Annotated in this window: 52 protein-coding genes, 2 pseudogenes and 1 riboswitch (1 of these 55 only partly in view); of the genes and pseudogenes, 42 read left to right on the top strand and 12 right to left on the bottom strand. The window is 71.0% G+C overall.

Translation table 11 applies throughout. The features are described from left to right. Positions 1 to 498 carry the 3' portion of a ribonuclease III gene (gene rnc, locus AB0958_RS20740; protein ID WP_366891911.1) on the top strand. It extends 354 nt beyond the left edge of the window, so 498 of the gene's 852 nt are visible here — the last part of the coding sequence; its start codon lies beyond the left edge, outside the window; it ends in the stop codon at positions 496 to 498. Positions 499 to 582: 84 nt separating this feature from the next. Further along, a complete protein-coding gene (mutM, locus tag AB0958_RS20735; RefSeq protein ID WP_366891910.1) occupies positions 583 to 1,443 on the top strand; it encodes a bifunctional DNA-formamidopyrimidine glycosylase/DNA-(apurinic or apyrimidinic site) lyase in 861 nt (286 codons plus the stop codon). Here mutM and AB0958_RS20730 read toward each other — a convergent pair. Together AB0958_RS20730 and AB0958_RS20725 are read right to left on the bottom strand one after the other, a co-directional pair. Continuing rightward, positions 1,416 to 1,817, bottom strand: a complete 402-nt coding sequence (locus tag AB0958_RS20730) for a helix-turn-helix domain-containing protein (protein ID WP_366891909.1) — start codon at positions 1,815 to 1,817, stop codon at positions 1,416 to 1,418. The two genes, mutM and AB0958_RS20730, sit on opposite strands and share 28 nt — an antisense overlap. Positions 1,818 to 1,887: 70 nt before the next feature. After that, entirely contained in the window at positions 1,888 to 3,048 is a 1,161-nt protein-coding gene (locus AB0958_RS20725; protein WP_366891908.1) for a CAP domain-containing protein, read from the bottom strand. A 189-nt stretch (positions 3,049 to 3,237) separates the two neighbouring features. On the opposite strand from AB0958_RS20725, the gene AB0958_RS20720 reads away from it, so the two are divergent. From AB0958_RS20720 to AB0958_RS20705, 4 genes are all read left to right on the top strand, one after another. After that, positions 3,238 to 3,519, top strand: a complete 282-nt coding sequence (locus AB0958_RS20720; RefSeq protein WP_132889802.1) for an acylphosphatase — start codon at positions 3,238 to 3,240, stop codon at positions 3,517 to 3,519. A 379-nt stretch (positions 3,520 to 3,898) separates the two neighbouring features. Continuing rightward, entirely contained in the window at positions 3,899 to 4,102 is a 204-nt protein-coding gene (locus AB0958_RS20715; RefSeq protein ID WP_030048901.1) for a hypothetical protein, read from the top strand. A 252-nt stretch (positions 4,103 to 4,354) separates the two neighbouring features. Continuing rightward, positions 4,355 to 7,960, top strand: a complete 3,606-nt coding sequence (gene smc, locus AB0958_RS20710) for a chromosome segregation protein SMC (protein WP_366891907.1) — start codon at positions 4,355 to 4,357, stop codon at positions 7,958 to 7,960. A gap of 231 nt (positions 7,961 to 8,191) precedes the next feature. Continuing rightward, on the top strand, positions 8,192 to 9,610 hold the full coding sequence (locus AB0958_RS20705; protein ID WP_366891906.1) for a sugar porter family MFS transporter: 1,419 nt from the start codon (positions 8,192 to 8,194) through the stop codon (positions 9,608 to 9,610). A gap of 257 nt (positions 9,611 to 9,867) precedes the next feature. Here AB0958_RS20705 and AB0958_RS20700 read toward each other — a convergent pair whose 3' ends face one another. Together AB0958_RS20700 and AB0958_RS20695 are read right to left on the bottom strand one after the other, a co-directional pair. Then, positions 9,868 to 10,839, bottom strand: coding sequence for an LLM class flavin-dependent oxidoreductase (locus AB0958_RS20700; protein ID WP_366891905.1), 972 nt, complete (start codon positions 10,837 to 10,839; stop codon positions 9,868 to 9,870). 58 nt (positions 10,840 to 10,897) lie between these two features. After that, positions 10,898 to 12,370 carry a cytosine permease gene (locus AB0958_RS20695; protein WP_366891904.1) on the bottom strand — a complete coding sequence of 491 codons (1,473 nt, stop codon included), beginning with the start codon at positions 12,368 to 12,370 and terminating at the stop codon, positions 10,898 to 10,900. A 127-nt stretch (positions 12,371 to 12,497) separates the two neighbouring features. Between AB0958_RS20695 and ftsY the strand changes: the two genes are divergently transcribed. Beyond that, the gene (ftsY, locus tag AB0958_RS20690; protein ID WP_366891903.1) at positions 12,498 to 13,691 is read left to right on the top strand and encodes a signal recognition particle-docking protein FtsY; all 1,194 of its coding nucleotides are present in this window, start codon (positions 12,498 to 12,500) and stop codon (positions 13,689 to 13,691) included. 85 nt (positions 13,692 to 13,776) lie between these two features. Here ftsY and AB0958_RS20685 read toward each other — a convergent pair whose 3' ends face one another. Then, complete coding sequence (locus AB0958_RS20685) at positions 13,777 to 14,433, bottom strand: bifunctional DNA primase/polymerase (protein ID WP_366891902.1); 657 nt, start codon at positions 14,431 to 14,433, stop codon at positions 13,777 to 13,779. 456 nt (positions 14,434 to 14,889) lie between these two features. Between AB0958_RS20685 and AB0958_RS20680 the strand changes: the two genes are divergently transcribed. The 5 genes from AB0958_RS20680 (at position 14,890) to ffh (ending at position 22,553) form a co-directional block, all read left to right on the top strand. Then, positions 14,890 to 16,377 carry a hypothetical protein gene (locus AB0958_RS20680; protein WP_366891901.1) on the top strand — a complete coding sequence of 496 codons (1,488 nt, stop codon included), beginning with the start codon at positions 14,890 to 14,892 and terminating at the stop codon, positions 16,375 to 16,377. Positions 16,378 to 16,719: 342 nt separating this feature from the next. Continuing rightward, positions 16,720 to 18,057: an ammonium transporter gene (locus tag AB0958_RS20675; RefSeq protein ID WP_360530504.1), complete on the top strand. Its 1,338-nt coding sequence runs from the start codon at positions 16,720 to 16,722 to the stop codon at positions 18,055 to 18,057. Then, positions 18,054 to 18,392, top strand: a complete 339-nt coding sequence (locus tag AB0958_RS20670; protein ID WP_003997576.1) for a P-II family nitrogen regulator — start codon at positions 18,054 to 18,056, stop codon at positions 18,390 to 18,392. Before AB0958_RS20675 ends, AB0958_RS20670 begins: the two co-directional genes overlap by 4 nt. 38 nt (positions 18,393 to 18,430) lie before the next feature. Beyond that, positions 18,431 to 20,893, top strand: coding sequence for a [protein-PII] uridylyltransferase (locus AB0958_RS20665; protein ID WP_366891900.1), 2,463 nt, complete (start codon positions 18,431 to 18,433; stop codon positions 20,891 to 20,893). A gap of 109 nt (positions 20,894 to 21,002) precedes the next feature. Further along, the gene (gene ffh / locus AB0958_RS20660; protein WP_366891899.1) at positions 21,003 to 22,553 is read left to right on the top strand and encodes a signal recognition particle protein; all 1,551 of its coding nucleotides are present in this window, start codon (positions 21,003 to 21,005) and stop codon (positions 22,551 to 22,553) included. 20 nt (positions 22,554 to 22,573) lie between these two features. Here the strand turns inward: ffh and AB0958_RS20655 are convergent, their stop codons facing one another. Then, positions 22,574 to 23,437, bottom strand: coding sequence for a class I SAM-dependent methyltransferase (locus AB0958_RS20655; protein ID WP_366891898.1), 864 nt, complete (start codon positions 23,435 to 23,437; stop codon positions 22,574 to 22,576). Between the two features lie 525 nt (positions 23,438 to 23,962). On the opposite strand from AB0958_RS20655, the gene AB0958_RS20650 reads away from it, so the two are divergent. From AB0958_RS20650 to AB0958_RS20570, 17 genes are all read left to right on the top strand, one after another. Further along, entirely contained in the window at positions 23,963 to 24,559 is a 597-nt protein-coding gene (locus AB0958_RS20650; protein ID WP_046727829.1) for a hypothetical protein, read from the top strand. Between the two features lie 279 nt (positions 24,560 to 24,838). Further along, positions 24,839 to 25,258 (top strand): 30S ribosomal protein S16, encoded by a 420-nt coding sequence (gene rpsP, locus AB0958_RS20645; protein WP_351485038.1) that lies wholly within the window; start codon positions 24,839 to 24,841, stop codon positions 25,256 to 25,258. A gap of 4 nt (positions 25,259 to 25,262) precedes the next feature. Continuing rightward, positions 25,263 to 25,502 (top strand): RNA-binding protein, encoded by a 240-nt coding sequence (locus tag AB0958_RS20640; protein WP_003973401.1) that lies wholly within the window; start codon positions 25,263 to 25,265, stop codon positions 25,500 to 25,502. Positions 25,503 to 25,608: 106 nt separating this feature from the next. Continuing rightward, the gene (gene rimM, locus AB0958_RS20635) at positions 25,609 to 26,151 is read left to right on the top strand and encodes a ribosome maturation factor RimM (RefSeq protein ID WP_358975054.1); all 543 of its coding nucleotides are present in this window, start codon (positions 25,609 to 25,611) and stop codon (positions 26,149 to 26,151) included. A 2-nt stretch (positions 26,152 to 26,153) separates the two neighbouring features. Then, positions 26,154 to 26,987 carry a tRNA (guanosine(37)-N1)-methyltransferase TrmD gene (gene trmD, locus AB0958_RS20630; RefSeq protein ID WP_360561683.1) on the top strand — a complete coding sequence of 278 codons (834 nt, stop codon included), beginning with the start codon at positions 26,154 to 26,156 and terminating at the stop codon, positions 26,985 to 26,987. A 136-nt stretch (positions 26,988 to 27,123) separates the two neighbouring features. Next, a complete protein-coding gene (gene rplS / locus AB0958_RS20625) occupies positions 27,124 to 27,474 on the top strand; it encodes a 50S ribosomal protein L19 (protein ID WP_199212174.1) in 351 nt (116 codons plus the stop codon). Positions 27,475 to 27,521: 47 nt separating this feature from the next. After that, positions 27,522 to 28,247 (top strand): signal peptidase I, encoded by a 726-nt coding sequence (gene lepB / locus AB0958_RS20620; protein WP_366891897.1) that lies wholly within the window; start codon positions 27,522 to 27,524, stop codon positions 28,245 to 28,247. Then, complete coding sequence (lepB, locus tag AB0958_RS20615) at positions 28,240 to 29,328, top strand: signal peptidase I (RefSeq protein ID WP_366891896.1); 1,089 nt, start codon at positions 28,240 to 28,242, stop codon at positions 29,326 to 29,328. The genes lepB (AB0958_RS20620) and lepB (AB0958_RS20615) overlap by 8 nt, the downstream gene beginning before the upstream one ends. Next, complete coding sequence (gene lepB / locus AB0958_RS20610) at positions 29,219 to 30,244, top strand: signal peptidase I (protein ID WP_366891895.1); 1,026 nt, start codon at positions 29,219 to 29,221, stop codon at positions 30,242 to 30,244. The genes lepB (AB0958_RS20615) and lepB (AB0958_RS20610) overlap by 110 nt, the downstream gene beginning before the upstream one ends. Before the next feature lie 115 nt (positions 30,245 to 30,359). Continuing rightward, complete coding sequence (gene lepB / locus AB0958_RS20605) at positions 30,360 to 31,148, top strand: signal peptidase I (RefSeq protein WP_366891894.1); 789 nt, start codon at positions 30,360 to 30,362, stop codon at positions 31,146 to 31,148. Further along, positions 31,138 to 31,644 (top strand): NUDIX hydrolase, encoded by a 507-nt coding sequence (locus tag AB0958_RS20600; protein WP_366891893.1) that lies wholly within the window; start codon positions 31,138 to 31,140, stop codon positions 31,642 to 31,644. The genes lepB (AB0958_RS20605) and AB0958_RS20600 overlap by 11 nt, the downstream gene beginning before the upstream one ends. Positions 31,645 to 31,700: 56 nt before the next feature. After that, a complete protein-coding gene (locus AB0958_RS20595; protein ID WP_003965949.1) occupies positions 31,701 to 32,009 on the top strand; it encodes a DUF2469 domain-containing protein in 309 nt (102 codons plus the stop codon). 87 nt (positions 32,010 to 32,096) lie between these two features. Continuing rightward, on the top strand, positions 32,097 to 32,498 hold the full coding sequence (locus tag AB0958_RS20590) for a YraN family protein (protein ID WP_366891891.1): 402 nt from the start codon (positions 32,097 to 32,099) through the stop codon (positions 32,496 to 32,498). Position 32,499: 1 nt separating this feature from the next. Continuing rightward, positions 32,500 to 34,110, top strand: coding sequence for a YifB family Mg chelatase-like AAA ATPase (locus tag AB0958_RS20585; protein ID WP_366891890.1), 1,611 nt, complete (start codon positions 32,500 to 32,502; stop codon positions 34,108 to 34,110). After that, positions 34,107 to 35,255 (top strand): DNA-processing protein DprA, encoded by a 1,149-nt coding sequence (dprA, locus tag AB0958_RS20580; protein WP_366891889.1) that lies wholly within the window; start codon positions 34,107 to 34,109, stop codon positions 35,253 to 35,255. Before AB0958_RS20585 ends, dprA begins: the two co-directional genes overlap by 4 nt. A 329-nt stretch (positions 35,256 to 35,584) precedes the next feature. After that, positions 35,585 to 36,427: an RNA polymerase sigma factor WhiG gene (gene whiG, locus AB0958_RS20575; protein WP_358975079.1), complete on the top strand. Its 843-nt coding sequence runs from the start codon at positions 35,585 to 35,587 to the stop codon at positions 36,425 to 36,427. A 116-nt stretch (positions 36,428 to 36,543) separates the two neighbouring features. Further along, on the top strand, positions 36,544 to 37,101 hold the full coding sequence (locus tag AB0958_RS20570; RefSeq protein WP_366891935.1) for a helix-turn-helix domain-containing protein: 558 nt from the start codon (positions 36,544 to 36,546) through the stop codon (positions 37,099 to 37,101). A 70-nt stretch (positions 37,102 to 37,171) separates the two neighbouring features. Here AB0958_RS20570 and AB0958_RS20565 read toward each other — a convergent pair whose 3' ends face one another. Then, the gene (locus AB0958_RS20565) at positions 37,172 to 37,738 is read right to left on the bottom strand and encodes a M23 family metallopeptidase (protein ID WP_366891888.1); all 567 of its coding nucleotides are present in this window, start codon (positions 37,736 to 37,738) and stop codon (positions 37,172 to 37,174) included. 269 nt (positions 37,739 to 38,007) lie between these two features. Here AB0958_RS20565 and rpsB point away from each other — a divergent pair, with 269 nt between their 5' ends. From rpsB to AB0958_RS20535, 6 genes are all read left to right on the top strand, one after another. Then, positions 38,008 to 38,943 carry a 30S ribosomal protein S2 gene (gene rpsB, locus AB0958_RS20560; RefSeq protein WP_366891887.1) on the top strand — a complete coding sequence of 312 codons (936 nt, stop codon included), beginning with the start codon at positions 38,008 to 38,010 and terminating at the stop codon, positions 38,941 to 38,943. 133 nt (positions 38,944 to 39,076) lie between these two features. Further along, positions 39,077 to 39,913 (top strand): translation elongation factor Ts, encoded by an 837-nt coding sequence (tsf, locus tag AB0958_RS20555; protein ID WP_132889829.1) that lies wholly within the window; start codon positions 39,077 to 39,079, stop codon positions 39,911 to 39,913. A 208-nt stretch (positions 39,914 to 40,121) separates the two neighbouring features. After that, positions 40,122 to 40,880, top strand: a complete 759-nt coding sequence (gene pyrH / locus AB0958_RS20550; protein ID WP_366891886.1) for a UMP kinase — start codon at positions 40,122 to 40,124, stop codon at positions 40,878 to 40,880. A 144-nt stretch (positions 40,881 to 41,024) separates the two neighbouring features. Next, on the top strand, positions 41,025 to 41,582 hold the full coding sequence (frr, locus tag AB0958_RS20545; RefSeq protein WP_132889831.1) for a ribosome recycling factor: 558 nt from the start codon (positions 41,025 to 41,027) through the stop codon (positions 41,580 to 41,582). Continuing rightward, positions 41,582 to 42,829: a phosphatidate cytidylyltransferase gene (locus tag AB0958_RS20540; protein ID WP_366891885.1), complete on the top strand. Its 1,248-nt coding sequence runs from the start codon at positions 41,582 to 41,584 to the stop codon at positions 42,827 to 42,829. Before frr ends, AB0958_RS20540 begins: the two co-directional genes overlap by 1 nt. A gap of 296 nt (positions 42,830 to 43,125) precedes the next feature. Next, the gene (locus tag AB0958_RS20535; protein WP_366891884.1) at positions 43,126 to 44,370 is read left to right on the top strand and encodes a cytochrome P450; all 1,245 of its coding nucleotides are present in this window, start codon (positions 43,126 to 43,128) and stop codon (positions 44,368 to 44,370) included. A gap of 134 nt (positions 44,371 to 44,504) precedes the next feature. Here AB0958_RS20535 and AB0958_RS20530 read toward each other — a convergent pair whose 3' ends face one another. Continuing rightward, positions 44,505 to 45,860, bottom strand: a complete 1,356-nt coding sequence (locus AB0958_RS20530; RefSeq protein ID WP_366891883.1) for a cytochrome P450 — start codon at positions 45,858 to 45,860, stop codon at positions 44,505 to 44,507. A gap of 719 nt (positions 45,861 to 46,579) precedes the next feature. Here AB0958_RS20530 and AB0958_RS20525 point away from each other — a divergent pair. Further along, positions 46,580 to 46,678 (top strand): annotated as a pseudogene (locus AB0958_RS20525) (YdcF family protein); the annotation flags it as partial. Here AB0958_RS20525 and AB0958_RS20520 read toward each other — a convergent pair. Next, complete coding sequence (locus AB0958_RS20520) at positions 46,673 to 47,092, bottom strand: nuclease-related domain-containing protein (RefSeq protein ID WP_366891934.1); 420 nt, start codon at positions 47,090 to 47,092, stop codon at positions 46,673 to 46,675. The pseudogene AB0958_RS20525 and the gene AB0958_RS20520 overlap by 6 nt on opposite strands. Positions 47,093 to 47,936: 844 nt before the next feature. Between AB0958_RS20520 and AB0958_RS20515 the strand changes: the two genes are divergently transcribed. Then, positions 47,937 to 48,572, top strand: coding sequence for a DUF4360 domain-containing protein (locus AB0958_RS20515; protein WP_366891882.1), 636 nt, complete (start codon positions 47,937 to 47,939; stop codon positions 48,570 to 48,572). A 411-nt stretch (positions 48,573 to 48,983) separates the two neighbouring features. Here the strand turns inward: AB0958_RS20515 and AB0958_RS20510 are convergent, their stop codons facing one another. Continuing rightward, positions 48,984 to 49,280 (bottom strand): hypothetical protein, encoded by a 297-nt coding sequence (locus tag AB0958_RS20510; protein WP_366891880.1) that lies wholly within the window; start codon positions 49,278 to 49,280, stop codon positions 48,984 to 48,986. Beyond that, on the bottom strand, positions 49,277 to 49,591 hold the full coding sequence (locus AB0958_RS20505; RefSeq protein ID WP_366891879.1) for a hypothetical protein: 315 nt from the start codon (positions 49,589 to 49,591) through the stop codon (positions 49,277 to 49,279). The genes AB0958_RS20510 and AB0958_RS20505 overlap by 4 nt, the downstream gene beginning before the upstream one ends. 157 nt (positions 49,592 to 49,748) lie before the next feature. Between AB0958_RS20505 and AB0958_RS20500 the strand changes: the two are divergent. Further along, positions 49,749 to 50,118, top strand: a pseudogene (locus AB0958_RS20500) (IS1380 family transposase); the annotation flags it as partial. Positions 50,119 to 50,337: 219 nt separating this feature from the next. On the opposite strand, the gene AB0958_RS20495 reads toward AB0958_RS20500, so the two are convergent. Beyond that, complete coding sequence (locus AB0958_RS20495; protein WP_366891878.1) at positions 50,338 to 50,898, bottom strand: CAP domain-containing protein; 561 nt, start codon at positions 50,896 to 50,898, stop codon at positions 50,338 to 50,340. 433 nt (positions 50,899 to 51,331) lie between these two features. Between AB0958_RS20495 and rlmN the strand changes: the two genes are divergently transcribed. The 4 genes from rlmN to AB0958_RS20475 all read left to right on the top strand — a co-directional run bounded on the left by rlmN (position 51,332) and on the right by AB0958_RS20475 (position 56,380). Then, positions 51,332 to 52,438, top strand: a complete 1,107-nt coding sequence (rlmN, locus tag AB0958_RS20490) for a 23S rRNA (adenine(2503)-C(2))-methyltransferase RlmN (RefSeq protein ID WP_358975098.1) — start codon at positions 51,332 to 51,334, stop codon at positions 52,436 to 52,438. A gap of 24 nt (positions 52,439 to 52,462) precedes the next feature. Beyond that, positions 52,463 to 52,570: riboswitch (TPP riboswitch) on the top strand. A gap of 80 nt (positions 52,571 to 52,650) precedes the next feature. Beyond that, entirely contained in the window at positions 52,651 to 53,718 is a 1,068-nt protein-coding gene (locus AB0958_RS20485; protein WP_366891877.1) for a thiamine ABC transporter substrate-binding protein, read from the top strand. A 38-nt stretch (positions 53,719 to 53,756) separates the two neighbouring features. Continuing rightward, on the top strand, positions 53,757 to 55,355 hold the full coding sequence (locus AB0958_RS20480; RefSeq protein ID WP_366891933.1) for an iron ABC transporter permease: 1,599 nt from the start codon (positions 53,757 to 53,759) through the stop codon (positions 55,353 to 55,355). Further along, positions 55,355 to 56,380, top strand: a complete 1,026-nt coding sequence (locus AB0958_RS20475; RefSeq protein ID WP_366891876.1) for an ABC transporter ATP-binding protein — start codon at positions 55,355 to 55,357, stop codon at positions 56,378 to 56,380. The genes AB0958_RS20480 and AB0958_RS20475 overlap by 1 nt, the downstream gene beginning before the upstream one ends. The last annotated feature ends 128 nt before the right edge of the window (positions 56,381 to 56,508 follow it).

Raw genomic sequence — 56,508 nt, 5'->3', positions numbered from 1 at the left:
CTGGGCTCCTTCATCCGGCTCGGCCGCGGTGAAGAGGGCACGGGCGGCCGGGACAAGGCGTCCATCCTCGCCGACACCCTGGAAGCGGTGATCGGCGCGGTCTATCTCGACCAGGGCCTCGACTCGGCGTCCGAGCTGGTGCACCGGCTCTTCGACCCGCTGATCGAGAAGTCCTCGAACCTCGGAGCCGGCCTGGACTGGAAGACCAGTCTCCAGGAGCTCACCGCGACGGAGGGGCTCGGCGTGCCCGAGTACCTGGTCACGGAGACCGGCCCCGACCACGAGAAGACCTTCACTGCTGCCGCCCGCGTCGGAGGCGTCTCGTACGGCACCGGCACCGGCCGCAGCAAGAAGGAGGCGGAGCAGCAGGCCGCCGAGTCCGCCTGGCGCGCGATTCGCGCCGCGGCGGACGAGCGCGCCAAGGCCGCGGCGGCCGAGCAGGCCGCCAGGGCCGAGGCCGAGGAGGACGACGGTCAGTCGTCCGCCGCCTCCGCCTGACGAACAGCACGGTCCGAGCGCCCGCCCCGGCACCAGAGGGGGCGGGCGCTCGGAGTCTTCCACGGTCCTGCAACGGGAGCCCCGATGCCCGAACTGCCCGAGGTCGAGGTCGTACGGCGCGGCCTGGAACGGTGGGTCGCCCACCGGGTCGTAGCCGAGGCCGAGGTCCTGCACCCGCGTGCCGTACGACGGCACCTGGCCGGTGCCGACGACTTCACGCACCGGCTGAAGGGGCACCGCGTCGGCACCCCGAGCCGGCGCGGCAAGTACCTGTGGCTGCCGCTGGAGGACACCAACCAGTCGGTCCTCGCCCACCTCGGCATGAGCGGCCAGCTACTGGTGCAGCAGCACGAGGCACCGGACGAGAAACACCTCAGGATCCGCGTCAGGTTCGCCGACGGCCTGGGTACCGAACTCCGCTTCGTCGACCAACGCACCTTCGGCGGGCTGTCGTTGCACGACAACACCCTCGACGGGCTGCCCGACGTCATCGCGCACATCGCCCGCGACCCCCTCGACCCGCTGTTCGACGACGAGGCCTTCCATCAGGCGCTGCGCCGGAAGCGGTCCACCATCAAAAGGGCCCTGCTGGACCAGTCGTTGATCAGCGGGGTCGGCAACATCTACGCGGACGAGGCCCTTTGGCGTGCCCGTCTGCACTACGAACGCCCGACCGCCGGCTTCATCCGCCCCCGCACCGCCGAACTCCTCGGCCATGTCCGGGACGTGATGAACGCGGCCCTCGCGGTCGGCGGCACCAGCTTCGACAGTCTCTACGTCAACGTGAACGGCGAATCGGGGTACTTCGACCGCTCGCTGGACGCCTACGGCAGGGAGGGGCTGCCCTGCCGGCGGTGCGGCACGCCGATGCGCAGGCGGCCCTGGATGAACCGGTCCAGCTACTTCTGCCCGACGTGTCAGCGGGCGCCGCGCCTCTCGTCGTAACGCTCGCGGGCGGCCAGTACCTCGTCCATCCGGCTCTCCACGAAGTGCACGACGGACAGCAGGCGTTCGGCGACCTCGCGGCCGAGCGGGGTGAGTTCGTAGTCGACGCGCGGCGGGTTGGTCGGCTGGGCCTCGCGGTGCACCAGGCCGTCGCGCTCCAGGGCCTGGAGCGTCTGGGAGAGCATCTTCTCGCTGACCCCGTCGACCCGGCGGCGCAGTTCGTTGAACCGGAACGACCCCTCGTGCAGGGCGCTGAGCGTGAGTCCGCCCCAGCGACCCATGACGTGTTCGAGGGTGGTGCGCGAGGGACAGGCCCTGGCGAAGGCGTCGTACGGAGGTGCCGGCTCCTCGGCGCTGTCCTGGGTGATGGTCATGGACCAAGCGTACGGGAGCACAGCGCTAACCGACAGGGCGCGCTAACCGATGGTTAGCGCGCCCTGTCGGTCAGTACCCGAAGTCCTGCGTCCACCACGGGCCGCCCGCACCGAAGTGCACACCGACGCCGAGGGTCTTGAAGTCGCAGTTCAGGATGTTGGCCCGGTGGCCCTCGCTGTTCATCCAGGCGTCCATGACGTCCTGGGCGGTGGCCTGGCCGCGGGCTATGTTCTCGCCGCCGAGGTTGGATATGCCGGCCGCCGCCGCCCGGTCCCACGGCGTCCTGCCGTTCGGGTCGGTGTGGTCGAAGAAGTTCCGGGCGGCCATGTCCGCGCTGAAGGACTCGGCCAGGCCGGTCAGCGACGAGTTCGCGGACAGCGGGCTGCAGCCGACCTTGGTCCGCTCCTCGTTCACCAGCTTCAGCACCTCGGCCTCGGCGGCGGCCGCCTCGGAGACGGTGATCGGTGCGGCGGTCTTCGCCGGCGCCCTGGTCGCCGTCCTGGACGGCGTGGCTGTCGGCTTCCGCGTGGACGGCGTGGCGCTGGGCGTCGCCGTGCGGGTCGCCGTCCTCGTCGGCGTGGGCGACGCGGAGGCGGACTTCGAGGGGGATGCCGACGGCGACGGCGACGCCGACGAGGACGCCGGCGAGGACGCGGTGGGCGAGGCGGCGCGCCGGCTGTCCCGGCCGGTCGAGGAGCCGGTGCCGTGGCCCTCCGCGCTGCCGGAGGTGCCGCCCTGCTCGGTGGCCGTGTTGCTGGGCGCGCCGTCCGCCTGCACCCGGTCGCCGCCGGTGGTGCTGCTGGTGCCGCCGAGCTTGTAGTTCTCCAGGCCGGGCACCACACCGGTGGCCACCGCGACGGTGCCGATGGCGACGGCGGCCGAGACCCCGAGCAGGCCGGTGGCCACCGGCCGTCCGCCCCGCTTCCTGCGCCGGTGCCCGCTGCCCGCGGGGGAGCCCCCGGTCGGCGCGAACTCCTCGACGGAGAAGACGGCGGTGTCCGTGGAGCGGGCGTAGTCGTCGTCCGTCGCGTACAGGTAGTTCGAGCTGCGCCGGTTCGTCTGGGCGTAGTCGTCCTGGTGCAGGTAGGCCGCGGTGCCCGTGCCGAAGCGCAGCCCCGCGTACGAGTCCTGCGGGTCGTTACCGCCCGGGTACGGGCCCTTGTTCTCGGTGATCCCCGTGGCGCGGCCCGTGGCGGCGCGGCCGGCGGCGGAGCGTCGGTGGCGTCCCATGTCCTTGCCTTCTTCCCTCGTCCTCGCGGTCGGGGTCGACCAGGGGCCGATGTGGCCGAAGACTCCTTCTGGTCAACCAGACTCACTCGATCGAGTGAGTTTCATATGAGATTCATTGGAGGGGGACGGTACCTCATGGCGCTCCGGGAGGAAGTGTCCCGAGCGACATCGGCCGGTTAGGTTGCACCCATGAGCGAGGATGTACGACTGGTCGCCTGGGTCCGTGGACGCGTGCAGGGCGTGGGTTTCCGCTGGTTCACGCGGGCCAAGGCACTGGAGATCGGCGGGCTGAGTGGTTTTGCTCTCAATTTGGGCGACGGCCGCGTGCAGGTGGTCGCCGAGGGCCCCCGGGCGGGGTGCGAAGGCCTGCTCGGCTGGCTCCGGGGCGATGACACGCCCGGGCGGGTCGACGGTGTCACCGAGATCTGGGACACACCCCGCGGCGGCTACGACGGCTTCGCCATCCGCTGACCGCTCGCACCGAAACGCCGCAGGGGAAGCGGAGCGAACCGCCACCGGCTGGTGCCCCGGGCGGGAATGGCCTGGTGGTTGCCAAGAACCGCGCGTCGTGGGAGGCTCCGCTCAGACAGCTGATCGCCACGCCCTGAGGGCCCCGCAGGAGTCGCAGCGCCGCCCGTCAGGGCCGCGTGCCCCCGGTCCGCCCGCCAATACAGGGCGTGATCGTGTTGACCGTCAAACTTTTTGGTGAGACGCTGAAAGCCCCGCGCACCTTAGCTGTTTGGCATGGCGCAACAGTCGAGCAACCCTCGTATGTGTCAAGCACCGCGGGTGCGATCCCTCACGACCCACACCGCTTCGGTCGGTCACTCAGTGTGGAGGACCATCCATCATGGCAAAGGCGCTTCTCGGTTACGTCGGCGGCTCCGACCCGCGACTCCTCGCCGAGATGCGACGGCTCCAGCAGCGTGTCCAGGACCTCGAATCCGAACTCGGACGGATCCAGGCCGAGAACGACGCGCTGACGGCTGCCGCTTCTCACGACAGGATCATGGAGAGCATCGACGCACACCAGGCGGAGCCTGCGCTCACCTGACCGCTGCAACGCTCCACAACAGCACACGCGGCGATCGGGCAGCCCTTTCAACCGCTCTCATTGTCAAGATTTGCAAGGGACGCCCCCGGCGTCCCTTCTTTCTTGCCGCCCCCCTTGCCGCCCCCGCCTTCCAGCCCCGCGCATCCTTTCACTGTCTTTAACGTCTGGTGTGCCCTGCGTGTTCACACGTGAAACCGCGGGGTTGCGAGGCTTCGTGGAGTGGGGTAGCGGCGCCGGGTAGAGTCCAGCGGCGTGCACCTCAAGGCCCTGACCCTCCGCGGGTTCAAGTCGTTCGCCTCGGCGACCACGCTCCGGTTCGAGCCGGGCATCACGTGCGTCGTCGGTCCGAACGGCTCGGGCAAGTCCAACGTCGTCGACGCGCTCACCTGGGTGATGGGCGAGCACAGCGCCAAGTCGCTGCGCGGCGGCAAGATGGAGGACGTCATCTTCGCCGGCACCACCGGGCGCCCGCCGCTGGGCCGCGCCGAGGTGTCCCTGACCATCGACAACTCCGACGGCGCCCTGCCCATCGAGTACGCCGAGGTCACCATCACGCGGATCATGTTCCGCAACGGCGGCAGCGAATACCAGATCAACGGCGACACCTGCCGCCTCCTCGACATCCAGGAACTCCTCTCCGACTCCGGCATCGGCCGCGAGATGCACGTCATCGTCGGCCAGGGCCAGCTCGACTCCGTCCTGCACGCCGACCCGATGGGCCGCCGCGCCTTCATCGAGGAGGCGGCCGGCGTCCTCAAGCACCGCAAGCGCAAGGAGAAGGCGCTGCGGAAACTGGACGCGATGCAGGCCAACCTCGCCCGTGTCCAGGACCTGACCGACGAGCTCCGCCGCCAGCTGAAGCCGCTGGGCCGGCAGGCGGCGGTGGCCCGACGGGCCGCCGTCATCCAGGCCGACCTCCGGGACGCCCGGCTCCGCCTGCTCGCCGACGATCTCGTCCGACTCCGCAACGCGCTCCAGGCCGAGATCGCCGACGAGGCCGCCCTCAAGGAACGCAAGGAGACGGCCGAGCAGGAGCTGCGGAAGGCCCTCCAGCGCGAGACGCTCCTGGAGGACGAGGTACGCCGGCTCAGCCCGCGCCTCCAGCAGGCCCAGCAGACCTGGTACGAACTCTCCCAGCTCGCCGAACGCGTCCGCGGCACGATCTCGCTCGCCGACGCGCGGGTGAAGAGCGCCACCTCCGCGCCTCCCGAGGAACAGCGCGGCCGCGACCCCGAGGACCTGGAGCGCGAGGCCCACCGCGTCCGCGAGCAGGAGGCCGAACTGGAGGCCGCCCTGGAAGCGGCCCAGCACGCCCTGGACGACACGGTCGCGCACCGCGCCGAGCTGGAGCGCGAGCTGGCCGTCGAGGAACGGCGGCTCAAGGACGTGGCCCGTGCCATCGCCGACCGCCGGGAGAACCTGGCCCGGCTGAAGGGCCAGGCGGGCGCGGCCCGTTCCCGCGCCGCGTCGGCCCAGGCCGAGATCGACCGCCTGGCCGCCGCCCGCGACGAGGCCCAGGAGCGGGCGGTCACGGCACAGGAGGAGTACGAGGCACTCAAGGCCGAGGTCGACGGCCTCGACGCCGGCGACCACGAACTGGCCGAGCGGCACGAGACGGCGAGACACCGGCTCGCCGAGGCCGAGGCGGCCCTGACGGCGGCCCGCGAGGCGACCACCGCGGCGGAACGACGGCGCGCCGCGACCCAGGCCCGCCACGAGGCACTGGCACTGGGCCTGCGACGCAAGGACGGCACGGGCATACTGCTGGGCGCCAAGGACCGCCTCACCGGTGTGCTGGGTCCCGCGGCGGAACTGCTCACGGTGACCCCCGGCCACGAAGTCGCCCTGGCGGCGGCCTTCGGCGCCGCTGCGGACGCCATCGCCGTGACGACCCCGGCCGCGGCGGCCGACGCGATCCGCTTGCTGCGCAAGCAGGACGGAGGACGGGCGGCCCTGCTGCTGGCGGGAGATTCCGTGCCCCAAAGGGGCGCGGGGAACTGCGCGACCAGCCCCCAGGCACCCGCACCCGACGTACGACCCCTCCCTGACCCCCCCACCGGCGCCTTGGCCGCCACCCTCGTCCGCGGCCCCGCCGACCTCATGCCCGCCGTACGCCGACTGCTCAGGAACATCGTCGTCGTCGACACCCTCGAAGACGCCGAGGACCTCGTCTACCGCCGCCCCGATCTCACCGCCGTCACCGCCGAGGGCGACCTCCTCGGCGCCCACTTCGCGCACGGCGGCTCCGCGGGCGCCCCCAGCCTCCTCGAAGTACAGGCCTCCGTCGACGAGGCCGCGGCCGAACTGGCAGAGCTCGCCGTCCGCTGCGCCGAACTCTCCGAGGCACAGCAGGTGGCGCACGACCGCCGCAGGGAGTGCGCCGCGCTCGTCGAGGACCTGGCCGAGCGGCGCCGCGCCGCCGACCGGGAGAAGTCGGCCGTGGCCCAGCAGCTCGGACGGCTCGCCGGACAGGCGCGCGGCGCGGCCGGCGAGGCCGAGCGGTCCACGGCCGCCGCCGCCCGTGCCCAGGAGTCCCTCGACAGGGCCCTCGAAGAGGCCGAGGTACTGGCCGAGCGGCTGGCCGTCGCCGAGGAGACGCCGGTGGCGGAGGAGCCGGACACCTCGGCGCGGGACCGGCTCGCCGCCGATGGCGCCAACGCCCGGCAGACCGAGATGGAGGCCCGCCTCCAGGTCCGTACCCACGAGGAACGGGTCAAGGGCCTGGCCGGACGCGCCGACTCCCTGGACCGCGCGGCCCGCGCGGAACGCGAGGCACGCGCGCGCGCCGAACAGCGCCGGGCCCGGCTGCGCCACGAGGCCGCGGTCGCGGAAGCCGTCGCCACCGGCGCCCGCCGGCTGCTCGCGCACGTCGAGGTCTCGGTCGGCCGCGCGGAGCGGGAGCGGGCCGTCGCCGAGGCCGCGAAGGCGCAGCGGGAGCAGGAACTGGCCGCCGCCCGCGGCACCGGCCGCGACCTCAAGGCGGAACTCGACAAACTCACGGATTCAGTTCACCGGGGCGAGGTACTAGGAGCAGAGAAGCGGCTGCGCATCGAGCAGCTGGAGACCAGGGCGCTGGAGGAACTCGGTGTGGAACCGGCGGGGCTCGTCGCGGAGTACGGTCCGCACCTGCTCGTGCCGCCCTCGCCCCCCGCCGAGGGCGAGGTGCTGCCGGAGGACCCCGAGCACCCGCGCAACCAGCCGAAGCCCTTCCACCGGGCGGAACAGGAGCGCCGGCTCAAGGCGGCCGAACGTGCCTACCAGCAGCTCGGCAAGGTGAACCCGCTCGCCCTCGAGGAGTTCGCCGCCCTTGAGGAACGGCACAAGTTCCTCAGCGAGCAGCTGGAGGACCTGAAGAAGACCCGCGCCGACCTGCTTCAGGTCGTGAAGGAGGTCGACGAGCGGGTCGAGCAGGTCTTCACGGAGGCGTTCCGGGACACCGCCAGGGAGTTCGAGGGCGTCTTCAGCCGTCTCTTCCCGGGCGGCGAGGGCCGGCTCGTGCTGACCGACCCCGACAACATGCTCACCACGGGCGTGGACGTCGAGGCCCGCCCGCCGGGCAAGAAGGTCAAGCGGCTGTCCCTGCTGTCGGGTGGTGAGCGCTCGCTGACCGCCGTGGCGATGCTGGTGTCGATCTTCAAGGCGCGCCCCAGCCCGTTCTATGTCATGGACGAGGTCGAGGCGGCCCTGGACGACACCAACCTCCAGCGGCTGATCCGCATCATGCAGGAGCTCCAGGAGTCCTCCCAGCTGATCGTGATCACGCACCAGAAGCGCACGATGGAGGTGGCCGACGCGCTGTACGGCGTCTCCATGCAGGGTGACGGTGTGTCGAAGGTCATCAGCCAGCGGCTGCGCTGACCTGCGTCGGCCGAGGGTCCCTTCACGTTCCCTTCAAGAACTGAACGTATTCCCCGAATCTTCCTTCGACAACGTCACACCCACTGCCCTATTGACTTCGATACTTGAAGGCATAGTCTCTGCAACGTTGCTTTTACCTTCAGGTGTGAGTGACGTGGACGTGTGCGCCACTTGACCTGAGAGGGCTCGCCCCCACTCCGGCAGCGTTGCCGGTGGCCCGAGGAGTTTCTTGTGACCAGCACTGCGCAGGCACCCCAGTCAAGAGCCGGTACGGCTCACCCCGATCATCTCGGGCATGTCATCTTCATCGCGGCGGCGGCCGCGATGGGCGGGTTCCTCTTCGGCTACGACAGTTCCGTCATCAACGGCGCCGTCGAGGCGATCCGGAGCCGTTACGACATCGGGTCCGCGGCCCTCGCCCAGGTCATCGCCATCGCCCTGATCGGCTGTGCCATCGGCGCCGCGACCGCCGGCCGGATAGCCGACCGCATCGGCCGCATCCGGTGCATGCAGATCGCGGCCGTGCTGTTCACGATCAGCGCCGTCGGTTCGGCGCTGCCGTTCGCCCTGTGGGACCTCGCCTTCTGGCGGATCGTCGGCGGTTTCGCCATCGGCATGGCCTCCGTCATCGGCCCCGCCTACATCGCCGAGGTCGCCCCGCCCGCCTACCGCGGCCGGCTCGGTTCCTTCCAGCAGGCCGCGATCGTCGTCGGCATCGCCATCTCGCAGCTGGTCAACTGGGGTCTGCTCAACGCCGCAGGCGGCGACCAGCGCGGCAAGCTGATGGGTCTCGAGGCCTGGCAGGTCATGCTCGGCGTCATGGTGATCCCGGCCGTCCTCTACGGCCTGCTCTCCTTCGCGATCCCCGAGTCCCCGCGCTTCCTGCTCTCCGTCGGCAAGCGGGAGCGCGCCCGCGCGATCCTCGAAGAGGTCGAGGGCAAGAACGCGGACCTGGACGCGCGCGTCGCCGAGATCGAGCACGCGATGAAGAGCGAGCACAAGTCCTCGTTCAAGGACCTGCTCGGCGGCTCGTTCTTCTTCAAGCCGATCGTCTGGGTCGGCATCGGCCTCTCGGTCTTCCAGCAGTTCGTCGGCATCAACGTCGCGTTCTACTACTCCTCCACCCTGTGGCAGTCGGTGGGCGTCGACCCGACGGACTCGTTCTTCTACTCCTTCACGACGTCGATCATCAACATCATCGGCACCGTGATCGCGATGATCTTCGTGGACCGCATCGGCCGCAAGCCGCTGGCGCTCATCGGCTCCGTCGGCATGGTGATCGGCCTCGGCCTCGAGGCCTGGGCGTTCTCCCACCACCTGGTCGACGGCAAGCTGCCGGCCACGCAGGGCTGGATCGCCCTGATCGCCGCGCACGTCTTCGTCCTCTTCTTCGCCCTGTCCTGGGGTGTGGTGGTCTGGGTCTTCCTCGGCGAGATGTTCCCGAACCGGATCCGCGCCGCCGCGCTGGGCGTGGCCGCCTCCGCGCAGTGGATCGCCAACTGGGCCATCACCGCGAGCTTCCCGTCGCTGGCCGACTGGAACCTCTCCGCGACCTACGTGATCTACACGGTCTTCGCGGCCCTCTCCATCCCGTTCGTCCTCAAGTTCGTCAAGGAGACGAAGGGCAAGTCCCTGGAGGAGATGGGCTGACCGCCCCCGACTCGGGGAGAAGGGCCAAGTCCCCGCTGCCCCTCTCCTCGTATCCCCCGTCGCCCCCGCCCGGTCACTGCCCGGGCGGGGGCGACGGCCGTTCCCGGCCCCCCTTGTGGGCCGCGGCTCACTTTCCGTCCGCCGTGACGGCGATCGGCCACGACGGCGGTGTCCGGCGGTGTCCGGCGGTGCCCGGCCTGCCCGCGCCCACCGCTCCCGGCCCGCCCGTGCCCACCGCTCCCGGCGCGGCCGTGCCCCTACGCGGACAGCGCCGGAAGCACCGTCTCCGTGAACAACCGCAGGCTTCGCCAGCCCTCTTCCAGCGGCATCCCGCCCGCCAGCGGATGCAGCACCAGGTTGTCCAGGCCCGCCGCCACGCACTGCTCCGGAGTGAGGATGCGGTAGACCCCCTCCGCGCGGAGTTCCGCCACCGTCCTCGCCGCCGAGCGCACCGCCGAGCGGATGTCCCCGGACTGCCAGGACGCGTAGGTCCGGGCCTCGTGCAGGAAGTGCTCCCCGTAGCGCGCCCACGCCCGGTCCGGGTCCTCGGCGATGTGCAGGAGCGGTGTCTCGGCCGTCGGCATCATCGTCCAGCCCTCGGTGCCGTACTCGGTGAGCTTCTCCTTGTAGTACGCCTCCAGCTCCGGCAGGTGCGCGCTCGGGAAGAAGGGCAGGCCGAGACGGGCCGCGCGGCGGGCGGCGGCCTGGGAGGAGCCGCCGACCAGCAGGAGGGGGTGCGGGTCGGTGAAGGGGCGCGGGGTGACCCGTACCGTACGGCCCCGGTACTCGAACTCCTCGCCGGTCCACGCCCGCAGCACCGTCTCCAGCACCTCGTCCTGGATCCGCCCCCGGCGCTTCCAGTCCACGCCGAACAGGGCGTACTCCTCGGGCCGGTAGCCGATGCCGGCCACCGTCACCAGCCGCCCGCCGCTGAGCAGGTCGAGCACCGCGATGTCCTCCGCCAGCCGCAACGGGTCGTGCAGCGGGCCGATCACCGCCGACACGGTCACCGCGAGGGAGCGCGTCGCCCCGAACACCGCGCCCGCGAACGCGAACGGTGACGGCAGCCAGTTGTTGTCGACCCCGTGGTGTTCCTCGGTCTGCACCGTGGTGACGCCGTGTTCGTCGGCGTACGCGGCCATCTCCACGGCCGCCCGGTAACGGGCTCCCAGCGACGCGGAGTCGGCCCCGGGCTCGACGAGGTTGAAGCGGACGACCGAGACGGGCATGGGAGTTCCCCTTCACCTTGGCCGGGCTGGTGGTGCGGGGACAGTAGCTGACGAGGCGTCAGACAGCCAGAGGCGCGGGCTCCCCGGCCGTCGCCGGCACCACCGCCGGCTTCGGCAGCAGCGCGTACGACAGACCCGAGACGACGATCGTCGCGACCCATCCGAGGCCGTACCGCCCGACCGGGTCGTCCGAGGCGAGCGGGCCGGTGAACCAGTCGCAGGAGGTGAACAGGAGGCCGGTCGCCAGGCCCAGCGCCCAGGCCGTCACGGCGGCGGGGGAGAAGCCGGCCCGGTACCAGTAGGCGCTGCTCGGCGTGGTGTCGAGCAGCGCGGTCGCGTCGTACTCCCGGCGGCGCAGCATGTCCACGCCGAACACGCCGACCCAGGCCGAGAAGGCGACGGCCAGCAGCGACAGGAAGGCGACGAACGAGCCCATGAAGGAGGTCGCCGCCAGCATCAGGACGCCGCCGAGGACCAGCGAGATCACCGCGTTCACGCAGACCGCCCAGTGCCGGGGCAGGCGGAAGCCTAGGGTCTGCGCGGTGAAGCCCGCCGAGTACATCGACATGGCGTTGATCAGCAGCATTCCCACCAGGGCGATGAGGAGGTAGGGCACCGCGAGCCAGAGCGGGAGGACCGCGCCCAGGAAGGAGACCGGGTCGGTCGCCGTGGCGAGGTCCGGTGTGGACGACGCCATCACCGCCCCCATCAGGACCATCGGGAGGACGACGATCCCGGCGCCGCCGACCGTGTTGCGCACGATCGCCGCCGAGGACGCCGTACCCGGCAGGTACCGGGTGAAGTCCGGTGCGGCCGGCGCCCAGCTCATCCCGCCCGCCGCGATCAGCCCGACCCCGGTGACCATCGCCGCCGTCGGCCCGGCGCCCCGCCCGAACACCCCGGCCCAGTCCGTCCGCACGACCAGGTGGCCGAGGACCAGCAGGGAGAAGGCGCCGAACAGCCAGGTCGCCCAGCGGTTGCAGCGCTGCACCGCCCTGATGCCCATGCCCGAGATCGCGAACGTGGTCAGGACGAACAGGAGCAGGGTGACGACGACCAGGGGAGTGTTGCTCCTGATCCCGAAGAGGATGTCCAGGACGGTCAGCAGCGCGTAGGCGCCGGTCACCGCGTTGATCGTCTCCCAGCCCCAGCGTGCCACCCAGATCAGCGCGCCGGGCAGCAGGTTGCCCCGCTGGCCGAAGACCGCCCGGGACAGCGCCATGCCCGGTGCGCCGCCGCGTCTGCCGGCGACGCCGATCACCCCGACCAGGCCGTACGCGACGGCCGGTGCGGCGGTGCCGACCACCAGGGCCTGCCAGAAGTTCAGCCCGAACGACACCGCGAGGCCCGCGCCCATGGTCAGCAGCAGCACGCTGATGTTGGCGGCGATCCAGGTGGGCAGCAGTCCGCGGGGTGTCGCGGTGCGCTCGGAGTCGGGGACCGGTTCGAGACCGCGGGTCTCGAGGCCGTGGTGCTCCAGCGACTCTTCGAGATGTTCGAGGGCGCCATCGTGGTGGGCGGTGGTGCTCATGGTCAGCCATCGTACGTTAGTCCGACGAATACTCCTAAAAGGTGCATCCTGCTTCGGAGAATCGTCCAGGACTTCCTCGCGGGGGAACAAAGTCCGCCACGGGGGAGGGATGGATACTGGACGGGTTATGGAAACCGTCATCCTTGCTGTAGTCATCGCCGTGGTCGTGCTCGGTGCGCTCGGCGGGCTCGTCGTCGGCAGCCGGCGCAAGAAGTCGCTGCCCCCGCCGCCCCCCGCCGCCCCCGACATCACCGCGCCCCCGGCCGAGCCGCACGTCGGCGACGAGGCCGAGACGCCGCGCGACGAACCGCGCCGGACGATAGAGGAGGTCGACCTTCCCGACGGCTCGGCTCCCGTCGTCGTCGAGGAGCCCCCGGCTCCCGAGATCGAGATCCCCGAGCCCACCGCCGGCCGCCTGGTCCGCCTCCGCGCCCGGCTCTCCCGCTCCCAGAACGCCCTCGGCAAGGGGCTGCTCACGCTGCTGTCGCGCGAGCACCTCGACGACGAGACCTGGGAGGAGATCGAGGACACCCTGCTCACCGCCGACGTCGGCGTGCAGCCCACCACCGAACTGGTCGAGCGGCTGCGCGAGCGCGTCAAGGTGCTCGGCACCCGCACCCCCGACGAACTGCGCGGGCTGCTCCGCGAGGAGCTGCTCAAGCTGGTCGGCACCGACGTCGACCGCACGGTGAAGACGGAGCCCGCCGACCGCAAGCCCGGCATCGTGATGGTCGTCGGCGTCAACGGCACCGGCAAGACCACCACCACCGGCAAGCTCGCCCGTGTGCTCGTCGCCGACGGCCGTACCGTGGTCCTCGGCGCCGCCGACACCTTCCGGGCCGCCGCCGCCGACCAGCTCCAGACCTGGGGCGAGCGGGTCGGCGCCCACACCGTGCGCGGCCCCGAGGCCGGCGACCCCGCCTCCGTCGCCTTCGACGCGGTGAAGGAGGGCAAGGAGATGGGCGTCGACGTGGTGCTCATCGACACCGCCGGGCGGCTGCACACCAAGACCGGCCTGATGGACGAGCTGGGCAAGGTCAAGCGGGTCGTCGAGAAGCACGCCCCGCTGGACGAGGTGCTGCTCGTCCTCGACGCCACCACCGGGCAGAACGGCCTGGTCCAGGCCCGGGTGTTCGCCGAGGTGGTGGACATCAGCGGCATCGTGCTCACCAAGCTGGACGGCACCGCCAAGGGCGGCATCGTGATCGCGGTCCAGCGCGAACTGGGTGTCCCGGTCAAGCTCATCGGCCTCGGCGAGGGCGCGGACGACCTGGCGCCGTTCGAGCCGGAGGCGTTCGTTGACGCCCTTATCGGGGAGTAGCGGCCGGGTAAATTTACCCACAGGTGTCAGAAGCGCCCGTTCCCGAGAGACAGTCGGGAGCGGGCGCTTCGCTGTGTGCGGCGCCCTACGCCCGCGACCGGTGCGCCACGTAGGCCAGCGTCCCGAGCAGCAGCCGTGCGGCGGGCGGCCGCGTCGCCGAGTCCAGGGCCGGCGGCCGCAGCCAGCGCACCGGGCCCAGGCCGCCCCGGTCCGAGGGCGGCGCGGTGATGTACGCACCGGGGCCGAGGCCGCGCAGGTCGAGTGAGCCCGGGTCGTCCCAGCCCATGCGGTAGAGCAGCTCGGGAAGCTCGGCGGCGGCGCCGGGGGCGACGAGGAAGTGGGCGCGGCCCTCCGGGGTGGCGGTGACCGGCCCGAGCGGCAGGCCCATGCGCTCCAGGCGGACCAGGGCGCGGCGCCCGGCGGCCTCGGCGACCTCGATGACGTCGAACGCGCGACCGACCGGCAGCAGCACCGCAGCGCCCGGGACCTCGGCCCAAGCCTTGGTGACCTCGTCGAGCGTGGCGCCCGCGGGCACCTCGGGCGCGAAGTCCAGCGGATGGGCACCCGGCGCGGGGCAGTCCGCGTGCCCGCAGGAGCACGCGCCGCCCGCGGCCCGGGCTCCCGGCACCACGTCCCAGCCCCACAGTCCGGTGAACTCGGCGACGGCGGTGCAGTCCGATGAACGGCCGCGTCGGCGTGTGCCGGAGCGGATCTCGCGAATGCCGCCGATCGTGAAGCCCATGCCCCCTCCAACGGGTCCGGCGCGCCGGTGGTTACGACACGGAACGGGATGAGAACGGAACGTGACGCTACGGTTCCGCCTCCCCCTTCGCCCGCACGGTCAAGGCAGCGCCCCGAAGCACCCCGGGTGGTGCGTCCGGAGACACGCGCCCCCGAACGCATCGTTCCGCCAACTCCTGGCCGTCCTATGTCAAGTGAATCGCGCCAGGGGCATCGTGAGTTCATTCGAAGGGGTGGCGAATGGTGGCGTTTCCGGGATCGCCGTGGCTGGACCAGTGATCGTAGGATTACTTTGAGTGCACGAGGCCTGGGGGCACATGCTCTCGTGGGTATGCCGGAGGCAACTCGGGACCCCGTTCGAAGGGTGAGAACCGCCGACGGGCGGCCGTATTTACCGGCATTCTGATAGGGCTTGGCGCATCCGGCATCAAGTGGTCTCAGGGATGGGGGCGTTCCAGTGGGCGGCAACGGCGGAAGCGGGGCGACCGCGACCAGCACGGACAAGCGCCCCAATGAGCTGCTCAACTCGTGGTTCGTGCGCAGTGGCTGGTCGAAGGGCGAGCTGGCGCGGCAAGTGAACCGCAGGGCACGTCAGTTGGGGGCCAACCACATCTCGACGGACACGTCCAGGGTGCGCCGCTGGCTCGACGGGGAGAACCCGCGCGAGCCGATCCCCAGGATCCTCTCCGAGCTGTTCTCCGAGCGGTTCGGCTGTGTCGTCCCGGTCGAGGACCTCGGTCTGCGGGCCGCCCGCCAGTCACCCTCGGCGACCGGCGTCGACCTGCCCTGGACGGGCCCGCAGACGGTGGCCCTGCTCAGCGAGTTCTCGCGCAGCGACCTGATGCTGGCGCGGCGCGGCTTCCTCGGAACCTCGCTGGTCCTGTCGGCGGGCCCGTCCCTCATCGAGCCCATGCAGCGCTGGCTGGTCCCCGCGCCGGGCGGCCCGCAGCAGACGGCCGGGGAACCGGCGGTCGAGTCCCGCCGGCCCGGCCGCCTCTCCAAGCCCGAGCTGGAGCTGCTGGAGTCCACCACGGTGATGTTCCGGCAGTGGGACGCCCAGTGCGGCGGCGGACTGCGCCGCAAGGCGGTCGTCGGCCAGCTGCACGAGGTCACCGACCTCCTCCAGGAGCCCCAGTCGGAGCCCACCTCCCGCAAGCTCTTCCAGGTCGCCGCCGAACTCGCCGAGCTGGCCGGCTGGATGTCGTACGACGTCGGGCTCCAGCCCACCGCGCAGAAGTACTTCGTGCTCGCCCTGCACGCGGCCAAGGAGGCCGGTGACAAGCCGCTCGGTTCGTACGTGCTCTCCAGCATGAGCCGCCAGATGATCCACCTCGGCCGGCCCGACGACGCCCTGGAGCTGATCCACCTCGCCCAGTACGGCAGCCGGGACTGCGCCAGCCCGCGCACCCAGGCGATGCTGTATGCGATGGAGGCCCGCGCCTACGCCAACATGGGCCAGCCCGGCAAGTGCAAGCGAGCGGTCCGGATGGCCGAGGACACCTTCGCCGAGGCCGACGAGTGGGACGAACCGGACCCCGACTGGATCCGCTTCTTCTCCGAGGCCGAGCTCTACGGGGAGAACTCCCACTCCTTCCGTGACCTCGCCTACGTCGCGGGCCGCAGCCCCACCTACGCCTCCCTGGCCGAGCCCCTGATGCAGCGGGCGGTGGAGCTGTTCGCCAAGGACGCCGAGCACCAGCGGTCGTACGCACTGAACCTGATCGGCATGGCCACCGTGCACCTGCTGCGGGGCGAGCCCGAGCAGAGCACGGTGCTGGCGGCCGAGGCCCTGGGCATCGCCAAGAAGGTGCGCTCGGAGCGTGTGAACACTCGTATCCGAAAGACGGTCGACTCGGCCGTCCGCGACTACGGCGACCTGGCGGCGGTCGTCGACCTCACGGAGCAGCTCGCCGCCGACCTGCCGGAGACCGCCGAGGCGGTCTGAACCCCGGCGACCCCGGACCCCGGCCGCGGCCGGCCCTCCCGAACTGCCCGACTCGGCTCCCCCATGCCAGGTCATTCGGAAGGCCGCCGCGGCCGGCTCTGTTCCGCCCGGAGACCTCCGCGGGAAGGTTGCGTCACGATAACGATCCCGGAGTCGGACATCTCGTAGTTCATCGACGCGTAACACGCAGGGCGCCTTCGTCACCCCGGCGAAACAACGAGGGGCTTCCACGGAAACCGCGCTGCGCCAATCTCATGGCGCATAACCGGCCCACCCCCCGCTTCACCGGACCGCTCACGCTCCGACCCGCACGGGGCCGTACCAACCGACGAGGAGACGCCGATGGCATCAGCCGCCATCACGCTTGCCGCGGAGGCACCCAAGCTGTCCTCCGCGAACACGGGCTTCATGCTCATCTGTTCCGCCCTGGTGCTGCTCATGACGCCGGGCCTCGCCTTCTTCTACGGCGGCATGGTCCGCGTCAAGAGCACCCTGAACATGCTGATGATGAGCTTCATCAGCATCGGGATCGTCACCATCCTGTGGGTGCTCTACGGCTTCTCCCTGGCCTTCGGCTCCAGCAACGGCTTCATCGGCTACGACTCCCACTGGCTGGGCATGAGCCACGTCGGGCTGACCGAGCTCTGGCCCGGTTACACGATCCCGATCTTCGTCTTCATGGTCTTCCAGATGATGTTCGCGGTCATCACCCCGGCCCTGATAAGCGGCGCCATCGCGGACCGCGTGAAGTTCTCGGCCTGGGCGCTCTTCGTCGCCCTGTGGCTGACGATCGTCTACGTCCCGGTCGCCCACTGGGTGTGGGGCGCCGACGGCTGGGCCTTCAAGCTCGGCGTGATCGACTTCGCCGGTGGTACCGCGGTCCACATCAACGCCGGTGCCGGCGCCCTCGGCGTCATCCTGGTCATCGGCAAGCGCGTCGGCTTCAAGAAGGACCCGATGCGCCCGCACAGCCTCCCGCTGGTCATGCTCGGCGCAGGTCTCCTGTGGTTCGGCTGGTTCGGCTTCAACGCCGGCTCGTGGCTCGGCAACGACGACGGCGTCGGCGCGCTGATGTTCGTCAACACGCAGGTCGCCACCGCCGCCGCCATGCTGGCCTGGCTCGCCTACGAGAAGATCCGGCACGGCGCGTTCACCACCCTCGGCGCCGCCTCCGGCGCGGTCGCCGGCCTGGTCGCGATCACCCCGTCCGGTGGCGCGGTCTCCCCGCTCGGCGCCATCGCCGTCGGTGTCATCGCCGGTGTCGCCTGCGCCGCCGCGGTCAGCCTGAAGTTCAAGTTCGGCTTCGACGACTCCCTCGACGTGGTCGGCGTCCACATGGTCGGCGGCATCATCGGCTCCCTGCTCATCGGCTTCTTCGCCACCGGCAAGGGCCAGTCCACCGCGACCGGTGTCTTCTACGGCGACCACTCCTTCACCCAGCTGTGGAAGCAGTGCGCCGGTGTCGGCGCGGTCCTCGCCTACTCCCTGGTCGCCTCCGCGGTCCTCGCCTTCCTCCTCGACAAGACCATCGGCATGCGGGTCACCGAGGACGAGGAGATCTCCGGCATCGACCAGGCCGAGCACGCCGAGACTGCATACGACTTCAGCGGTGCGGGCGGCGGTGTCGTCGGCTCCGTGACCGCGGCCCTGGCCGGCACGAGCAAGAAGGTGGACGCATGAAGCTCATCACCGCCGTCGTGAAGCCCCACCGGCTCGACGAGATCAAGGAGGCCCTGCAGGCCTTCGGCGTCCACGGCCTCACGGTCACCGAGGCCAGCGGATACGGTCGGCAGCGCGGCCACACCGAGGTCTACCGTGGTGCCGAGTACACGGTCGACCTGGTGCCCAAGATCCGTATCGAGGTACTGGCCGAGGACGACGACGCCGAGCAGTTGATCGACGTCATCGTCAAGGCCGCCCGCACCGGCAAGATCGGCGACGGCAAGGTCTGGTCGCTGCCGGTCGAGACCGCCGTACGGGTCCGCACGGGCGAGCGCGGCCCGGACGCGCTGTAGAACAGAACCACCATCTGCATACAGGCAGGAGTCGCCGGGTGACGGGTACGGATGTGCGGAACGACGCAGAGGACACGGGACCCAGCGGCTACGCGGCGGCCCGGCTGCGCCTCCTCACCGAGGGGGCGCGGTCCGGGCCGCCGCGCCGTGCCGCCCTCGCCGAGCTGACCGACGAATGGCTGAGCGGACTGTTCGCGGCGGCCACCGAGGGCATCAGGGGCGGCGTCTGCCTGGTCGCCGTCGGCGGCTACGGCCGCGGTGAGCTCTCCCCGCGCAGCGACCTGGACCTCCTGCTGCTGCACGACGGCGGCGACCCCGGTGCGGTGGCCGCGGTCGCCGACCGGCTCTGGTACCCCGTCTGGGACCTCGGCCTCGCCCTCGACCACTCGGTGCGCACACCCGCCGAGGCCCGCAAGACCGCCGGCGAGGACCTCAAGGTCCAGCTCGGCCTCCTCGACGCCCGGCACATCGCCGGCGACCGCGGCCTCACCTCGGGACTGCGCACCGCCATCCTCGCCGACTGGCGCAACCAGGCACCCAAACGCCTCCTGGAACTCCAGGAGCTGTGCGCGGAGCGCGCCGAACGCCAGGGCGAACTCCAGTACCTGCTGGAACCGGACCTGAAGGAGGCCCGCGGCGGCCTCCGCGACGCCACCGCCCTGCGCGCCGTCGCCGCCTCCTGGGTGGCCGACGCCCCGCGCGCGGGCCTCGCCGACGCCCGCAGGCGCCTTCTCGACGTCCGTGACGCCCTGCACCTGGCGACAGGGCGCGCGACCGACCGGCTCGCCCTCCAGGAGCAGGACCAGGTCGCCGCCGAACTGGACCTCCTCGACGCCGACACCCTGCTCCGCCAGGTCTACGAGTCCGCGCGCGTCATCTCGTACGCCAGCGACGTCACCTGGCGTGAAGTGGGGCGCGTGCTGCGCTCGCGCGCCGTGCGGCCGCGGCTGCGCGCCATGCTCGGCGGCGGCAAGGCCGTCCCCGAGCGCTCCCCGCTCGCCGAAGGGGTGGTGGAACAGGACGGCGAGGTGGTGCTCGCCCGCGCCGCACGCCCCGAACGCGACCCCGTGCTCCCGCTGCGCGCCGCGGCCGCCGCGGCCCAGGCCGGCCTCCCGCTCTCCCTGCACGCCGTCCGCCGCATGGCCGAGACCGTCCGCCCGCTGCCCACCCCCTGGCCCGCCGAGGCCCGCGAACTGCTGGTCACACTCCTCGGCTCCGGCCGGCCGACGGTCGACGTCTGGGAGGCACTGGAGGCCGAGGGCCTGATCACCGGCCTGCTCCCCGACTGGGAGCGGGTGCGCTGCCGCCCGCAGCGCAACGCCGTGCACATCTGGACCGTCGACCGGCACCTCATCGAGACCGCCGTGCGCGCCTCCGAGTTCACCCGCCGCGTGCACCGCCCCGACCTGCTCCTGGTCGCCGCCCTGCTGCACGACATCGGCAAGGGCTGGCCCGGCGACCACTCCGTGGCCGGCGAGATCATCGCCAAGGACGTGGCGGCCAGGATCGGCTTCGACCGCGCGGACGTGGCCGTGCTGGCCACCCTCGTACGCCACCACCTGCTGCTCGTCGAGACCGCCACCCGCCGCGACCTGGAGGACCCGGCCACCCTCCGGCTGGTCGCCGAGGCCGTCGGCAGCCAGGGCACCCTGGAACTGCTGCACGCCCTCACCGAGGCGGACGCCCTGGCCACCGGCCCGGCCGCCTGGTCCTCCTGGCGCGGCTCCCTCGTCGCCGACCTGGTCAAGCGGGTCTCCGCGGTCCTCGCCGGGGACACCGCCGACGAACCCGAGCCGGCCGCGCCCACGGCCGAGCAGGAGCGGCTCGCCATCGAGGCGTTCCGCACCGGCGGTCCGGTGCTGGCCCTGCGCGCCCAGACCGAGCCGGCGGCCACCGACGACGAGCCGACCGGCGACCCGGAACCGCTCGGCGTGGAGCTGCTCATCGCCGTGCCCGACCAGCCCGGCGTCCTGCCCGCCGTCTCCGGGGTGCTGGCAGTGCACCGCCTCACGGTCCGCACGGCCGAACTGCGTACCCTGCGGCTCCCGGCCGACGTCGACGACGGCGACGGCACGGTGCTGCTCCTCGACTGGCGGGTGGCGGCCGAGTACGGCTCGCTGCCGCAGGCCGCCCGGCTGCGGGCCGACCTGGTACGGGCGCTGGACGGCTCGCTCGACATCGCGGGACGCCTCGCCGAGCGGGACGCGGCCTACCCGAGGCGCCGCGGCCGGACGGCGCCGCCGCCGCGCGTGACGGTGGCCTCGGCGGCCTCCCGGCACGCGACGGTCTTCGAGGTGCGCGCCCAGGACGCACCCGGGCTGCTGTTCCGGATCGGGCACGCGCTGGAGAAGGCGGGTGTGCGGATGCGCAGCGCCCACGTCTCCACGCTGGGCTCGAACGCCGTGGACGCCTTCTACGTGACCTCGGCCGCCGGGACCCCGCTGTCGGGCGAGGAGGCGGCCTCGGTGGCCCGGGCGCTGGAGGAGACCCTGCGGGCCTGACCCGCGGGTCCGACCGACCGGTCGCGCACGGTGGGGACGACTTCCTTGCGCGGCCGGATACCCTGGAGGGCAGCCCAGACTGTCGCCTACGCCGAGGACCGACGCAGCCGTGTTCGATACCCTTTCTGATCGCCTCTCAGCCACTTTCAAGTCCCTCAGGGGCAAGGGGCGGCTCAGCGAGGCGGACATCGACGCCGTGGCGCGGGAGATCCGCATCGCGCTGCTCGAAGCGGACGTGGCCCTGCCGGTCGTGCGGGCGTTCATCAAGAACGTCAAGGAGCGTGCCCTCGGCGCCGAGGTCTCGCGTTCGATGAACCCGGCCCAGCAGGTCCTGCTGATCGTGAAGGACGAGCTGGTCACGATCCTCGGCGGCGAGACCCGCCGCCTGCGGTTCGCCAAGACGCCGCCGAGCGTGATCATGCTGGCCGGTCTGCAGGGTGCCGGTAAGACCACCCTCGCGGGCAAGCTCGGCCGCTGGCTGAAGGAGCAGGGCCACTCGCCGGTCCTGGTCGCGGCCGACCTCCAGCGCCCGAACGCCGTGAACCAGCTGAGCGTCGTCGCCGAGCGCGCCGGTGTCGCCGTCTACGCCCCGGAGTCCGGCAACGGCGTCGGCGACCCGGTCAAGGTCGCCAAGGACTCCATCGAGTTCGCCAAGCAGAAGGTCCACGACATCGTGATCGTGGACACCGCCGGCCGCCTCGGTGTCGACCAGGACATGATGCAGCAGGCCGCGGACATCCGGGACGCGGTCTCGCCGGACGAGATCCTGTTCGTCGTCGACGCCATGATCGGTCAGGACGCCGTCACCACCGCCGAGGCCTTCCGCGACGGCGTCGGCTTCGACGGCGTGGTCCTGTCCAAGCTGGACGGCGACGCCCGCGGTGGTGCCGCCCTGTCGATCCGCCAGGTCACCGGCAAGCCGATCATGTTCGCGTCGAGCGGCGAGAAGCTCGAGGACTTCGACGCGTTCCACCCTGACCGGATGGCCTCCCGCATCCTCGACCAGGGTGACCTGCTCACCCTGCTCGAGCAGGCCGGGAAGGTGTTCGACCAGGAAGAGGCCGAGAAGATGGCCTCCAAGCTGGCGTCCAAGAAGGGCCAGGACTTCACCCTGGACGACTTCCTGGCCCAGATGGAGCAGGTCCGGAAGATGGGCAGCATCAGCAAGCTGCTCGGGATGCTGCCCGGCATGGGCCAGATCAAGGACCAGATCAACAACCTGGACGAGCGGGACGTCGACCGCACCGCCGCCATCATCAAGTCGATGACCCCCGGCGAGCGCCAGGACCCGACCATCATCAACGGCTCCCGGCGCGCCCGCATCGCCCGTGGTTCGGGCGTCGAGGTCAGCGCGGTGAAGAACCTCGTCGAGCGGTTCTTCGAGGCCCGCAAGATGATGTCCCGCATGGCCCAGGGCGGCGGCATCCCCGGCATGCCGGGGATCCCGGGCATGGGCGGCGGCCCCGGCCGGCAGCGCAAGCAGCAGAAGCAGGCCAAGGGCAAGCAGCGCTCCGGCAACCCGATGAAGCGCAAGCAGCAGGAGCTGGAGGCGGCCCAGCGGCGCGAGGCCGCCGCCCAGGGCGGTAACGCCTTCGGAATGCCGCAGCAGGGCGCGGAGAACTTCGAGCTGCCGGACGAGTTCAAGAAGTTCATGGGCTGAGTCGGCCCGTCGGCGGAGCGTCAGCGCACCCGCGCGATCAGGTACCGGAAGACATTGGGCATCCACACCGTGCCGTCCGCGCGACGGTACGGTTGGAGCGCCTCGACCAGCTCCTTGCCGACCTGCTCCTCGTCGGCCGCCGCGATCCCCGCGTCGAACAGCCCGGTCGACAGCAACCCCCGCACCGCGTTGTCCGCGTCGGCGTACCCGAACGGGCAGGAGACCCGCCCCGAACCGTCGATCCGCAGACCGGCCCGCCCGGCGACCTCCTCCAGGTCGTCCCGGCGGGCCGGCCGCCAACAGCCCGTACTGCGCAAAGGATCGGCCAACTTCGCGGCCACCCGGAGCACGGAGGAGGTCGCGCAGCGTTCCGGCGGACCCCAGCCGGTCAGCACCACGGCCGCCCCGCGGGCCGCCGACGGGACCGCCTCGGCGAGCAGGTCACCGAGCCGCTGGGCGTCGCCGGCCAGGCAGCCGATCGGCTCGAAGGCGGTGATCAGGTTGTACTCCGGTGCCTGCGCGCCGGCCGCGTCCCGGGGCGAGCCCTGGACGATCCGGGCGCCGCGGCCACGCACGCGTACCCCCGTGACAGGGTCGGGCAGCAGCCGCTCACGGGCGAGGGCGAGCCGTTCGGGAGAGGAGTCGACGCCGGTCACCGCGGCTCCTCTGGCCGCCGCCATCAGCAGGGCGAGACCGGAACCGCAGCGCAGGCCGAGCAGCCGGGTGGCCGGGCCCACTTCGAGTCGCTCGTGGACGGTCTCGTAGAGCGGCACCAGCATCCGCTCCTGGATCTCGGACCAGTCACGCGCGCGTGCGCCCAGGTTCACGCGGGGGGTGGAGCCCGCCTGAGAAGGAGGCTGGTGCCGCACGAGCGTAGGTGTCATAGGTAAGCGCCCCAATCCGCCGAGAGATACGCACTGACCGATTTCGTGGCCCCCGTGTCGTGCGCTCGCACTTCCCACCTATGCCACATAACTCCGGGCTCGCGATGGCGTCCAGAGGTCGCGGGACCCCGCTTGTGCATGGACTATGACTGTGGCGAGATTTCACATCCCGGCAACTTGGGGCTCTACCATCGGACCCACGACACGGTGGTTCTGGCCATGGTCGGCCCCGAGTAACGTCGGGTTCGCCGGGCACGCTGACCGAAGGGGCGTCCTCCGCCACGAGAGCGGCCGAAACGTGTCTTGCGCAGCCACCGACCACCGCCGCCCCGGCGCTCGGCCCGTGGGTACGCGCCGGGGCGTACGTCGGACTACGCACCGGCTTGGTAGGAGCTGTGCGGCTTCTCCGCAGATCAGCGCACCCGTACTCGTCTCCACGCATCAGCGGCAACTGACGGGTACGTGCAAATTATTTGGGATGCCCCGGAATAGGAACACAGCGGCACCCCCGCTCGTTGTCATTACGTGAGCACGACACAGACACCACCTGTCCTCGCCGCAGAGCTGGCGCAGGCGTGGGCCGACATTCAGCGGTACCACCCCGAGCTGCCGGACCTTGCCGCGCCAGAGTCCCTGATCGGGGAGTCGTCGTCCGCGTGCGGTCACGAACTCTCCTTCGAACGGCTGCTCCATGAGGCAGTCCACGGCATCGCCGCCTCCCGCGGAGTCCGCGACACCTCACGGGCCGGCCGCTACCACAACCGCCGATTCCTGGCGATCGCCGAGGAACTGGGCCTGGACCACCCCGACGAGCCGCATCCCAGCAGCGGCTTCTCGCTGGTCTCCCTCAACCCCGAGGCGAAGCGCCGGTACCGTCCGACCATCGAGAGACTGCAACGCGCCCTCAAGGCGCACACGGTGGCCACCTCCGCCGACACCACCCGCACCTTCCGCGGCCCGGCCGCCCGCCACGGGTCCTCCGGCGGCGGCGTCCGCGTCAAGGCGGTGTGCGACTGCGGCCGCAACGTCCGGGTGGTCCCGTCGGTCCTGGCCCAGGCGCCCATCGTGTGCGGCGGCTGCGGCAAGCCGTTCCGCATCCCGGAGGTCGTCGGCGCGGCGTAGGCCGCGGCTGCTCGTGGCAGCCGCAGCCGTCGCCGCACCGTGATGCCGCTCAGCGCACCCGACGTGACACCTCCCCGCCGGGTGCGCTTCCGGCATGCCCTCGCACGGCCGCCGGACAGAGCGACCCGCAGGGTGTGGCACAATGGCTAGCTGTACTCGACAGTCGCACAGGACCCCTCTCTCCTCCGGCTGACGCGTCCATCGGGCACTCGGGTACCGCAACCCCACGCGGCAGTCTCGCCGTGCCCAACCACGTCAAAACCAGGAGAATCCACTCCCGTGGCAGTCAAGATCAAGCTGAAGCGTCTGGGCAAGATCCGTTCGCCTCACTACCGCATCGTCGTCGCCGACTCCCGCACCCGTCGTGACGGCCGTGCGATCGAGGAGATCGGCAAGTACCACCCGACCTACAACCCGTCGGTCATCGAGGTGGACGCCGACCGCGTGGCGTACTGGCTCGGTGTCGGCGCCCAGCCGACCGAGCCCGTGCTCGCCATCCTGAAGAAGACCGGCGACTGGCAGAAGTTCAAGGGCGAGCCCGCCCCGGCGCCGCTGCTCGTCGCCGCACCGAAGTCGACGCGTCCGTCGTTCGAGGCGCTCGGCGGTGACGACGAGGGCAAGGGTGAGGCGATCACCCAGAAGAAGAAGGCTGAGAAGAAGGACGAGGCCGCTGCCGAGTCCGAGTCGACCGAGGCCTGAGCAGATGCTCGAAGAGGCGCTTGAGCACCTCGTGAAGGGCATCGTCGACAACCCTGACGATGTGCAGGTCGCCTCGCGCAACCTGCGTCGCGGGCGCGTGCTGGAGGTTCGGGTGCACCCCGACGACCTCGGCAAGGTGATCGGCCGCAACGGCCGTACCGCGCGTGCCCTGCGCACCGTCGTGGGCGCCATCGGCGGCCGTGGTGTCCGCGTCGACCTCGTCGACGTGGACCACGTCCGCTGACGCTTCATCGCAACCGGCTCGGGCCGGGGAGGGCCGCCGGCCGTCCCCGGCCCGCAGTCGTATGAGCGCAGTCGTATGAGCAGGGAATGACAGGAGACCAGGCACAGTGCAGCTCGTAGTCGCACGGATCGGCCGCGCCCACGGCATCAAGGGCGAGGTCACCGTGGAGGTACGCACCGACGAACCCGAGCTCAGGCTCGCCCCCGGCGCCGTGCTCGCCACCGACCCCGCCGGCGTGGGACCGCTCACCATCGAGACGGGCCGCGTGCACAGCGGCCGTCTGCTGCTGCGCTTCGAGGGCGTCAAGGACCGCACCGGCGCCGAGGCCCTGCGCAACACCCTGCTGATCGCCGAGATCGACCCGGAGGAACTGCCCGAGGGCGAGGACGAGTACTACGACCACCAGCTCATGGACCTGGACGTGGTCACCGAGGACGGCACCGAGGTCGGCCGGATCACCGAGATCTCGCACCTGCCCTCCCAGGACCTGTTCATCGTGGAGCGCCCCGACGGCACCGAGGTGATGATCCCGTTCGTGCAGGAGATCGTCGTCGAGATCGACCTGGAGGAGCAGAAGGCGGTCATCGCGCCGCCGCCGGGCCTGATCGACGACCGGGCCGAGATCGCGTCCTCCCGGGAAGAGTCGTAGAGATGCGCCTCGACGTCGTCACGATCTTCCCCGAGTACCTGGAACCGCTGAACGTCTCGCTGGTCGGCAAGGCACGCGCGCGTGGGCAGCTCGACGTCCACGTGCACGACCTGCGGGCCTGGACGTACGACCGCCACAACACCGTCGACGACACCCCGTACGGCGGCGGGCCCGGCATGGTCATGAAGACCGAGCCCTGGGGCGACGCCCTCGACACCGCGCTCGCCGACGGCTACGAGACCGGCTCGCACGCCCCCGCGCTGATCGTGCCCACCCCGAGCGGCCGCCCCTTCACCCAGGAACTCGCCGTCGAACTCTCCGAACGCCCCTGGCTGATCTTCACGCCGGCCCGCTACGAGGGCATCGACCGGCGCGTCATGGACGAGTACGCGACCCGGATACCGGTGTACGAGGTGTCCATCGGCGACTACGTGCTCGCCGGCGGCGAGGCGGCGGTATTGGTGATCACCGAGGCGGTGGCCCGGCTGCTGCCCGGCGTCCTCGGCAACGCCGAGTCGCACCGGGACGACTCCTTCGCCCCCGGCGCGATGGCCAACCTCCTGGAGGGCCCCGTCTACACCAAGCCGCCCGTCTGGCGTGGCCGGGACATCCCCGAGGTGCTGCTCAGCGGCCACCACGGCAAGATCGCCCGCTGGCGCCGCGACGAGGCGCTGCGGCGGACGGCCGCCCACCGGCCCGACCTGATCGAGCGCTGCGACCCCGAGGCCTTCGACAAGAAGGACCGCGAGATGCTCTCCATCCTGGGCTGGGCCCCGGACCCGCAGGGCGCCCCCCACGGCCGATTTTGGCGCAGGCCAGAGGCCGTGGAAGAATAGGCCGCTGTTGTGCGTCCGTCCGGCGTGCGCCCCTGCCGCAGGGGGACACGACGCCCGCCCCGACCCGCACGGCAGTCCTCATGGAACACCTAGTTGCCGTTGATGACCTGTGGCATCAGCGAAGAAAGCAGACGAAATGTCTCACCTGCTCGACACCGTCGACGCCGCGTCGCTGCGCAGCGACGTCCCGGCCTTCCGCCCGGGTGACACCGTCAACGTCCACGTCCGCGTCATCGAGGGCAACCGCTCCCGTGTGCAGCAGTTCAAGGGCGTTGTGATCCGCCGCCAGGGCAGCGGTGTCCGCGAGACCTTCACGGTCCGCAAGGTCTCCTTCTCCGTCGGCGTCGAGCGCACCTTCCCGGTGCACACCCCGATCGTCGAGAAGATCGAGCTCGTCACCCGCGGTGACGTGCGTCGCGCCAAGCTCTACTACCTGCGCGAGCTGCGCGGTAAGGCCGCGAAGATCAAGGAGAAGCGCGAGAACTGATCTCGCGCGACGGGGTTCTTGTCGCGGCCGGATACCATCTGGCCTCGATGGACACCGAAGCACAGCCGACGGAACGCGACCGTTCCTCCCGCCCCGGACCAGGGGCCGTGGAGGGCCGGTCGCGTTTCGCGTTGCTGATCCGGCTCGCCGACTGGCTGCCGGGCGGCTGGATCACCCTGATCCTCTTCACCTGCCTGGCGTTTCTGCTCGCCCTCAACGCCTTCGTGGCTCAGCCATTCCAGATTCCCAGCGGATCCATGGAACAGGGATTGAGGATCGGGGACCGGGTTCTCGTAGATAAGTTGGCGTACCGTTTCGGTGCCCAGCCGCGCCGCGGCGACGTCGTCGTGTTCGACGGAGCCGGGTACTTCGGGGACGCCGACTACATCAAACGCGTCGTCGGTGTGGGAGGAGACCATGTCGTCTGCTGCGACAAGAAGGGGAGGATCGAGGTGAACGGCCGGCCGGTCGACGAGACCGCGTTCCTCTACCCGGGGGACGCCCCCTCCACCGTGGCCTTCGACGTCGTCGTCCCCGGCGGCCGGCTCTTCGTCCTCGGTGACCACCGCAGCGACTCCAGCGACTCCCGCGACCACCTGGGCTCGCCCGGTGGCGGCATGGTCCCCGTCGGGAAGGTCGTCGGCCGCGCCGACTGGATCATCTGGCCGTACGCCCACTGGACCAGGCTCACCCGTCCCACCGCCTACGCGCGCGTGCCGGGCCCGGAGTCGGAGGAGCCGGAGCGGTCGGCAGGGGCGGGTGCCCATGGGTAACCGGGGCAAACCGCGCGGCGTGCCGGTCGACGCCGCCGCCACCCTGCTGCCCACCGGGGCCCGGCGCACTTCCAGCCCGGGCGGCGGCCGCTCCCGCGCGGAGCGGCGCAAGCTCCAGCGCAAGGTCAAGCGCAAGCGCCGGCGCGGAGCCATGCGGGAGATACCGCTGCTGGTCGGTGTGGCCGTCCTGATAGCGCTGGTGCTGAAGACGTTCCTCGTGCAGGCCTTCGTGATCCCGTCGGGCTCGATGGAACAGACGATCCGGATCGGCGACCGCGTCCTGGTCGACAAGTTCACGCCGTGGTTCGGGTGGCAGCCGCACCGCGGGGACGTCGTCGTCTTCCACGACCCGGGCGGCTGGCTGGCCGACGAGCAGACCACCAAAGCGAACGACCCGGTCGTCGTCAAACAGCTCAAGGAGGGGCTCACCTTCATCGGTCTGCTGCCCTCGGCCAACGAGAAGGACCTCATCAAACGGGTCATCGGTGTCGGCGGCGACCACGTCAAGTGCTGTGACGCGCAAGGCCGGGTGACGGTCAACGGCGTTCCCCTCACCGAGGGCACCTACCTCTATCCGGGGAACGCCCCCTCCACACAGGAGTTCGACATCACCGTCCCGCAGGGACGGCTCTGGGTGATGGGCGACCACCGCGGCAACTCGGCCGACTCCCGGGCCCATCAGGACACCGCCTACGGCGGCACGGTCCCCGTGAGCAACGTGGTCGGCCGGGCCAAATGGATCGGCTGGCCGCTCGGACACTGGGCCTCGCTCGAGGAACCTAAAACCTTCGCAAGCGTTTCCCACTCCGTGTCGGGGTCGACCGCGGCTCCCCGGGTGTCGCATAGGGTTGCCTCCGACGTTCCGAACGGATACGTCCAACTCCCGAGCCCTGCGGAACTCCCGCTCGTTATGGGAGTGGTGGGCCTGCGCCGTGGATGGCGCGGGCGGCGGCACGGAGTAAGGAGTTGGCGTGGGGGATGTGGCGGTAGGCGCACGGTCGGGACACGACGGCGAGGACCACGGCGGGCGCCCCGAGGAGAACGTCCCCAGCGCAGACGGTGGTTCCACCTCCGGGAGTGAGAGCGGACCGGCCGGGGGCCCGACCCCGGCGGACGGCCCGTACTCCGGCGGCGACGGGGCCGGCCCCGGCGGTGACGGGGGCGACTCGGCGGCGGCCGCGCCGAAGAAGCCCCGCTCCTTCTGGAAGGAGCTGCCGATCCTGATCGGTATCGCGCTGGTCCTGGCGCTGCTGATCAAGACGTTCCTGGTGCAGGCGTTCTCGATCCCGTCGGACTCGATGCAGAACACCCTCCAGCAGGGTGACCGCGTCCTCGTCGACAAGCTCACGCCGTGGTTCGGTTCCGAGCCGAAGCGCGGCGAGGTCGTCGTCTTCCACGACCCGGACGACTGGCTGGCGGGCGAGCCCACCGCCCAGCCGAACGCTATCCAGACCTTCCTCAGCTGGATCGGCCTGATGCCGTCCGCCCAGGAGAAGGACCTGATCAAGCGCGTCATCGGGGTCGGCGGCGACACCGTCTCCTGCAAGGGCAGCGGCCCGCTCAAGGTCAACGGCCACGCGTTGAACGAGCCTTACGTGTACCCGGGCAACACTCCGTGCAGCGTCGACGACCAGGGCGGCCAGTTCACGGTGAAGGTGCCCAAGGGCTCCATCTGGGTGATGGGCGACCACCGGCAGAACTCCCGCGACTCCCGCTACAACCAGTCCGACAAGCACCACGGCATGGTCCCGGTGGACGAGGTCGTCGGACGGGCCATCGTCAAGGCCTGGCCGATCAACCGCTGGGGCACGCTGCCCGTCCCGGACACCTTCGACCAGTCCGGCATCGGCACGCAGTCCTCCGCCGCGGCCTCCCTCTCGGTGGCCCCGGAGGGCGTGGCCGTCGCCGCCGTCCTGCCGATCGCGGTGTGGCGCCGCCGGCGGGACGACCTGGCCGGGTCGAAGTTCGACCGGCGCGCGGCCGCCGGCAAGCGCTGAACGCGGCACGCGGGCGTCGGGGGACCGGCCCATGTGAAACCCTTGGGGAGCTTGTGACCGGGGCTGCCGAAGAAGGGCTGCCCCTGCCCGGTACCGCCGGGTAGGGTGCGGCCTCATGAGCGGCGAGAGCACGATACGTACGGCCCCGCGCAGCGGCGGAGGCACCAGCACCGGCACGGCGCGGGCCGGCGGCGGGCTCGGGAACCGGTTGTCCGGGATCGCCGTGGCGCTGGGCATCGTGCTGTTCCTCGGCGGATTCGGCTGGGCGGCGGTGGTCTACCGGCCGTACACCGTGCCCACCGGCTCGATGACGCCGACGATCGACGCCGGCGACCGGGTCGTGGGCCAGCGCATCGACGGCAGTGAGGTGCGCCGGGGCGACGTCGTCGTCTTCCACGACAGCAGCTGGGTCGCCAACGCGGACGTCGTCAAGCGCGTGGTCGCGGTCGGCGGGGACACGGTCGCCTGCTGCACCGACGGCAAGCTGACCGTCAACGGCAAGCGTATCGACGAACCGTATCTGCCGGCGGGCAGCCTGGCCGAGCTCCAGGGCTTCCCGACCGTCACCGTCCCCAAGGGCCGGCTCTTCCTGCTCGGCGACGAGCGGCAGGGCTCCCTCGACTCCACCGCCCACCTCACCGACGCGGCGCAGGGCACGGTGGCGCGCAGCGCCGTGAGCGCCCGGGTGGACGCCGTGGTCTGGCCGATGAAGGGCATGCTCAAGCGCCCGACCGGCTTCGAGGTGCTGGGCAGTCTCTCGCGGCCGGGTCCGCTGCGCACCATCGAGTTCATGGTCGTGGCCGGTGCCGTGCTGGTCCTCGGTGGCGGCGCGTACGGCCCGGTCGCCAACCTGCTGGGCCGGTCCCGCGCCCGCGGCCGCACGGAGCCCGCCGGTGCCCGCTGAGGCGCCGTACGAGGGCGGCCTGCGCAAGGTGGCCCGGGTCGTCCTGCTCGATCCCTACGACCGCATTCTGCTGCTGCACGGCCACGAACCGGACGATCCGGCCGACGACTGGTGGTTCACGCCGGGCGGCGGTCTGGAGGGCGACGAGACCCGTGAGCAGGCCGCGCTGCGGGAACTCGGCGAGGAGACCGGCATCACGGAGGTCGAACTCGGGCCGGTGCTGTGGCGGCGGACCTGCTCCTTCCCGTTCGCCGGCCGTCGCTGGGACCAGGACGAGTGGTACTACCTGGCCCGTACGACGCAGACGGCCACCGAGGCCAGGGGCCTGACCGAGCTGGAGCGGCGCAGCGTCGCCGGAGCGCGCTGGTGGACGTGCCGGGAACTGACCCGGGCACATGAGACGGTGTATCCGACCAGACTCGCCGAGCTGTTCCGTAGGCTGCTCGACGAAGGTCCCCCCGTCAGGCCCGTCACCCTGGACACGGAAATCGTCTAGGCGCGTGCGGTACTGGCGCACAATGGTGGGATCGCACGGCTGAAGGGGAACATGCCATGAGCGCCGAGGACCTCGAGAAGTACGAGACCGAGATGGAGCTGAAGCTCTACCGGGAGTACCGCGACGTCGTCGGTCTGTTCAAATACGTGATCGAGACCGAGCGGCGTTTCTACCTCACCAACGACTACGAGATGCAGGTGCACTCGGTCCAGGGCGAGGTCTTCTTCGAGGTGTCCATGGCGGATGCCTGGGTCTGGGACATGTACCGGCCGGCCCGGTTCGTGAAGCAGGTTCGTGTCCTCACGTTCAAGGACGTGAACATCGAGGAGCTGAACAAGAGCGACCTGGAGCTGCCGGGCGGCTGAGCCCGTGGGGCGGCCACTCGTGTGGGTGACGGAGTTGTCCACAACCGCTGAGTGGCTCACCGAGATCAACACGTGGGCCGGGTGTGCGTGACGGTTGGCGCCGGAGGTGGTGCCGACATGAACACCAATCGAGCCCGCGGCGCACTCGGCAGGTACGGCGAGACGCTGGCCGCGCGGCGGCTGACGGAGAGCGGTCTGACCGTACTGGAGCGCAACTGGCGCTGCGGCAGGACGGGCGAGATCGACATCGTGGCGCGGGACGGGGACGTCCTGGTCGTCTGCGAGGTCAAGACCCGGCGGGCGGGTCCCTTCGGGCAGCCCCTGGCCGGGGTGACCCCCGGCAAGGCGGAGCGGCTGCGCGGCCTCGCCGAACACTGGATCCACGCCCACGGCGGAGCGCCGCCGGGCGGCGTCCGCATCGACGTGGTCGGTGTGCTCCTGCCGCAGCGCGGGGCACCCGTCGTCGAGCACGTGCGAGGGGTGGCCTGAGATGGGCTTCGCACGGACGTGCTCGGTGGCGCTGGTGGGCGTCGAGGGCGTGGTGGTGGAGGTCCAGGCGGACCTGGAGCCCGGGGTGGCGGCCTTCACGCTGGTGGGGCTGCCGGACAAGAGCCTGACGGAGAGCAAGGACCGGGTACGCGCGGCGGTGGGCAACTCGGGGGCTCAGTGGCCCTCGAAGAAACTGACGGTGGGGCTGAGCCCGGCGTCGGTGCCGAAGAGCGGCAGCGGCTTCGACCTCGCCGTGGCCGCGGCCGTGCTCGGGGCGGCCGAGCGGATCGATCCCCGGGTGCTGGCCGAGATCGTGATGATCGGCGAGCTGGGCCTGGACGGCCGGGTGCGGCCGGTACGGGGCATCCTGCCCGCGGTGCTGGCCGCCGCGGACGCCGGATACGAGCAGGTGGTCGTGCCGGAGAGCGCGGTGCCGGAGGCTTCGCTGGTGCCGGGTGTGTCCGTGCTGGGCGTGCGAAGCCTGCGCCAGTTGATCGCGGTCCTCACCGATGAACCGGTGCCCGACGAGGAGCCCCTCCCGGGGGAGATCCGTCCCGATCCCTTCCTCGCCGGTCTGGCCCTGCCCGGCATGGGACTCGCCACCGGCCTGGCGACCGGCGAGCACGCACCCGACCTCGCGGACGTCGCGGGCCAGCACGTGGCCCGGGCCGCCCTGGAGGTGGCCGCGGCCGGACGGCACCACGTCTTCTTCAAGGGCCCGCCCGGCGCGGGCAAGACCATGCTGGCCGAACGACTGCCGGGGCTGCTGCCCGAGCTGAGCCGGCAGGAGTCCCTGGAGGTCACCGCCGTCCACTCGGTCGCCGGGATGCTGCCACCCGGCCACCCGCTCGTCGGCAAGCCGCCCTACTGCGCCCCGCACCATTCGGCCACCATGGCCTCCCTGGTCGGCGGCGGCACTGGTCTGCCACGACCCGGCGCGGTGTCCCTCGCTCACAACGGCGTTCTTTTCCTGGACGAAGCGGCCGAATTCCACAGCAGTGTCCTCGACGCCCTGCGCCAGCCCCTGGAGTCGGGGCACGTCGTGGTCGCCCGGGCCGCGGGGATGCTGCGGATGCCCGCGAGGTTCCTGATGGTCCTCGCCGCGAACCCCTGCCCCTGCGGTCGGCACGGCACCCCGGGGGACGTCTGCGAATGCCGGCCCTCCTCGATCAAGCGTTACCGGGCCCGGCTCTCCGGTCCGCTGATGGACCGCGTCGACCTCCGGGTGACCGTGGAACCGGTCGCCCGGGACGAACTGCTACGGCTCAACAGCGGCGCTGAACCCTCCGCCGCCGTGGCCGACCGGGTACGCGTCGCCCGCGACCGGGCCGCCCGCCGCTACGAGGGCCTGCCCTGGCGCACCAACAGCGAGGTCCCCGGCCATGAACTGCGCACCCGCTGGCATGTCCGGCCCGGCGCGCTGGCCAAGGCCGAGCTGGACCTCGACCGGGGCCTTCTCACCGCCCGCGGCTTCGACCGGGTGCTTCGGGTCGCCTGGACCCTGGCCGACCTGGCGGGTCACGACCGGCCCTTCGCCAACGACGTCAACCTCGCCCTCGAACTGCGCACCGGCGTCCGGCGCGGCGCGGTCCTCGAAGGTGTCGCGACGTGAGCGGCGGTGACCTGCTCGCGCGGATCTTCCTCACCCGGGTTCTCGAACCCGGGGACGAGACGGGCGGCCGGTGGCTTCGGGAGTACGGGGCGTCGGAGGTGGTCCGCCGCCTGCGCGAGGGCGGTGCGCCGCCCCTGCCCGGGGTGAGCGGAACCCGCTGGACCGGTCTCCTGGCCCGGGCCGCACGGGCCGACCCGGAACGTGACCTCGCGACCGCCCGGAACGCCGGGACACGCTTCGTCACCCCCGGCGACGTCGAGTGGCCCGCTCAGCTCGACGACCTCGGTGACGCCCGCCCCCTCGGGCTCTGGGTGCGGGGGCGGCCCAGTCTGCGGATGTGGGCGCTGCAGGCCGTCGCCGTCGTCGGCGCCCGGGCCTGCACCGAGTACGGCGCCCACATGGCGGCCGGCCTCGCCGCGGGGCTCGCCGAGCGCGGCTGGGTGGTGGTGTCCGGCGGGGCCTACGGAGTCGACGGCGCCGCCCACCGCGGAGCCCTCGGCGCCGGCGGGGCCACCGTCGCCGTACTGGCCTGCGGGGTGGACCGGCCCTATCCCCGCGGACACGCCGGGCTGATCGACAGGATCGCCGAACAGGGGCTGGTGGTGGGGGAGTTGCCACCCGGCGAGCACCCGACCGCCAGCAGGTTCGTGCTCCGCAACCGGGTCATCGCCGCGCTCACCAGGGGGACCGTCGTCGTGGAGGCGGCCCACCGCAGCGGCTCGCTGGTCACCGCGCGGGCCGCGCAGCGGCTCGGCCGCTTCACCATGGGCGTGCCCGGACCGGCCACCAGCAGTCTCTCCGCCGGGGTGCACGACCTGCTGAGAGGCGAGTCCACGCTGGTAACGGACGCCGCCGAGGTCGTCGAACTCGTGGGTGCCATCGGCCAGCTGGCCCCCGCCGGCCGCGGTCCCGTCCTCCCGCGCGACCTGCTGGAGCCGGCCAACCGGCAGGTCCTGGCCGCGCTGCCCGGCAACCGGCCGGCGTCACCCGAAGAGGTGGCACGCGGCGCGCAGACGTCCGAGGACGAGGCCGTCGCCAGACTGTACGAACTCCGAGCACTTGGTTACGTCGAACGACACGGCGACGGCTGGAAGTTGACACGCCAGGCGCTGATCTCGGTCAGGGACGGTCGGACTCGGCGCTGACCGAGCGTGTTCGGCCGTCCGGGGGAACGCCCGACGCCCTTGGGAATTCCCGGAGTTGACGCCTTCGAACGATCACGCAGAGCGACGCCCCGGCTGCGGTCCGAAGCGCCGTGCAGGGGGTTCGCGCCGGGGTGGAGCCCCGCTGTTCGCGCACCGCGACTCCTCAGTCACGCTACGCTCACGAAAGGCCCCGTGCGGACCACCCCGTACGGCATCAGACGAAGACCCCGCCCACCCCTCCCACCGGCTCCCCTCGCCCCGACCCACTCCATCCTCGGCGCATCACAGCAATTCCTGGCACTTCACAGCAGAACGGCACAAGGCGACGAATGCCCCAGCACACCTCCGGGTCCGACCGGGCGGCCATCCCCCCAGCCGCCCGCGACGGTGGCAGCGTGCGGCCGCCCGCTCCCTCGACGCTCGACGAGCTGTGGCGGTCGTACAAGGCGACAGGGGACGACCGGCTGCGGGAGCAGCTGATCCTGCACTACTCGCCGCTGGTCAAGTACGTGGCCGGGCGGGTGAGCGTCGGTCTGCCGCCCAACGTGGAGCAGGCCGACTTCGTCTCCTCCGGGGTGTTCGGGCTGATCGACGCGATCGAGAAGTTCGACGTCGACCGGGAGATCAAGTTCGAGACCTACGCGATCACCCGGATCCGCGGCGCCATGATCGACGAGCTGCGGGCGCTGGACTGGATCCCCCGCTCCGTCCGGCAGAAGGCCCGCAACGTCGAGCGGGCCTACGCCACGCTGGAGGCACGGCTGCGCAGAACGCCCTCGGAGGGCGAGGTGGCCGCGGAGCTGGGCATCGAGGTCGACGAGCTCCATGCCGTCTTCAGTCAGCTGTCGCTGGCCAACGTGGTGGCCCTGGAGGAGCTGCTGCACGTCGGCGGCGAGAGCGGCGACGGCCTGAGCGTCATGGACACGCTGGAGGACACCGCCGCGGACAACCCCGTGGAGGTGGCCGAGGACCGGGAGCTGCGGCGGTTCCTGGCCCGGGCGATCAACACGCTGCCCGAGCGGGAGAAGACCGTGGTCACCCTCTACTACTACGAGGGACTCACCCTCGCCGAGATCGGGAACGTGCTCGGGGTCACCGAGAGCCGGGTCAGCCAGATCCACACCAAGTCGGTGCTGCAACTGCGCGCGAAGCTGGCCGGCTTCGGCCGCTGACCGGGGGTTTCCGGTCGCTGCCGGGCCCGGGTGACCGGCGTCCCCGTCGTGCTGCCTCCCCTCCGGGGCGGTGCGTCCGTACAGTGGACGACGTGCCAAGGATTCGAGCGGCCTCCGTGGCCGAGCACCGGTCGATGCAGCGAGCCGCCCTGCTGGACGCCGCGCGGTCCCTCCTGTCCGAGGGCGGGACGGAGGCGCTGACGTTCCCGGCGCTGGCCGAGCGGACGGGACTCGCCCGGTCGTCGGTGTACGAGTACTTCCGCTCCCGGGCCGCCGTGGTCGAGGAACTGTGCGGGGCCGACTTCCCCGTGTGGGCGGCCGAGGTCGAGGCCGCGATGGAGCGGGCGGCTTCCCCTGAGGGCAAGGTCGAGGCGTACGTGCGACAGCAGCTGGCCCTGGTCGGGGACCGGCGGCACCGGGCGGTGGTCGCGATCTCGGCGAGCGAGCTCGACGCCGGGGCCCGCGAGAAGATCCGGGCCGCGCACGGAGGACTGGTCGCGATGATCGTCGCCGCGCTGGGGGAACTGGGGCACGAGCAGCCCCGACTGGCCGCGATGCTGGTGCAGGGGATCGTGGACGCGGCGGTGCGCCGCATCGAGCTGGGCGCGGCGGAGGATCCCGCGGTGATCACCGAGGCAGCCGTGGCCATGGCGCTGCGGGGTGTACGGGGCTGATCGGCGCCCGGTGCGGAGCGCGGCACCGCGCCACCGCCCCACCCGACCGTGGCCGCGCGACCGTCCCGCACTACCCCTGCGGCAGCGGAACCCCCAGCACCGGCAGCAGTCTCGACGGCCCCCGGTTCAACAGCCACGGCGGCAACAGCAGCAACGGGTCCAGGTACGCCTCCCCCCTGAGCAGCCCCCAGTGCACGCACACCACCGCGCCGCAATGCGCCCCCGCCCCCTCGACCGCCCCCACCACCTGCCCCGCCGCCACCTCCTCCCCCTCGCGCACCGTCGCCGTCACCGGCTCATAGGTCGTGCGCAGCTCCGTGCCCGCCAGCTCCACCGACACCACACCCCTCCCCGCGACCCGCCCCGCGTAGGAGACCCGGCCCGCCGCCACCGCCCGCACCGGTTCCCCCGCAGCCGTGCCCAGGTCGACCCCCCGGTGCCCGGGCCCGTACACCGACGCCGGGGGCTCCCAGCCGCGCAGCACCGGCGGTCGTACCCCCACCGGCCACACGCGGGCGACCGCCGGAACCGACGCCGGTGCCGGCGCCCCGCCGTCCGCCCGGGCTCCTGCCACCGTCACCGCCAGGGCCAGCGGCAACACCGTCGCCGCCCACACCCACCGCATCGTTCGTCGCATGCCGACACCGTCCCGCAGCGCGTCGATCCCGGCCGGTGCCTGTGGACCGCTCCCAGGTTGTGGACAGCGGCGTCACCCGGTACCCCGCCGGTCCCGTACACTTCTTCTGGCGATCCGGGCCACCGGGTCGACTTCGCACGCCCCGACATCCGGCCGACACGGCAGGTGTCAGCGCTACTCGGTCCTTCGTGGCACAGCGCGCACGGGCGTCAGGCGCGGGAGCCGTCCGGCATCCGCGGCACAACCGAGACATTCAAGGAGATACGGCCATGGCCGTCGTCACGATGCGGGAGCTGCTGGAGAGCGGCGTCCACTTCGGTCACCAGACCCGTCGCTGGAACCCGAAGATGAAGCGCTTCATCTTCACCGAGCGCAACGGCATCTACATCATCGACCTGCTCCAGTCGCTGTCGTACATCGACCGCGCCTACGAGTTCGTCAAGGAGACCGTCGCCCACGGCGGCACGGTCATGTTCGTCGGCACGAAGAAGCAGGCGCAGGAGGCCATCGCCGAGCAGGCCACCCGCGTCGGCATGCCCTACGTCAACCAGCGCTGGCTGGGCGGCATGCTCACCAACTTCTCGACCGTCTACAAGCGTCTGCAGCGCCTCAAGGAGCTCGAGCAGATCGACTTCGAGGACGTCGCCGCTTCCGGTCTGACCAAGAAGGAGCTTCTCGTGCTCTCGCGCGAGAAGGCCAAGCTGGAGAAGACCCTCGGTGGTATCCGCGAGATGCAGAAGGTGCCCAGCGCCGTCTGGATCGTGGACACCAAGAAGGAGCACATCGCCGTCGGCGAGGCCCGGAAGCTCAACATCCCGGTCGTCGCGATCCTCGACACCAACTGCGACCCCGACGAGGTCGACTACAAGATCCCGGGCAACGACGACGCGATCCGCTCCGTCACCCTGCTCACCCGCGTGATCGCCGACGCGGTCGCCGAGGGTCTCATCTCCCGCTCCCGTGTCGCCACCGGTGACAAGGGCGAGAAGGCCGCGGGCGAGCCGCTGGCCGAGTGGGAGCGCGACCTGCTCGAGGGCGAGAAGAAGGCCGACGAGGCGGAGAAGCCCGCCGAGGCTCCCGCCGCGGAGGCCGCTGAGGCGCCTGCCGCCGAGGCTCCGGCCGCCGAGGCCGCCGAGGCTCCGGCCGCCGAGACCGCCGAGGCTCCGGCCGCCGAGGCTCCGGCCGCGGACGCCGAGCAGGCCTGACCCGTCAGCGTCGACGGCGGGGGCGGCGACATCCCGAACGCCCCCGCCGTTCACCCACAGGTTCGCGGTCCACATCTACGTGTGGATCGTGGATCGGGCAGATCTCCCGACTTCGAGAAAGACTTAACGACTCATGGCGAACTACACCGCCGCTGACGTCAAGAAGCTCCGTGAGCTCACCGGCGCCGGCATGATGGACTGCAAGAAGGCGCTGGACGAGGCCGAGGGCAGCGTCGACAAGGCCGTCGAGGCGCTCCGCATCAAGGGCCAGAAGGGCGTCGCCAAGCGCGAGGGCCGCTCCGCCGAGAACGGCGCCGTGGTCTCGATCATCGCCGACGACAACTCCTCCGGCGTCCTCGTCGAGCTGAAGTGCGAGACGGACTTCGTCGCCAAGGGCGAGAAGTTCCAGGCCGTCGCCAACGCCATCGCCGAGCACGTCGCCAAGACCTCCCCGGCCGACCTGGAGGCCCTGCTCGCCTCCGAGATCGAGGCCGGCAAGACCGTCCAGGCGTTCGTGGACGAGGCCAACGCCAACCTCGGCGAGAAGATCGTCCTGGACCGCTTCGCGCAGTTCTCCGACGGCTTCGTCCTGGCCTACATGCACCGCACGATGCCCGACCTGCCCCCGCAGATCGGTGTCCTCGTCGAGCTGGACAAGCCGAACGCCGAGGTCGCCAAGGGCGTCGCCCAGCACATCGCCGCCTTCGCGCCGAAGTACCTCTCCCAGGAGGACGTCCCGGCCGAGGTCGTCGAGTCCGAGCGCCGGATCGCCGAGGAGACCACCCGCGCCGAGGGCAAGCCCGAGGCCGCGATCGCCAAGATCGTCGAGGGTCGTCTGAACGGCTTCTTCAAGGACGCCACGCTGCTCGGCCAGCCGTACGCGCTCGACAACAAGAAGTCCGTCCAGAAGGTCCTGGACGAGGCCGGTGTCACCCTGAAGCGCTTCACCCGCATCAAGGTCGGCATCTGAGTCCGTACCCCGATCGACGCGCGACCCACGGGGAAATCCCGATAGGGTCGGTCGAGAGCAGTCGTCCGGGTACCCGGCCACAGCCAGGGTCGTGACGGACGGCAGCAGATCTGACGAGGAGGCCATTGCCGCGCATGGGCAGCGAAAAGCGACCCCACCGGCAATGGCCTTCTTCGTATGTGCACCACGTGAAAGAGGCGGGATCTCCATGACCACCAAGGCCCAGAAGAGCGACGACGGCAAAGTACGCGGCCGGTTTCTGCTGAAGCTGTCCGGTGAGGCCTTCTCCGGTGGCGGGGGCCTGGGGGTCGACCCCGACGTGGTGCACAAGATCGCCCGTGAGGTCGCGGCCGTCGTACGGGACGGCGCCGAGATCGCGGTCGTCATCGGCGGCGGCAACTTCTTCCGCGGCGCCGAGCTCCAGCAGCGCGGCATGGACCGGGCCCGCTCCGACTACATGGGCATGCTCGGCACCGTGATGAACTGCCTGGCCCTCCAGGATTTCCTGGAGAAGGAGGGCATCGACTCGCGCGTGCAGACCGCGATCACCATGGGGCAGGTCGCCGAGCCGTACATCCCGCTGCGTGCCGTGCGCCACCTGGAGAAGGGCCGCGTGGTCATCTTCGGCGCCGGTATGGGAATGCCGTACTTCTCCACCGACACCACCGCCGCCCAGCGCGCCCTGGAGATCGACGCCGAGGCGCTGCTCATGGGCAAGAACGGCGTGGACGGGGTCTACGACTCCGACCCCAAGACCAACCCCGACGCCGTCAAGTTCGACTCCCTCGGCTACGGCGAGGTCATCACCCGCGAGCTCAAGGTCGCCGACGCCACCGCGATCACGCTCTGCCGGGACAACAAGCTGCCGATCCTGGTCTTCGAGCTGCTCGCCGAGGGCAATATCGCGCGGGCCGTCAAGGGTGAGAAGATCGGCACGTTGGTGGGTGACCAGGGCAGCCGGGCCTGACCGGCAACGCCTGAGGACCCCGACCGGGGGATGGACATTGTCCGGCCGGTCGGGAACCGTGCAGCTAAGAAGACGCGACGCAGCCGGCCGCCGCCCGCAACGGAACCGCAGCCGGGCCTTACTCAAGACACGCAGGAGCAAGTGGTGATCGAAGAGACCCTCCTCGAGGCCGAGGAGAAGATGGAGAAGGCCGTCGTGGTCGCCAAGGAGGACTTCGCCGCGATCCGCACCGGCCGTGCGCACCCGGCGATGTTCAACAAGATCGTGGCCGACTACTACGGCGCGCCGACGCCGATCAACCAGCTGGCCTCGTTCTCCGTGCCGGAACCGCGCATGGCGGTCGTGACCCCGTTCGACAAGACGGCCCTGCGCAACATCGAGCAGGCGATCCGCGACTCGGACCTGGGCGTCAACCCGAGCAACGACGGCAACATCATCCGGGTGGTGTTCCCCGAGCTCACCGAGGAGCGCCGCCGCGACTACATCAAGGTCGCCAAGGGCAAGGCGGAGGACTCCCGGGTGTCGATCCGTTCCGTGCGCCGCAAGGCCAAGGACGCCATCGACAAGCTGATCAAGGACGGCGAGGTCGGCGAGGACGAGGGCCGCCGCGCCGAGAAGGAGCTCGACGACACCACCGCGAAGTACGTCGCACAGGTGGACGAGCTCCTCAAGCACAAGGAAGCGGAACTTCTCGAAGTCTGATGAACGACTCATCCTGGGGAGCCCCGCCGCCCGCCGGGCCGCAGGCCGGGCAGGCCGGGGCACCGGCCGGGTACTGGCGGCCGACCGATCAGGGCACCGGCCAGGGCTACGGCCCCGGCCCCGCCGACGGCTCCGGCCGGTACGGGACGGGCCCCGCCCACGGCTACGACCAGGGGTATGCCCAGGGAGCCGCCCCGGCGGGTCCCGCGTACGATGCGCATGACGCGCAGCAGACTCGCCCCATGCCCATCGTGCCCGACGACGTACCCCCGTACGGCGGTGACCAGGACGACGACCGGGGGGCTGCTCGGCTGAGCGGCCCCTTGTTCCGCAACGACACCTCGTCGGCGCAGCCCCTGCCTCACGCGGCCGCGCCGCAGAATCCGGAGCCCATGCCCGACGTCCCGCAACCGGCGTCCGCGCCGCAGAAGAAGAGCGCGGGACGCGACCTGGGTGCGGCCATAGGCGTCGGCGTCGGACTGGGCGTCGTGATCGTGGCGTCCCTCTTCGTCGTCAAGGCCGTCTTCGTGGGCGTGGTGGCGGTCGCGGTCGTGGTGGGGCTGTGGGAGCTCACCAGCCGGCTCCAGGAGCGCAAGGGCATCAAGGCACCCCTGGTCCCGCTGGCGCTCGGTGGCGCCGCCATGGTGGTCGCCGGTTACGCGCGCGGTGCCGAGGGAGCCTGGGTGGCCCTCGCGCTCACCGGGCTCGCCGTCCTGGTCTGGCGGATGACGGAACCGCCGGACGGCTATCTCAAGGACGTCACGGCAGGCCTCTTCGCGGCGTTCTACGTCCCGTTCCTGGCCACGTTCGTCGCGATGATGCTCACCGCCGAGGACGGCCCGCAGCGGGTGCTGACCTTCCTCCTCCTCACGGTCGTCAGCGACACCGGTGCCTACGCGGTCGGCTGGCGGTTCGGCACCCACAAGCTCGCCCCGCGCATCAGCCCCGGCAAGACCCGCGAGGGCCTGGTCGGGGCGGTGCTGTTCGCCATGGTCGCGGGCGCGCTGTGCATGCAGTTCCTGATCGACGACGGCACCTGGTGGCAGGGTCTGCTGCTGGGCCTCGCGGTCGCGGCCAGCGCCACGCTCGGCGACCTCGGCGAGTCCATGATCAAGCGGGACCTGGGCATCAAGGACATGGGCACGCTGCTGCCGGGCCACGGCGGCATCATGGACCGCCTGGACTCGCTGCTGCCGACGGCTCCGGTGGTGTGGCTGCTGATGGTGCTGTTCGTCGGCAGCGCCTGAGGCACGCGCACCGGCACCGCCACGCGCACCGGCAGCCGAACGGCACCGCCACGCGCACCGGCAGCCGAACGGCACCGCCACGCGCACTGGCAGCCGAACGGCACCGCCACGCGCACTGGCACGGGCCCGGCACCGGCTGTCGTACCCCTGTCGTGGGTGGGCCCTCGTCCTGTGCGGGCGGGGGCCCACCGGCAGGTCCGCCCCCGGATGCCGCACCAGAAATCGCACCTCCGTCCCGGTCACGGGCACACTCCGGGTGAGGACGCCGTGTCCTCCGACGTCCAGGGAGTGTGCCCATGCCCCTCGACCCGGCCCCGTCCGCCACCCCGTCCCCGGTCCCGGATCCGCCACCGGTGCGTTTCTGGCCCGTCGACGACCTGCCCGCGCTCGACCCCGACCCGTTCCTGGACGAACTGCTGCGCGACGAGCCGGTCACCAGGATCAGGCTCCCGCACGGCGAGGGACACGCCTGGCTGGTCACCCGGTACGAGGACGTCCGCTTCGTCACCTCCGACCCGCGGTTCTCCCGGGAGCGGGTCGTCGGCCGTGACGTCACCAGCATGCGCCCGGAACCGGTGGCCTCGCAGACGGCGGGTCTGCAGTACATCGACCCGCCCCGGCACAACCGGCTGCGCCGGGTCGTCGCCCGGGCCTTCACCGGGCGCGCCATGCAGCGGCTGCGGCCGATGGCGGAGCGCCGGGCCGGTGAGCTGCTCGACGCGATGGCGGCCGCGGGCCCGCCCGCCGACCTCATGGAGCATCTCCACGGTCCCTTCCCGATCGCCGTGGTCCGTGACTTCCTCGGCGTCGACGAGAAGGACCGGCACCGCTGGGCGGCGACCGGCGAGGCCCTGCTGTCCGCCGGCGCCGACTCCGAACAGCGTGCCGGACAGGCCGCACGGGCCACCCGGGCCCGGATCGCCGAGCTGCTCGGAAGCCGCCGCGAGGAACCCCGGGAGGACCTCGCCGGGGTGCTGGCGCAGGCCACCGAGGCCGACGAGATCACCTCCGACGAGGCGATCTCCCTGGCCACCGCCGTCCAGGTCAGCGGCGGCCACGCGGTCCGCAACAACAGCGGCTCGATGATGTACGCGCTGCTCACCCACCCCGAGCACCTGGACCGGCTGCGCCGGGAGCCGGAGCTGCTGCCGAAGGCCGTCGACGAACTGTTCCGCTACGTCCCGCACCGCAACGGCGTCGGCATCCCGCGGGTCGCCGTCGAGGACGTCGAAGTCGGCGGCCGGCTGATCCGGGCCGGCGAGGTCGTCTACAACGCGTACGTCTCCGCCAACCGCGACCCCGCGGTCTTCACCGGCCCCGACCGCCTGGACTTCGACCGTGCGGACGGCCCCCACCTGGCCTTCGGGCACGGCCCCCACCACTGCATGGCCGCGATCATGGCCCGGATGGAGGCCGAGGTGATGATCGGCTCGGTCCTCACCCGCTTCCCCGGCATCCGGCTGGCCGTACCCCCGGAGCAGGTCGAGTTCCAGCGCCAGGGCCTGATCCGCGGGCCCCGCACCCTGCCGGTGACCTGGTGACCTGGTGACCTGGTGGTGACCGAGAAGACCCGGAGGTCGGCACGGTCGGCTCGCATCGCACCCGGCGACGAGATCGACCAGCGACACACGCTGAGCCGGTGAGCCGGTGAGCCCGTGAGCCGGGCGACGGCCGGTCACCGGAGGGCGTGCGGGACGGCACCCGGACGCGAGGTGGCCCGCAGGCGCAGGCCGGCGGTCGCGAGCCCCACGAAGGTGGTGACCCGGTAGGCGGCTTCCGGGCCGGACGGCTCGCTCAGGTGGAGGCGGCGGGCGGTCCCCGCGGTCAGGAGGGTCAGCGTCTCCATGGCCAGGGCGGCTCCCTCGCAGCCGTGCGGCCCGGTACCGAAGGAGAGGAAGGCACCGGGTCCCGCCGACGAGCCGGCGTCGTCCGAGCCGGCGTCGTCCGAGCCGGCGTCGTCGAGCCAGCGCTCCGGCCGGAACCGGTCCGGATCGGGGTGTTCCCGCGCGTCGCGGTGGGCGGTGTAGGGGCAGACGAGAACGGTCGACCCGGCGTCGATGCCGTAGCCGGCGAGCTCGGTCCGGTGCCCGGCCTGCCGGGTCAGCAGCCAGCTCGGCGGGTGCAGCCGGAGCACCTCGCGCACCAGGGCCCGGGTGTACCGCAGGTTTTCGAGGTGCTCCCCGGTGGTCGCCGCCGGGTCCGCGGGCAGCAGGGCGGCCTCGGCCGCGACGCGGTCCGCCGCCTCGGGGTACCGCGCCAGGTGGAGCAGGATCCAGCCGGCCGCCCGGGAAGGCGCCTCGAAGGTGGCGACCGTGATGCCCGGGAGCGTGTCGAGGACGGCCTGCTCCGGCAGCGGGCCGTGGCGGGGGGAGGGCTGGAGCATCTGCCCGAGCATGTCGTCCCCCAGCGGGCCCGGTGAACGGCGCCGGCGGACGACGGGCCGCAACGCGTCGGTGAAGGCGACCTGCTGCCGGGTGCGGAACCGGCGTGCCGGTGTGGGGATCCAGGACGGCCAGACCCAGCGCGAGGGGAGCGCGAGCAGTTCGCGAGCCAGGAACAGCTGTGCGGCGAAGGGCAGCAGGGCCGGCGCGTCCTCGGAGAAGAGGTAGCGCACGCCGACCTCCGCCAGGGTGTGCCGCACGAGGGGCAGGACTTCGACGTCCCGGTCGGTGGGCCACCGCTCGGCGAGACGAGCGGTCCCGGCCGCGATCTCACCGGTCCGGGCCACGACCGCCTGCGGCCGCAGTCCGCGCATCCGGGCGGCGTGCGCCCGGGCCCGTTCCTCGGACGTCGGTGCTCTGCTCGCCGGCCGCAACGGCGGGAAGAGGGGCGACGAGGCCTTGGGGAAATCCCGCGCGCGGTGCAGGACGTCCTCGCACGCACCGGCCGTGGCGGCCACGTAGACCCCGGGCTCCAGCTGCCAGACGTCCCCGCATTCCGCCGCACCGCGGCGGGCCGTCGTCAGCCGGTCACGGCTCCAGGCCGCGAAGCTGCCTCCGGCCAGCCGCGGCGGCTCCTTCAGCGAGCCCATGAGAACGTCGGCCGGCGGGAGCCACCCGGGGTCCCCGCCGACGGTGTGGTCAGGCCGAGTCGTCGCCGGCGTAGGCGTCCCACTCGTGTTCCCCGTACGCACCGTAGTGGCGGGTGAAGAACTTGCCGAGCAGCTTGGCAATCATGATGTACTCCTCACTCCTGTCGGCAGACCGAATGCCACATGCCCCATATTGTCACATATGTGAGTTGTGCGATAAGGGGGCCACGGCTGCCCGGACGGCCTTTTGGCGGTCGGGCCACGTCAGCGCCGCCGGGGGAACTTCCAGTTGTTCTGGCGCAGCTTGAACAGTACGAACACTCCGCAGAGCACCCACACCACGAGGAAGGCCCACAACAACCACGGAGGCCCCTCCGGACGCTGTGCCAACCGAACCGATGCCGCATAGGAAGAGGTCATCCCTCCCGCGTGCCCGGCTGCGTCGGCAGGAACACGCGGACGACTGCGGGGGTCCGCAGGGCGTGCATGCCGTGCTCGTACTTGCCGTCCGGCTTGCGCCACGGCAACGTGATCGGCTTCGGCCACCGACGGGGCCAGCGGGACGTCTCGCTCCTCGATGCACTTCGGCGGAGTGACGACAGGCACCGACAGGCGTCGAGACGACAGCCGCAGTCCACCCGAGTGGCATGCGGCATCGCGCTTCGCTCGGGAATACGACTTCGAGGTGCCGATTCAGCGAAGGACGAGGAATGCCAGCAGTGATCTCGACGCAGGACTGGGCGGACACGCGACGCCTATGGGAGTACCACCAGATGGGCCACGCGCCCCGCCCCTGCTCCGTCGCGATCGGACTAGGATGCGACGCCGACGAAGACCAGGGCTGGTTCGACTGGAACGGCGAAGTCGCAGTACCGCCCAAGCACTCCCCGCACGTAGCTGGCCTCGGCGTTGCTTGCGGCGGAGTAGGGGCGAGGCTCACCACCGTTGACTTTGGCCATGGTGTCGCCAACCCAGACAGAAGCGTCTCTGTGCGTCTTGGTGTTGATGGTGAACACGCCTCCCGGTCCGATCAACAGGTGGTCGATGTCGCCACCGTTGATCTTCTCCACGCTGTGGAGGACCCGCCAGCCGAATGAGGACAGGCGTTCCAGCTCACGCCCGACTCGTCGTTCGCCCTCCAGGCCGGCGTACCAGGTGTCCCACTCCGAGGGCTGTCGAAGAAGTTTCGAGCGCAGTCGCTGTGCAGTTGAGGGGCCCCGTCCAGCGAACATGCCCAGCAGGCTCGCGCCGGGTCGATTCCTTGCCAGGTCCTCGCTGGGGGAGAGGGGAGGGAGGGGAGCCGGCCGGGCCACACGGCGGGTAGATGCTGCCGGAGGGCGGAACTGCGCGGCAGACGGCTCGGAGGCTGGTGCAGAGGCGCGGACGGGCGTTGGCCCGACGGTGAGGCTGCTACCAAGGTGGCGTCGCAGCAGGGCCAACGCATCGGCCCGGTACTTTTCCACTTTGATCGTCACAACCTTTGTCGCTCTATCCGCCCAAGCGACAGCGGTCCCGTCCGGGAGATTGACATACAGCCGATCCTTGCCGTGCCGCCTCCACGGATGCACTGTCAGGTCGCTCATCGGCCGCCTCCCCCAGCACGTGTGCCATGCCCACTCATATGCCAGCAGCCGGAGGCAGGGAGCGACAAGACCACGTCGAGCCTGTCGGGTCTCAGCTGATGCCTGACGTCTCTGGTCCCAGGTGGTGCTTGTGCGCCGGATCGCCCGGGCCCGGCCGTCAAGGTCGACGGTGACCGTGGAGTCCGACACGTGGACGGTCACGGTCTGGCCTGCGTAGGGGCAGCCAAAACAACTGATGCTCCGCTCGGCACCGGCTCCGCAGGAGATGTAGTGGCAGAGCAGATTGAGTCAGCCGCTGTATGCGCGCTGACGCCGCTCTGTGCCCGCGGGTGGGTGAACGAGGTCTCCACCTCGAAGGCCGATTGAGTGACTGAAGCGTCACGTTGCGTATGTGCGCGCGACGCATGTGGTGCGATGCCCACGTCAAATCCGGTCGGCCGGGCTCGGACAGTGACGGCTCGCCCTGGATCCGTGGACGATGGAAGGGAATCCCATGGTGCTCCGCGCGCTTGCGGCAGCTGGTGTCGTCACATCATTGTTCGGCTCGTCGGCCTTCGGTGCCGGCGCGGCTCCGCCCCCGCCGCCGACCCGGATCGTCATCGACAGTGTGGCGGCCAACGGCACCGGCTGCCCGCCGGGTACGGCCGCCGTGGCCGTCTCCCCGGACAACACCGCCTTCACCGTCACCTACAGTAACTACCTCGCCAAGGTGGGGCCCGGCTCGGCGCCGACCGACTTCCGGAAGAACTGTCAGCTCGACCTGCGCGTGCACGTCCCCGGTGGTCTCACCTACGCGATCGTGTCCGCGGACTACCGCGGCTTCGCGTCACTGGCGCCGGGTGCGTCCGGGACCCAGCGGGCCGGCTACCACTTCCAGGGCAACGTCACCACCACCAAGACCCATCGCTTCAAGGCCGGGTTCACCGGCGACTGGCAGACGACCGACACCGTGCCCGTCGCCGCCCTGGTCTTCGCCCCCTGCGGGGAGGAGCGCAACCTCAACATCAACACTGAACTACAGGTCGACCCCGGCACCTCAAGCCCGAGCGCCACCAGCTTCATGGAGATGGACTCGACGGACGGCACGATCAAAACCGTGTACCACGTGGCCTTGAAGCAGTGTCAGTGACTCCTGGCACTGCGATCGGTGGGTGCGTCCAGAGCCACGGCTCTCATATCGGTGGTAGCACCATGTGGTGAGCACTGGAGGAGGAAGCGCTGGCGAACCAGGGGTACCTCGGCTCGCCCTCACTTCTTCCTCTTGCAGCACGCGAGCCGCCCGGCCTCCTGCCACGCGCAGCAACGACGCGCACAGAAAAGCCGATCACGGCCACTGTCAACCATCAGCCGGGACCGAACTGTCAAGCGTCTACCGGGACCGGACAGACCACGTCGAGCCGGGCTGTCACAGGTTTCTCTACCTCATCAAGCCCCGGCTGCGCTCCGCTCCGCCGGGCGCGCTTCCCGGCTCCGCTGCGGGCGCCGCTCCTGCCTCCGGCCCGCTCCACCCGCGCTGCGCCGACGCGCGCCCACTGCCTGCTCAGCCGTCGGTTTGTTCGCCGACGAGGAATCCTTCGGCCCAGTGGGTGTGACCCACCGTGTACTCGTGCACGTGGAAGCCGTTGGGATGGTCCTTGAATCCGGGTAGGGTACGCGCCTGCTCGATGCGTTGTTCCGCCCGTTGCCGGCTCGAGTACAGGCCGAGGAACGTGAAGCTGTCCTCGCTGTCGTCCCAGAAGAGCGGTTCGCCGTCTTCCATGAAGTCGACGGTGTTGGAAGCGCCCGGCTCGTCCGCGAAGTGATGCCTGTGCACCAGGAGGTGGAGCGTCCGGTTCATGAGTCTCGCCCAAGCCCTTCGGGGGACACCGTGACGAACCCCTCGTTCCACACATCCTCGTCCACCGTCACGGGTGCGATCTCGAAACAATCAGGTTCGTCCCGGAACCCTGGAAGCTTCCTGGAGATCTCCCGCTGCCTCTCCGCGGCTGCCTGGTCCGGGTAGATGCCGATGATCCTCCACTCCTCCTCGTCCAGGTGGATGGTGCCGTCCGCATCGAGATGGATTACCCGTTCGTCCTGCTCCACCGCGAGATGGCGCGCGTGCCACAGCACGTAGAGATCGCCGTCAGGTTCGTGTTCGTCTGTCATCGCGGGAATTCTCCCTTGCTGGTGCGACGCTCGGGAGCGGCAGGTTCGCGCCCCGTATTGTGTCCGGTGGGTGACAGAAACGCGAAGAGTGCCCCTGACCTGCAACGATGGGACTTGTCTAGGGTCCGGGTCGTCACAGGAAAGAGGCACTCTTCAGGTGAAGAAGCGTATCGGGTCCTACCCGCGTGCCCGTACCGAGGGCGGTGGTTGCGGGGCGGTCTCCCAGGCCGGTGGTGTGCTGCTGGTCGAGACGATCCGCAAGACCGGCCTGGGCCAGGCGATATCGGATGCTGCGGGCCGAGCCGGCCGGGTTCGGGCCAGTGGCCTCCGATCCGACGGTCTCCCGACCGATCGACACTCTGGGCGCGGCCGGTCCGAAGGCCCTGACTGCGATCAGGACCGGGCGGGCACAAGTACGGGAACACGTCTGGAAGTTGGCCGGAGCCGCCGCGCCGGACGCCGACGGGCAGGCGACCGTGGACCTCGACGGGGTGCTGGTGGTCGCGCACTCCGACAAGCAGGATGCTCCAACTCCCCGCCCCCGGCTGACCAGCCGTCCACCCGTCCCGACGACCAGCACCACCCCACCCGGAGCAGTGGAACCCGGCGCCCACCCGACGCGACACCCGGGCCGCCACCATGCCCACCATCAGCCACCGAAAGCGAAACGGTCCACCGACTCCGTCGGCGGACCGTCATGCAAGATCGAGGCCAGATGGGGCAACGGGGCTACCTGACCCCCGTATCTACCCCATATCTATCGGCCTCGTCCCCATGTCCAGCGTCCAGTAGTGGCCCCACGGACCTCCTTGATAATGACTTACGCCAGCTCTTTTCGTTTCGCACCTGAGGATTGCGTTTCGGTGCCCCCAACCCCATTCCTCGTCGTGCTGCATCCAGGCCCTAACTGCCTCCTCTGGCGTCTCGTACCCTACGGCTACATTCTCGGCACGCCAGACGATGAAACTCCTCTGATACATTGGCTCGCCGTCTTCCCAAACCAGCTTCCCGCTAGGGCCACGGTGCATGTTCAGGTCGGCAACCACCCAGGCTTTGTCCTGATCTTTCAAATAGTCGTTGTGGGAACTGGCAGTGTCTGTCAGCCCGTGCGAGGAGAAGAACTTGTACCTGCACCCAGCCATGAGGGCGCCCTGGGTATTTCCGAGAGGTCTGTACTTATCCAGTTCCGGATGTTGACGCGCCTCGTTAATCAAATCCCAGAACAGCTTCTCCTCGGGAGTTGCTATGAGTACATACCACAGCGGGTATGGATCAGGGTCGATCCGTGGATGTACTGGATGCGCCATGGCGAACTTCTTTCACTCGTCAGCGAAAGGGCTTATTGAGACTCGCCGGACAAAGAGCGGGCCGAGGAAAGGCGGATGGTCTGCATGACCGTTCAACGAGTAATGAACAGTGCTTGTACGCCCGTTGGCGGAAGCCAGACTCCCCTGGTTCGTGGCTAGCCTCCTGCACTTGCTTCCCATTATCGGTGGACCTGCGGTTCCACGCACATTGGCGGCAGCAAGGCAAACGTAAGCGGACAGCGACGAGACAGCGGTCGGACGTGTGGCCGCAGGCGGCCATGCGGCACCTGGTGGGCAGCCCACAAGTGATCACCCTGGGCCGTCCCTGGGCCGTCCGCAGCCGATCAGCGACGACCGGTGATGACCGCCAGCGGCAGTTCCAGCAGCCGACAGCCGCAGGCCACCCGAGTGGATCTGCGACACTGGTACCACCATGCCCAAGCCCGGAGAACTCACTTTCGTCGCCCCGCGCGGAGCCAAGAAGCCGCCGCGGCATCTCGCCGACCTCTCGCCCGCCGAGCGCAAGGACGCGGTGGCCGAGGCCGGGGAGAAGCCGTTCCGTGCCAAGCAGCTCTCGCAGCACTACTTCGCGCGGTACGCGCACGACCCCGAGCAGTGGACGGACATCCCGGCCGGCTCCCGGGACAAGCTGCGGGAGGCCCTGTTCCCGGAGCTGATGACCGTCGTACGGCATCTGTCCACGGACGAGGGCACCACCCGCAAGACGCTGTGGCGGCTGTTCGACGGCACGCTCGTCGAGTCGGTGCTGATGCGCTACCCGGACCGGGTGACCATGTGCATCAGCTCGCAGGCGGGGTGCGGGATGAACTGCCCGTTCTGCGCGACCGGGCAGGCGGGTCTGGACCGGAACCTGTCCACCGCCGAGATCGTCCACCAGATCGTCGACGGTATGCGGGCGCTCCGGGACGGGGACGTCCCCGGAGGACCGGCGCGGCTCTCCAACATCGTCTTCATGGGGATGGGCGAACCGCTCGCCAACTACAAGCGGGTGGTCGGCGCCATCCGGGCGCTGACCGACCCGGCGCCCGACGGACTCGGCCTCTCGCAGCGCGGGATCACCGTCTCCACCGTCGGACTCGTCCCGGCCATCCACCGGTTCGCCGACGAGGGCTTCAAGTGCCGGCTCGCGATCTCCCTGCACGCCCCCGACGACGAACTGCGCGACACCCTCGTCCCGGTCAACACCCGGTGGAAGGTGCGCGAGGTCCTCGACGCCGGGTTCGAGTACGTGGAGAAGAGCGGCCGCCGGCTGTCCATCGAGTACGCGCTCATCCGGGACATCAACGACCAGGCGTGGCGCGGTGACCGGCTCGGCCGGCTGCTCAAGGGCAAGCCCGTGCACGTCAACCTCATCCCCCTGAACCCCACCCCGGGCTCCAAGTGGACCGCCTCGCGGCCCGAGGACGAGAAGGCGTTCGTCGAGGCGATCGCCGCGCACGGGGTGCCCGTCACCATCCGGGACACCCGTGGTCAGGAGATCGACGGGGCCTGTGGTCAGCTCGCGGCCACCGAGCGGTAATCTGAGGGCCGCAGGTACATCTTCATATTCCGACAGGGGAGCGCCACAGCGCTGAGAGTGCGGCGATCGGGCCGCAGACCCTCTGAACCTCGCCCAGGTCATTCTGGGTAGGAAGTTCGGTCATCACTCAAGCTGTTGCGCCCTGCCCGCGAGCCCCGTGCTCACGGGCAGGGCCGCGTCTCTTCCTGGTCCACCCCAGGAGGAAAACACCAGTGCACACCAGAACCCTCGTGGCCGCGGCCGTCGGGCTCGGTCTCGTCACGCTGTCCGCGTGCTCGTCGACGGGCACCGGCGCCGACTCCAAGACCGTCACCCTGGTCAGCCACGACTCGTGGGCCGTCTCCAAGAACGTGCTCAAGGACTTCGAGAAGCAGTCCGGCTACCGGGTGAGGGTCCTCAAGGACGGCGACGCCGGACAGGCCGTCAACAAGGCGATCCTGACCAAGGACAACCCCCAGGGCGACGTCTTCTTCGGCGTCGACAACACCCTGCTGTCCAGGGCGCTCGACAACGGGTTGTTCCAGCCGTACGAGGCCAAGGGCCTGGGCCAGGTCGGTGCGGCGTACCAGCTCGACGCCGCAAAGCACCGGGTGACGCCCATCGACTACGGCGACATCTGCGTGAACTACGACAAGGCGTACTTCAGCCGGCACAAGCTGACCCCACCCACGTCGTACGCCGATCTCGTCAAGCCGCAGTACAAGAACCTCCTCGTCACGGAGAACGCCGCCACCTCCTCGCCGGGCCTCGGGTTCCTGCTCGGCTCCGCCGCCCGGTACGGGGACGGCGGGTGGCCGGACTACTGGAAGAAGCTCAAGGCCAACGGCGTGAAGGTCGTCGACGGCTGGGAGCAGGCCTACAACGAGGAGTTCTCCGGTTCGGCCGGCGGCAAGAAGGCCAAGGGCGACCGGCCGCTCGTCGTGTCGTACGCCTCCTCGCCGCCCGCCGAGGTCATCTACGCCGACCCGAAGCCCAGCACCGCCCCCACCGGTGTCGCCACCGGCACCTGCTTCCGGCAGATCGAGTTCGCCGGTCTGCTGAGCAACGCCGGGAACACCAAGGGCGGCAAGGCGCTCATCGACTTCCTGGTCTCCAAGGAGTTCCAGCAGGACATGCCGCTCAACATGTTCGTGTACCCGGTGGTCAAGGGGGCCGCGGTGCCCGCCGAGTTCACCGAGTACGGTCCTGCCGCGCAGGACCCCGCGACCATGGCGCCCGACAAGATCGCCGCCAACCGTGACCAGTGGGTCAAGACGTGGACGTCACTCGTACTGAAGTGAGCGCCGGCCGGCGGGCGGGCGCGGCGCGGCTCGGGCTGATGCTCCTGCCCGTCGCGTTCTTCGCGGTCTTCTTCGCCTGGCCGGTCGCGGCGATCGTCGCCCGGGGCCTGAAGACCGACGCCGGCTGGCGGTTCGGGCGGATCACCGAGGTCGTCGGGCAGTCCGACATCCGGCACGTGCTGTGGTTCACCACCTGGCAGGCGCTCGCCTCGACCGCGCTCACCCTGCTGGTGGCGCTGCCCGCGGCCTACGTCTTCGCCCGCCTCGACTTCCCGGGCAAGCAGGTGCTGCGGGCTGTCGTGACGGTCCCCTTCGTCCTGCCGACGGTCGTGGTGGGGACCGCCTTCCTCGCGCTCGTCGGGCGGGGCGGTCTGCTGGAGGAGTGGTGGGGCGTACGGCTCGACACCACCGTCTGGGCCATCCTGCTGGCGCACGTCTTCTTCAACTACGCGGTGGTCGTGCGCACCGTGGGCGGGCTGTGGTCGCAACTCGACCCACGCCAGGAGGAGGCCGCACGGATGCTCGGCGTCTCGCCGGCGGCCGCCTGGCGCAAGGTCACCCTGCCCGCGCTCGCGCCCGCCGTGGCCGCCGCCGCGCTGATGGTCTTCCTGTTCACCTTCACCTCCTTCGGCGTGGTGCAGATCCTCGGCGGCCCCACCTTCGCCACCCTCGAAGTGGAGATCTACCGGCAGACCTCCGAGATCTTCGACCTCTCCACGGCCGCCGTCCTCACGATCGTCCAGTTCGTCGCGGTCGGCGCGATCCTCGCCGTGCACGCGTGGACGGTACGGCGCCGGGAGAGCGCGCTGCGGCTGGTGGACCCGTCGGTGACGGCACGCCGGCCGCGCGGGGCCGGCCAGTGGGCGCTGCTCGCCGGGGTCCTCGCGACCATCGCCCTGCTCCTCCTCCTGCCGCTGGCCGTGCTGGTGCGGCGCTCGTTCGACGGCGGTCTCGGCTACTACCGGGCGCTGGGCGACCCCGACGGCGGCACCTTCCTGGTCGCGCCGATCGAGTCGGTCGTGAACTCGCTGGAGTACGCGGCCGCCGCCACCGCCATCGCGGTCGTGATCGGCGCACTGGCCGCCGCCGCGCTGGCCCGGCGGGACGCGGGACGGCTGGTACGGGGGTTCGACGCGCTGCTGATGCTGCCGCTCGGGGTGTCCGCGGTGACCGTCGGCTTCGGGTTCCTGATCGCGCTGGACAAGCCGCCGCTGGACCTGCGGCAGTCCTGGATCCTGGTCCCGCTCGCGCAGGCGCTGGTCGGCGTCCCCTTCGTGGTGCGGACGGTGCTCCCGGTGCTGCGGGCCGTGGACGAGCGGCTCCGGGAGGCGGCGGCCGTGCTCGGCGCCTCGCCGTGGCGGGTGTGGCGGGAGGTCGACCTGCCGATGGTGCGGCGGGCGCTGCTGATCGCGGCGGGCTTCGCCTTCGCGGTGTCGCTGGGCGAGTTCGGGGCGACCGTGTTCATCGCCCGGCCCGACAACCCGACGCTGCCGGTCGCGGTGGCCCGGCTGCTGTCCCGGCCCGGTGATCTCAACTACGGGCAGGCGATGGCTCTTTCGACGATTCTGATGGTGGTGTGCGCGGTGGCGTTGCTGGTCCTCGAACGGCTGCGGACCGACCGGACGGGGGAGTTCTGATGCCGCTTCTCGAACTGGACGCGGCGACCGTGCGGTTCGGCGCGCGCGCCGTGCTCGACACGGTGGACCTGGCGGTCGCCGAGCACGAGGTGGTGAGTGTGCTCGGGCCCAGCGGGAGCGGCAAGTCGACGCTGCTGCGCGCGGTGGCGGGGCTGCAACCGCTCGGCGCGGGGCGGGTGGTGCTCGACGGCCAGGACCAGGCGCGGGTGCCGGCGCACCGGCGGGGGGTCGGGCTGATGTTCCAGGACCACCAGCTGTTCCCGCAGCGGGACGTGGGCGAGAACGTGGCCTTCGGGCTCCGGATGCGGGGGGCCGGGACGGAACAGCGGGCCGCGCGGGTGGCCGAACTGCTGGAGCTGGTGGGGCTGCCGGGTGCCGCGCGGCGGGCGGTGGCGGGGCTTTCCGGCGGTGAGCAGCAGCGGGTGGCGCTCGCCCGGGCGCTGGCACCCCGGCCGCGGCTGCTGATGCTCGACGAACCGCTGGGGCAGCTCGACCGCTCGCTGCGGGACCGGCTGGTGGTGGAACTCCGCGAGCTGTTCGGACGGCTGGGCACCACCGTGCTCGCCGTGACCCACGACCAGGGCGAGGCCTTCGCGCTGGCCGACCGGGTGGTGGTGATGCGGGACGGGCGGATCGCCCAGTCCGGTACGCCGCTGGAGGTGTGGCAGCGGCCGGCCGACGAGTTCGTGGCCCGCTTCCTCGGCTTCGGCAACGTGGTCCCGGCGACTGTCGAGGGCGCGGCCGCGGTGACCCCGTGGGGCAAGCTGCCGGTGCCGGAGGGCTCGGGACAGGGGGCACGGTCGCTGCTCGTGCGGCCCGCGGGCGTCCGGCTCGTCGCTGCCGCCGCGGGGCTGCCCTGCACGGTGACCGCCCGGACCTTCCAGGGCACCCACGTCACCGTCCACCTCCAGCCCGAGGACGGCGGCCCCCGTCTGGAGGCGGCCTGCGCGCTCAGGGCGGCACCGGAGACCGGAGACGCGGTGGGCGTCGCGTTCGACGCGACGGAGACCGTCGTACTGGACTAGGGCCCTTCTGATGGATCTCCGCGGCGTCGCGAGGCCCGGCACGCACGCTCGACGCACGGGGTGGCGGGCCAGGTGGCTCCGCCACATGACCCGCCACCCCGCACGCCGATCGCACGCACCGAACGCCG

Origin of the sequence: Streptomyces sp. NPDC006655 (genome assembly GCF_040703965.1) — a bacterium.
GTDB lineage: Bacteria > Actinomycetota > Actinomycetes > Streptomycetales > Streptomycetaceae > Streptomyces.
Note: the sequence above shows the minus strand (reverse complement) of the source record. Positions and strands in the feature narration are given on the sequence as shown.

Coding starts and splice junctions, on each gene's coding strand:
- mutM (WP_366891910.1), top strand. CDS start 583: ATGCCCGAACTGCCCGAGGTCGAGGTCGTACGGCGCGGCCTGGAACGG.
- AB0958_RS20730 (WP_366891909.1), bottom strand. CDS start 1,817: ATGACCATCACCCAGGACAGCGCCGAGGAGCCGGCACCTCCGTACGAC.
- AB0958_RS20725 (WP_366891908.1), bottom strand. CDS start 3,048: ATGGGACGCCACCGACGCTCCGCCGCCGGCCGCGCCGCCACGGGCCGC.
- AB0958_RS20720 (WP_132889802.1), top strand. CDS start 3,238: ATGAGCGAGGATGTACGACTGGTCGCCTGGGTCCGTGGACGCGTGCAG.
- AB0958_RS20715 (WP_030048901.1), top strand. CDS start 3,899: ATGGCAAAGGCGCTTCTCGGTTACGTCGGCGGCTCCGACCCGCGACTC.
- AB0958_RS20700 (WP_366891905.1), bottom strand. CDS start 10,839: ATGCCCGTCTCGGTCGTCCGCTTCAACCTCGTCGAGCCCGGGGCCGAC.
- AB0958_RS20695 (WP_366891904.1), bottom strand. CDS start 12,370: ATGAGCACCACCGCCCACCACGATGGCGCCCTCGAACATCTCGAAGAG.
- ftsY (WP_366891903.1), top strand. CDS start 12,498: ATGGAAACCGTCATCCTTGCTGTAGTCATCGCCGTGGTCGTGCTCGGT.
- AB0958_RS20685 (WP_366891902.1), bottom strand. CDS start 14,433: ATGGGCTTCACGATCGGCGGCATTCGCGAGATCCGCTCCGGCACACGC.
- AB0958_RS20675 (WP_360530504.1), top strand. CDS start 16,720: ATGGCATCAGCCGCCATCACGCTTGCCGCGGAGGCACCCAAGCTGTCC.
- AB0958_RS20670 (WP_003997576.1), top strand. CDS start 18,054: ATGAAGCTCATCACCGCCGTCGTGAAGCCCCACCGGCTCGACGAGATC.
- AB0958_RS20655 (WP_366891898.1), bottom strand. CDS start 23,437: ATGACACCTACGCTCGTGCGGCACCAGCCTCCTTCTCAGGCGGGCTCC.
- AB0958_RS20640 (WP_003973401.1), top strand. CDS start 25,263: ATGCTCGAAGAGGCGCTTGAGCACCTCGTGAAGGGCATCGTCGACAAC.
- trmD (WP_360561683.1), top strand. CDS start 26,154: ATGCGCCTCGACGTCGTCACGATCTTCCCCGAGTACCTGGAACCGCTG.
- rplS (WP_199212174.1), top strand. CDS start 27,124: ATGTCTCACCTGCTCGACACCGTCGACGCCGCGTCGCTGCGCAGCGAC.
- lepB (WP_366891897.1), top strand. CDS start 27,522: ATGGACACCGAAGCACAGCCGACGGAACGCGACCGTTCCTCCCGCCCC.
- lepB (WP_366891896.1), top strand. CDS start 28,240: ATGGGTAACCGGGGCAAACCGCGCGGCGTGCCGGTCGACGCCGCCGCC.
- lepB (WP_366891894.1), top strand. CDS start 30,360: ATGAGCGGCGAGAGCACGATACGTACGGCCCCGCGCAGCGGCGGAGGC.
- AB0958_RS20595 (WP_003965949.1), top strand. CDS start 31,701: ATGAGCGCCGAGGACCTCGAGAAGTACGAGACCGAGATGGAGCTGAAG.
- AB0958_RS20585 (WP_366891890.1), top strand. CDS start 32,500: ATGGGCTTCGCACGGACGTGCTCGGTGGCGCTGGTGGGCGTCGAGGGC.
- whiG (WP_358975079.1), top strand. CDS start 35,585: ATGCCCCAGCACACCTCCGGGTCCGACCGGGCGGCCATCCCCCCAGCC.
- AB0958_RS20565 (WP_366891888.1), bottom strand. CDS start 37,738: ATGCGACGAACGATGCGGTGGGTGTGGGCGGCGACGGTGTTGCCGCTG.
- rpsB (WP_366891887.1), top strand. CDS start 38,008: ATGGCCGTCGTCACGATGCGGGAGCTGCTGGAGAGCGGCGTCCACTTC.
- tsf (WP_132889829.1), top strand. CDS start 39,077: ATGGCGAACTACACCGCCGCTGACGTCAAGAAGCTCCGTGAGCTCACC.
- pyrH (WP_366891886.1), top strand. CDS start 40,122: ATGACCACCAAGGCCCAGAAGAGCGACGACGGCAAAGTACGCGGCCGG.
- AB0958_RS20540 (WP_366891885.1), top strand. CDS start 41,582: ATGAACGACTCATCCTGGGGAGCCCCGCCGCCCGCCGGGCCGCAGGCC.
- AB0958_RS20535 (WP_366891884.1), top strand. CDS start 43,126: ATGCCCCTCGACCCGGCCCCGTCCGCCACCCCGTCCCCGGTCCCGGAT.
- AB0958_RS20530 (WP_366891883.1), bottom strand. CDS start 45,860: ATGGGCTCGCTGAAGGAGCCGCCGCGGCTGGCCGGAGGCAGCTTCGCG.
- AB0958_RS20520 (WP_366891934.1), bottom strand. CDS start 47,092: ATGTTCGCTGGACGGGGCCCCTCAACTGCACAGCGACTGCGCTCGAAA.
- AB0958_RS20515 (WP_366891882.1), top strand. CDS start 47,937: ATGGTGCTCCGCGCGCTTGCGGCAGCTGGTGTCGTCACATCATTGTTC.
- AB0958_RS20510 (WP_366891880.1), bottom strand. CDS start 49,280: ATGAACCGGACGCTCCACCTCCTGGTGCACAGGCATCACTTCGCGGAC.
- AB0958_RS20505 (WP_366891879.1), bottom strand. CDS start 49,591: ATGACAGACGAACACGAACCTGACGGCGATCTCTACGTGCTGTGGCAC.
- AB0958_RS20495 (WP_366891878.1), bottom strand. CDS start 50,898: ATGGCGCATCCAGTACATCCACGGATCGACCCTGATCCATACCCGCTG.
- rlmN (WP_358975098.1), top strand. CDS start 51,332: ATGCCCAAGCCCGGAGAACTCACTTTCGTCGCCCCGCGCGGAGCCAAG.
- AB0958_RS20480 (WP_366891933.1), top strand. CDS start 53,757: ATGCTCCTGCCCGTCGCGTTCTTCGCGGTCTTCTTCGCCTGGCCGGTC.
- AB0958_RS20475 (WP_366891876.1), top strand. CDS start 55,355: ATGCCGCTTCTCGAACTGGACGCGGCGACCGTGCGGTTCGGCGCGCGC.